At 66.8% G+C, this 55777-nt stretch carries 57 protein-coding genes and 1 tRNA gene (2 of these 58 only partly in view); 25 read left to right on the top strand and 33 right to left on the bottom strand.

Annotated elements, in window-relative coordinates; genetic code table 11:
* Together APZ15_RS06700 and APZ15_RS06695 are read left to right on the top strand one after the other, a co-directional pair.
* Window positions 1-364 carry the 3' portion of a phosphatidylglycerophosphatase A family protein gene (locus APZ15_RS06700; RefSeq protein ID WP_027788408.1) on the top strand. 188 nt of this gene lie to the left of the window's left edge, so 364 of the gene's 552 nt are visible here — the last part of the coding sequence; its start codon lies beyond the left edge, outside the window; it ends in the stop codon at window positions 362-364.
* Window positions 365-395: 31 nt separating this feature from the next.
* A complete protein-coding gene (locus APZ15_RS06695) occupies window positions 396-896 on the top strand; it encodes a CinA family protein (protein WP_021161868.1) in 501 nt (166 codons plus the stop codon).
* A gap of 37 nt (window positions 897-933) precedes the next feature.
* On the opposite strand, the gene APZ15_RS06690 is transcribed toward APZ15_RS06695, so the two are convergent.
* From APZ15_RS06690 to mpl, 18 genes are all read right to left on the bottom strand, one after another.
* On the bottom strand, window positions 934-1992 hold the full coding sequence (locus tag APZ15_RS06690) for a hypothetical protein (RefSeq protein WP_027788409.1): 1059 nt from the start codon (window positions 1990-1992) through the stop codon (window positions 934-936).
* 232 nt (window positions 1993-2224) lie between these two features.
* Window positions 2225-3052, bottom strand: a complete 828-nt coding sequence (pyrF, locus tag APZ15_RS06685; RefSeq protein WP_027788410.1) for an orotidine-5'-phosphate decarboxylase — start codon at window positions 3050-3052, stop codon at window positions 2225-2227.
* Window positions 3053-3091: 39 nt separating this feature from the next.
* The gene (locus APZ15_RS06680) at window positions 3092-4153 is read right to left on the bottom strand and encodes an aldose 1-epimerase (protein ID WP_027788411.1); all 1062 of its coding nucleotides are present in this window, start codon (window positions 4151-4153) and stop codon (window positions 3092-3094) included.
* Window positions 4154-4202: 49 nt separating this feature from the next.
* Window positions 4203-5009 (bottom strand): SDR family NAD(P)-dependent oxidoreductase, encoded by an 807-nt coding sequence (locus APZ15_RS06675; protein ID WP_027788412.1) that lies wholly within the window; start codon window positions 5007-5009, stop codon window positions 4203-4205.
* Between the two features lie 30 nt (window positions 5010-5039).
* Entirely contained in the window at window positions 5040-6056 is a 1017-nt protein-coding gene (gene araH, locus APZ15_RS06670; RefSeq protein WP_027788413.1) for an L-arabinose ABC transporter permease AraH, read from the bottom strand.
* 68 nt (window positions 6057-6124) lie between these two features.
* Window positions 6125-7636, bottom strand: a complete 1512-nt coding sequence (gene araG, locus APZ15_RS06665; RefSeq protein WP_027788414.1) for an L-arabinose ABC transporter ATP-binding protein AraG — start codon at window positions 7634-7636, stop codon at window positions 6125-6127.
* 68 nt (window positions 7637-7704) lie between these two features.
* Window positions 7705-8700, bottom strand: coding sequence for an arabinose ABC transporter substrate-binding protein (locus APZ15_RS06660; RefSeq protein WP_027788415.1), 996 nt, complete (start codon window positions 8698-8700; stop codon window positions 7705-7707).
* 111 nt (window positions 8701-8811) lie between these two features.
* A complete protein-coding gene (locus tag APZ15_RS06655) occupies window positions 8812-9591 on the bottom strand; it encodes an SDR family oxidoreductase (RefSeq protein WP_027788416.1) in 780 nt (259 codons plus the stop codon).
* Complete coding sequence (locus tag APZ15_RS06650; protein WP_027788417.1) at window positions 9591-10268, bottom strand: 2-dehydro-3-deoxy-6-phosphogalactonate aldolase; 678 nt, start codon at window positions 10266-10268, stop codon at window positions 9591-9593. The genes APZ15_RS06655 and APZ15_RS06650 overlap by 1 nt, the downstream gene beginning before the upstream one ends.
* 22 nt (window positions 10269-10290) lie before the next feature.
* Window positions 10291-11316: a 2-dehydro-3-deoxygalactonokinase gene (locus APZ15_RS06645; protein ID WP_027788418.1), complete on the bottom strand. Its 1026-nt coding sequence runs from the start codon at window positions 11314-11316 to the stop codon at window positions 10291-10293.
* On the bottom strand, window positions 11313-12212 hold the full coding sequence (locus APZ15_RS06640) for an IclR family transcriptional regulator (protein ID WP_021161879.1): 900 nt from the start codon (window positions 12210-12212) through the stop codon (window positions 11313-11315). Before APZ15_RS06640 ends, APZ15_RS06645 begins: the two co-directional genes overlap by 4 nt.
* Before the next feature lie 349 nt (window positions 12213-12561).
* Window positions 12562-12960: an EF-hand domain-containing protein gene (locus APZ15_RS06635; protein ID WP_027788419.1), complete on the bottom strand. Its 399-nt coding sequence runs from the start codon at window positions 12958-12960 to the stop codon at window positions 12562-12564.
* Window positions 12961-13039: 79 nt separating this feature from the next.
* A complete protein-coding gene (locus tag APZ15_RS06630; RefSeq protein ID WP_027788420.1) occupies window positions 13040-14650 on the bottom strand; it encodes a S10 family peptidase in 1611 nt (536 codons plus the stop codon).
* Between the two features lie 448 nt (window positions 14651-15098).
* Window positions 15099-15836: a monofunctional biosynthetic peptidoglycan transglycosylase gene (gene mtgA, locus APZ15_RS06625; RefSeq protein WP_027788421.1), complete on the bottom strand. Its 738-nt coding sequence runs from the start codon at window positions 15834-15836 to the stop codon at window positions 15099-15101.
* A gap of 14 nt (window positions 15837-15850) precedes the next feature.
* The gene (gene aroE / locus APZ15_RS06620; RefSeq protein WP_027788422.1) at window positions 15851-16717 is read right to left on the bottom strand and encodes a shikimate dehydrogenase; all 867 of its coding nucleotides are present in this window, start codon (window positions 16715-16717) and stop codon (window positions 15851-15853) included.
* On the bottom strand, window positions 16714-18810 hold the full coding sequence (locus APZ15_RS06615; RefSeq protein ID WP_027788423.1) for a ribonuclease catalytic domain-containing protein: 2097 nt from the start codon (window positions 18808-18810) through the stop codon (window positions 16714-16716). Before APZ15_RS06615 ends, aroE begins: the two co-directional genes overlap by 4 nt.
* Window positions 18811-18890: 80 nt before the next feature.
* Entirely contained in the window at window positions 18891-19460 is a 570-nt protein-coding gene (locus tag APZ15_RS06610; RefSeq protein WP_021161885.1) for a YqiA/YcfP family alpha/beta fold hydrolase, read from the bottom strand.
* Window positions 19457-21046: a UDP-N-acetylmuramate:L-alanyl-gamma-D-glutamyl-meso-diaminopimelate ligase gene (gene mpl, locus APZ15_RS06605; protein WP_224052407.1), complete on the bottom strand. Its 1590-nt coding sequence runs from the start codon at window positions 21044-21046 to the stop codon at window positions 19457-19459. The genes APZ15_RS06610 and mpl overlap by 4 nt, the downstream gene beginning before the upstream one ends.
* Before the next feature lie 42 nt (window positions 21047-21088).
* Between mpl and APZ15_RS06600 the strand changes: the two genes are divergently transcribed.
* The 10 genes from APZ15_RS06600 (at window position 21089) to APZ15_RS06555 (ending at window position 29325) form a co-directional block, all read left to right on the top strand.
* Window positions 21089-21733 carry a hypothetical protein gene (locus APZ15_RS06600; protein WP_027788425.1) on the top strand — a complete coding sequence of 215 codons (645 nt, stop codon included), beginning with the start codon at window positions 21089-21091 and terminating at the stop codon, window positions 21731-21733.
* Between the two features lie 7 nt (window positions 21734-21740).
* The gene (locus APZ15_RS06595; protein WP_021161888.1) at window positions 21741-22292 is read left to right on the top strand and encodes a TlpA family protein disulfide reductase; all 552 of its coding nucleotides are present in this window, start codon (window positions 21741-21743) and stop codon (window positions 22290-22292) included.
* Window positions 22293-22486: 194 nt separating this feature from the next.
* Window positions 22487-22939 (top strand): type II 3-dehydroquinate dehydratase, encoded by a 453-nt coding sequence (aroQ, locus tag APZ15_RS06590; protein WP_011350880.1) that lies wholly within the window; start codon window positions 22487-22489, stop codon window positions 22937-22939.
* 66 nt (window positions 22940-23005) lie between these two features.
* Complete coding sequence (gene accB / locus APZ15_RS06585) at window positions 23006-23479, top strand: acetyl-CoA carboxylase biotin carboxyl carrier protein (protein ID WP_021161889.1); 474 nt, start codon at window positions 23006-23008, stop codon at window positions 23477-23479.
* An 84-nt stretch (window positions 23480-23563) separates the two neighbouring features.
* Window positions 23564-24931, top strand: a complete 1368-nt coding sequence (gene accC / locus APZ15_RS06580; RefSeq protein ID WP_021161890.1) for an acetyl-CoA carboxylase biotin carboxylase subunit — start codon at window positions 23564-23566, stop codon at window positions 24929-24931.
* Window positions 24932-24933: 2 nt separating this feature from the next.
* Window positions 24934-25836, top strand: a complete 903-nt coding sequence (prmA, locus tag APZ15_RS06575; protein WP_021161891.1) for a 50S ribosomal protein L11 methyltransferase — start codon at window positions 24934-24936, stop codon at window positions 25834-25836.
* A gap of 45 nt (window positions 25837-25881) precedes the next feature.
* Window positions 25882-27231, top strand: coding sequence for a zinc-ribbon and DUF3426 domain-containing protein (locus APZ15_RS06570; protein ID WP_027788426.1), 1350 nt, complete (start codon window positions 25882-25884; stop codon window positions 27229-27231).
* Window positions 27232-27304: 73 nt separating this feature from the next.
* The gene (gene tpx, locus APZ15_RS06565; protein ID WP_027788427.1) at window positions 27305-27808 is read left to right on the top strand and encodes a thiol peroxidase; all 504 of its coding nucleotides are present in this window, start codon (window positions 27305-27307) and stop codon (window positions 27806-27808) included.
* 85 nt (window positions 27809-27893) lie between these two features.
* Window positions 27894-28832: a carbohydrate kinase family protein gene (locus APZ15_RS06560; protein WP_027788428.1), complete on the top strand. Its 939-nt coding sequence runs from the start codon at window positions 27894-27896 to the stop codon at window positions 28830-28832.
* 19 nt (window positions 28833-28851) lie between these two features.
* The gene (locus APZ15_RS06555) at window positions 28852-29325 is read left to right on the top strand and encodes an outer membrane lipoprotein (RefSeq protein WP_021161893.1); all 474 of its coding nucleotides are present in this window, start codon (window positions 28852-28854) and stop codon (window positions 29323-29325) included.
* A 242-nt stretch (window positions 29326-29567) separates the two neighbouring features.
* Here APZ15_RS06555 and APZ15_RS38860 read toward each other — a convergent pair whose 3' ends face one another.
* The 7 genes from APZ15_RS38860 to APZ15_RS06525 form a co-directional block, all read right to left on the bottom strand.
* On the bottom strand, window positions 29568-30236 hold the full coding sequence (locus APZ15_RS38860; protein WP_021161894.1) for a histone H1-like DNA-binding protein: 669 nt from the start codon (window positions 30234-30236) through the stop codon (window positions 29568-29570).
* Between the two features lie 28 nt (window positions 30237-30264).
* The gene (locus tag APZ15_RS38855; RefSeq protein WP_080982133.1) at window positions 30265-30591 is read right to left on the bottom strand and encodes a hypothetical protein; all 327 of its coding nucleotides are present in this window, start codon (window positions 30589-30591) and stop codon (window positions 30265-30267) included.
* Window positions 30592-30674: 83 nt separating this feature from the next.
* Window positions 30675-31886, bottom strand: a complete 1212-nt coding sequence (locus tag APZ15_RS06545) for a ribonucleotide-diphosphate reductase subunit beta (RefSeq protein WP_014898151.1) — start codon at window positions 31884-31886, stop codon at window positions 30675-30677.
* A 365-nt stretch (window positions 31887-32251) separates the two neighbouring features.
* Window positions 32252-35245, bottom strand: coding sequence for a ribonucleoside-diphosphate reductase subunit alpha (locus APZ15_RS06540; protein WP_027788430.1), 2994 nt, complete (start codon window positions 35243-35245; stop codon window positions 32252-32254).
* Window positions 35246-35696: 451 nt separating this feature from the next.
* On the bottom strand, window positions 35697-36287 hold the full coding sequence (ampD, locus tag APZ15_RS06535; protein WP_021161899.1) for a 1,6-anhydro-N-acetylmuramyl-L-alanine amidase AmpD: 591 nt from the start codon (window positions 36285-36287) through the stop codon (window positions 35697-35699).
* Window positions 36284-36604, bottom strand: a complete 321-nt coding sequence (locus tag APZ15_RS06530; RefSeq protein ID WP_027788431.1) for a PP0621 family protein — start codon at window positions 36602-36604, stop codon at window positions 36284-36286. The genes ampD and APZ15_RS06530 overlap by 4 nt, the downstream gene beginning before the upstream one ends.
* Window positions 36605-36617: 13 nt before the next feature.
* Window positions 36618-37511 carry a cytochrome C assembly family protein gene (locus APZ15_RS06525; RefSeq protein ID WP_027788432.1) on the bottom strand — a complete coding sequence of 298 codons (894 nt, stop codon included), beginning with the start codon at window positions 37509-37511 and terminating at the stop codon, window positions 36618-36620.
* An 89-nt stretch (window positions 37512-37600) separates the two neighbouring features.
* On the opposite strand from APZ15_RS06525, the gene ffh reads away from it, so the two are divergent.
* Window positions 37601-38968 (top strand): signal recognition particle protein, encoded by a 1368-nt coding sequence (gene ffh / locus APZ15_RS06520; RefSeq protein ID WP_021159890.1) that lies wholly within the window; start codon window positions 37601-37603, stop codon window positions 38966-38968.
* Window positions 38969-39062: 94 nt separating this feature from the next.
* Window positions 39063-39614 (top strand): hypoxanthine-guanine phosphoribosyltransferase, encoded by a 552-nt coding sequence (locus tag APZ15_RS06515; protein WP_021159891.1) that lies wholly within the window; start codon window positions 39063-39065, stop codon window positions 39612-39614.
* A gap of 84 nt (window positions 39615-39698) precedes the next feature.
* Here APZ15_RS06515 and APZ15_RS06510 read toward each other — a convergent pair whose 3' ends face one another.
* A complete protein-coding gene (locus APZ15_RS06510; protein WP_009688453.1) occupies window positions 39699-40301 on the bottom strand; it encodes a MarC family protein in 603 nt (200 codons plus the stop codon).
* Between the two features lie 21 nt (window positions 40302-40322).
* Window positions 40323-42059, bottom strand: coding sequence for a proline--tRNA ligase (locus APZ15_RS06505; RefSeq protein ID WP_027788433.1), 1737 nt, complete (start codon window positions 42057-42059; stop codon window positions 40323-40325).
* 228 nt (window positions 42060-42287) lie between these two features.
* Here APZ15_RS06505 and APZ15_RS06500 point away from each other — a divergent pair, with 228 nt between their 5' ends.
* The gene (locus APZ15_RS06500) at window positions 42288-42935 is read left to right on the top strand and encodes an RNA pyrophosphohydrolase (RefSeq protein WP_027788434.1); all 648 of its coding nucleotides are present in this window, start codon (window positions 42288-42290) and stop codon (window positions 42933-42935) included.
* 13 nt (window positions 42936-42948) lie between these two features.
* A complete protein-coding gene (locus APZ15_RS06495) occupies window positions 42949-43557 on the top strand; it encodes a CNP1-like family protein (protein WP_034195819.1) in 609 nt (202 codons plus the stop codon).
* A 99-nt stretch (window positions 43558-43656) separates the two neighbouring features.
* On the opposite strand, the gene proB is transcribed toward APZ15_RS06495, so the two are convergent.
* The 4 genes from proB to rplU all read right to left on the bottom strand — a co-directional run bounded on the left by proB (window position 43657) and on the right by rplU (window position 46766).
* Entirely contained in the window at window positions 43657-44775 is a 1119-nt protein-coding gene (gene proB, locus APZ15_RS06490) for a glutamate 5-kinase (RefSeq protein WP_027788436.1), read from the bottom strand.
* Window positions 44776-44865: 90 nt separating this feature from the next.
* Entirely contained in the window at window positions 44866-45978 is a 1113-nt protein-coding gene (gene obgE / locus APZ15_RS06485) for a GTPase ObgE (RefSeq protein WP_027788437.1), read from the bottom strand.
* Between the two features lie 188 nt (window positions 45979-46166).
* The gene (gene rpmA, locus APZ15_RS06480) at window positions 46167-46430 is read right to left on the bottom strand and encodes a 50S ribosomal protein L27 (protein ID WP_006476999.1); all 264 of its coding nucleotides are present in this window, start codon (window positions 46428-46430) and stop codon (window positions 46167-46169) included.
* 24 nt (window positions 46431-46454) lie between these two features.
* Complete coding sequence (rplU, locus tag APZ15_RS06475) at window positions 46455-46766, bottom strand: 50S ribosomal protein L21 (protein ID WP_006025184.1); 312 nt, start codon at window positions 46764-46766, stop codon at window positions 46455-46457.
* Window positions 46767-46976: 210 nt separating this feature from the next.
* Between rplU and APZ15_RS06470 the strand changes: the two genes are divergently transcribed.
* The 9 genes from APZ15_RS06470 (at window position 46977) to APZ15_RS38835 (ending at window position 54889) form a co-directional block, all read left to right on the top strand.
* Window positions 46977-47972, top strand: coding sequence for a polyprenyl synthetase family protein (locus APZ15_RS06470; RefSeq protein ID WP_027788438.1), 996 nt, complete (start codon window positions 46977-46979; stop codon window positions 47970-47972).
* A 178-nt stretch (window positions 47973-48150) separates the two neighbouring features.
* Window positions 48151-48227, top strand: a tRNA-Pro gene (locus APZ15_RS06465).
* A 142-nt stretch (window positions 48228-48369) separates the two neighbouring features.
* The gene (locus APZ15_RS06460; protein WP_021159896.1) at window positions 48370-49662 is read left to right on the top strand and encodes an HlyC/CorC family transporter; all 1293 of its coding nucleotides are present in this window, start codon (window positions 48370-48372) and stop codon (window positions 49660-49662) included.
* Window positions 49663-49745: 83 nt separating this feature from the next.
* Window positions 49746-51023, top strand: a complete 1278-nt coding sequence (locus APZ15_RS06455; protein WP_027788439.1) for a GspE/PulE family protein — start codon at window positions 49746-49748, stop codon at window positions 51021-51023.
* Entirely contained in the window at window positions 51020-52231 is a 1212-nt protein-coding gene (locus tag APZ15_RS06450; protein ID WP_027788440.1) for a type II secretion system F family protein, read from the top strand. The genes APZ15_RS06455 and APZ15_RS06450 overlap by 4 nt, the downstream gene beginning before the upstream one ends.
* Before the next feature lie 45 nt (window positions 52232-52276).
* A complete protein-coding gene (locus APZ15_RS06445; RefSeq protein ID WP_027788441.1) occupies window positions 52277-53188 on the top strand; it encodes a prepilin peptidase in 912 nt (303 codons plus the stop codon).
* Between the two features lies 1 nt (window position 53189).
* On the top strand, window positions 53190-53798 hold the full coding sequence (gene coaE, locus APZ15_RS06440) for a dephospho-CoA kinase (protein WP_027788442.1): 609 nt from the start codon (window positions 53190-53192) through the stop codon (window positions 53796-53798).
* Window positions 53799-53907: 109 nt separating this feature from the next.
* Window positions 53908-54663, top strand: a complete 756-nt coding sequence (zapD, locus tag APZ15_RS06435) for a cell division protein ZapD (protein WP_027788443.1) — start codon at window positions 53908-53910, stop codon at window positions 54661-54663.
* A 25-nt stretch (window positions 54664-54688) separates the two neighbouring features.
* Entirely contained in the window at window positions 54689-54889 is a 201-nt protein-coding gene (locus tag APZ15_RS38835; protein WP_027788444.1) for a DNA gyrase inhibitor YacG, read from the top strand.
* A gap of 60 nt (window positions 54890-54949) precedes the next feature.
* Here APZ15_RS38835 and APZ15_RS06430 read toward each other — a convergent pair whose 3' ends face one another.
* Both APZ15_RS06430 and APZ15_RS06425 read right to left on the bottom strand, forming a co-directional pair.
* Window positions 54950-55408, bottom strand: coding sequence for an NUDIX domain-containing protein (locus APZ15_RS06430; protein ID WP_027788445.1), 459 nt, complete (start codon window positions 55406-55408; stop codon window positions 54950-54952).
* Window positions 55405-55777, bottom strand: the 3' end of a protein-coding gene (locus APZ15_RS06425) for an ATP-binding protein (protein WP_027788446.1). It continues 497 nt past the right edge of the window; the window shows 373 of its 870 coding nt (coding positions 498-870); its start codon lies beyond the right edge, outside the window — the gene reads right to left on this strand; its stop codon occupies window positions 55405-55407. The genes APZ15_RS06430 and APZ15_RS06425 overlap by 4 nt, the downstream gene beginning before the upstream one ends.

The raw sequence follows: 55777 nt of genomic DNA, 5'->3' as shown, positions 1-55777 counted from the left end.
GTTCGTCGTGCTCAACCGCTACCTGACGGTGCCCGAATGGTGGGCGCTGATCGCGGTCGGGTTCGTGGCGGGCACGTGGCTCACCGGCTTCACCGCGAGAAAGATGGGCACGTCCGATCCGGGCGCCGTCGTCTGGGACGAAATCGTCGCGATCTGGCTCGTGATGCTGTTCGTCACGCCCGCGACCTTCATCGGCCAGCTATGGGCGTTCGTCGCGTTCCGCATCTTCGACATGCTCAAGCCGCCGCCGATCCGCTATTTCGAGCGCCGCCTGAAAGGCGGGCTCGGCATCATGGTCGACGACCTGGTCGCCGCGTTCATGACGCTGCTCGTGATCGCCCTGTGGCGCTCCGTCGTCGGCTGACCGATTTCCCGACTCCCGTTTCCCGACGCGCATGCCAACCGATTCCGTCGTCCACCAGCTTGCGATCCGCGCAGGCAACAAGCTGCGTGACGAGCACCTGACGCTCGCCACCGCCGAATCCTGCACCGGCGGCATGATCGCCACCGCGATCACCGACATCTCCGGCAGCAGCCAGTGGTTCGAGCGCGGCTTCGTCACGTACTCGAACCAGGCCAAGATCGACATGATCGGCGTGCCGCCCGACCTGATCGACAAGCACGGCGCCGTCAGCGAGCCCGTCGCGCGCGCGATGGCCGAAGGCGCGCTGCGCAACAGCCGCGCGCAGGTCGCGCTGTCCGTCACCGGCATCGCGGGCCCGGCCGGCGGCAGCGAGAAGAAACCGGTCGGCACCGTGTCGTTCGGCTGGAGCAACCGGCTGCATACCGACGTCGAGACGCTCGTGTTCAAGGGCGACCGCGATCAGATCCGCACGCAGGCGGCCGCGCATGCCCTGCGCGGGCTGCTGAAGCTGCTCGACGAGCGCGAGGGCTGACCGGGCCGGGGCGCCCGCCGCGCCCCTGCCGGCCCGCTTACTGGATCGCGTCGGGCTTCACGACGATCCAGTTCTTGTCCGCCGTGACCGGCAGGCCGAGCGACTTCTGCCGCGCGGCCGATTCATCCGACCACGCGCGGATCTGCGCCATCTGTTTGTCCTTCTTGTTCACCCACACGCGCACGCCGCCGCGCGCGACGTCGGTCGCGTTCAGCAGCATGTAGCCGTCGGACGTCGGCGTGTCGCCCGCGACGAGCACCGGCTTCTTCCACTGATCGATCCAGCCGACGATCGAGCCGAGCTTGCCTTCGTACCACGTCATCGGGTTCATCAGGAACGGTGTGATCACGAGGCTGCGGTTCGCGGCCTCGTCGTACTTGCCCGCCTTGATCTGCAACCGGGACGTCGTCAGCGCGCCGGTCGCCGGGTTGCGCAGCAGCGTCGTCACGCCGATCACGTTCTGCGGCTTCACGTTGTAGCCGTACTTCGGGTCGGACAGCACGAGCCGCGCGAGCTCCTCGTGCGCGGCCGTCATCACGTAGACCTCGATCCCGTTCTCGCGCAGCGCGTTGTACAGCTCCTGCATCCCGCGGAAGAAACGCGGTGGGTTCACCGTGCCGTCGGCCACCTTGTCGCCCTGCCAGTAGCGGATCGGGATCGGCTTGCCGTCGGCGAGCATCGCGTCGACGTGGCGCTTCAGGTCGGCCAGCGACTGCCCGGCGAACGCCTGCGCGATCCACGGGTAGCAGACCAGGTCGTCGATCTCGCAGAGCCGGTAGTAATAGCTCGTCAGCGATTCCTTGTAGTCGGCGGAATCCTTGAACGGGATCAGCTTCAGCGACGGGTCGAGCGTGTCGCGCGTCAGCACGCCACGGTTCTCCAGGTACGGCAGCAGCGACTCCTCGAGGTCGTAGCGATAGGTCGTGTTGTCGGCGTCGAACACCGCGTAGTCGCCACGGTTCGCGTGCGCGGCGATCATCGCGTTCAACGCCTTCGCGCTGTCGGCCGGCCAGTGCGACAGGTCCGCCGCGTGGGCGAAGCTCATGCACAACGACGCGGCAAGCGCGCTCAAAAGACGTCGGGACAGCTTGGGCATGGCGTCACTCCCTTTCTTGACGGTTTCGTTACAGATCGATGACAAGCGCGAGCATCGCGCGATTGGCGCGCGGGCATGCGGTGCGGAAACGACGGGAAATTGCCCGTGCGCGTCAGTGCGACGGCCGGGAACGAGGGAAACGGAGGCGGTAAGGCGGAGAAAGCGGCACGGGTCCGCGAACGCGGGCCTGCCGGAACCGGCTGCCCGCGCGGGCAGCCGGCGCCATTCTCGATCAGCGATGCGCGTTGATCGTGTCGCGGGTCTTCTGCGCGGCGAGCGCCGCGGCTTCGGCGAAATCCTCGCCCTTGCTCGCGTACAGGATCGCGCGCGACGAGTTGATCATCATGCCGGTGCCGTCGGCCGTGCGGCCTGCGTTGACGGTCGCCTGCACGTCGCCGCCCTGCGCGCCGATGCCGGGGATCAGCAACGGCATGTCGCCGACGATCCCGCGCACGATCTCGATTTCCTTCGGGAACGTCGCGCCGACCACGAGGCCGAGCTGGCCGTTCTTCGCGTTCCACTTGTTCGCCGCGAGATCGGCCACGACCTGGTACAGCGGCCGGCCGTTCGTGTCGAGGAACTGCAGGTCGGAGCCGCCCGGGTTCGACGTGCGGCACAGCACGATCACGCCCTTGCCTTCGTGCTCGAAGTACGGCTCGACCGAGTCGTAACCCATGTACGGGTTCACCGTGACGGCGTCCGCGCGATAGCGCTCGAACGCTTCGCGCGCGTACTGCTCGGCCGTGCTGCCGATGTCGCCGCGCTTCGCGTCGAGGATCACGGGCAGGCCCGGGTGCTGGAGGTGGATGTGCGCGATCAGGCGCTCGAGCTGGTCTTCCGCGCGATGCGCGGCGAAGTAGGCGATCTGCGGCTTGAACGCGCTCGCGTATTGCGCGGTCGCGTCGACGATCTGCCGGCAGAATTCGAAGATCGCGTCGGGCTGGCCCTCGAACTGCATGGGAAAGCGCGACGGCTCGGGATCAAGGCCGACGCACAGCAGCGAATTCGTGCGCTGCCACGCGGCGCGCAGCGATTCGATGAAAGTAAGCGGGGAAGACATGGCGGGTACTCGCGGCAAACCGTTGGTAGACCGCGTATTTTACCCGCGTCGCCGGCGCGCCTCGCGTGTCGCGCCATTGCCGCGCGCATCGGCGCGCTCGACGGTGAACGCGAAACGCCGCGTGAGCCGCTCGCCGGGCGCGAGCAGCGTCATCCCGTGCGCGGTCGCGCCGCCCGGCAGGTTCACCGCGTTGATCGGATGATCGACCGGCTCGAAGCAGAAGAAATCCTCGCCGGGCGGGGTATAGAGCACGTACGCATCGGCGTCGGCCGCCACCGTCAGCGACAGTCCGCGGCGCGGCCAGCTCACCGTCGCGTGGCCGCCCCAGCCGGTGAATGCGTGATTGACGAGCGCGGCCGGCAGCGGATACGCGACGCCGAACTGCCAGGCCGGCGGCACGCTCACGTGCCGCACCGGCAGGAAATCGGCGCCCGACAGCCACAGCCCGCCGGCGGCCGCGGCCAGCTCGGTCACGTCGTCGCGCACCAGGAACGGATGCACGCCGAGCCCGAACGGCAATCGCGCGCGCCCCGCATTCTCGATCGTCAGCGCGATCGACAGCGTCGTATCGTCGAGCTCGAACGACTGGATCGCGCGGAACGCATACGGCGCACCGGCGGCGCGATCGAGCGACAGCTGCAGCGACGTGGCGGTCGCATCGTCCACCTGCCATTGCGCGAGCCAGCCGTCGCCATGGATCGGCAGCGGCTCGTCGCGGCGGTTGCGCGGCACCGCGACGCTGCGCCCGTCGCATTCGAAACGCGCGCCGCCGATGCGGTTCGAGTAAGGCAGCAGCGGATAACACGCGAGCTGGTTCGGGTCCGTCGCTGTCTCCGGGTGGTCGCAGCGGCGGAACACCGGCATCAACGCGCCGTTGTCGCCGCGCCAGTCGAAGCGCGCGATGCCGCCGCCGAGATGCGGCAGCACGTCGAGCCGCAGCGCCGCGTTCGACAGCGTGACGGCCGCCGCATGCGCGGCGCCGACGCCCTGCGCGAAGGCTGCCGTCTGCGGGCCGGGGCTGACCGGCTGCGCGGCGGCGGCCAGGCGCGCGCGGCGCGACTGGCTGGTGGACGACGATGCGCGCGAGGACGTGGCGGTCATGATGAACTCCTTTCCTTCGTCGAAGAAACAATGCGGGTCGTGCGAACGGTCAGGCCCAGCCGCCGTCGACGATCACGTCCTGCGCGGTGATCATCCGGCTGTCGTCGGCCGCGAGGAACAGCGCCATCCGCGCGAGATCGGCGGGCAGCAGTTCGGCGTCGATGCACTGGCCGGCCTTGATCGCCGCGCGGCCCGCGTCGTCGAGCCACAGCCGGCGCTGCTTGTCGGTCATCACCCAGCCCGGCACCAGCGAATTCACGCGGATGCCGAACGGGCCGAGGTCGCGCGCAAGACCGCGCGTCAGCCCCTGCACGGCCGCCTTCGCCATCACGTAGACGGGATAACCGCCGTTCTTCAGCATCCAGCTGATCGAGCCGAGATTGATGATCGCGCCGCCGCCCTGCTGCTTCATGTCGTCGATCACCGCCTGCGCGGCGAAGAACTGGTGACGCAGGTTCACCGCGATGCCCGCGTCGAACGATTCGGGCGTCACGTCGCCGATCGCGTGGCGCGCGTCGTTCGCCGCGTTGTTCACGAGCACCGCGATCGCGCCGATGCGCGCGCGGATCGCGTCGATCGCATGGCGCAGCGCGCCGACGTCGGTCAGGTCGCACTGGATGAACAGCGGCGCATGGCGTACGTGCGCGAGGCTGTCCGCCAGCGCGGCGCCGGCGCTCGCGTCGAGGTCGACGAACGCGACGCGTGCGCCCTGCAACGCGAAGTGTTCGACGAACGCCGCGCCGATGCCGGTCGCGCCGCCCGTGATCAGCACCGCGCGATCCTCGAGGCTCGGATACCGTGCATAGCGCGCGTGGCTCGTGGTGTGCGCGTCGTGCGCGGAAGTGTCGATGGTCATGCGGTTCGTCTCCGTCAGGGCAGGCCGGGGTCAGTCGCGTACGCCGCGGTTCTTCAGCTGGTCGAGCAGCACGGCCGCGAGCAGGATCGCGCCGCGCACCAGGTACTGGTAGAACGCATCGATGTTCAGCAGGTTCATCACGTTCTCGACGGTGCCCATGATCAGCACGCCGATCACGACGCCCGAGATCGTCGCGCGGCCGCCCATCAGCGACACGCCGCCGAGCACGCACGCGGAGATCACATTCAGCTCGAAGCCCTGCGCGGCGTTCGGCTGGCCCGACGTGATGCGCGACGCGAGGATCACGCCCGCGAGCGCCGTCACCGCGCCCTGGATCAGGAAGATGTACACGCGCGTGCGTTCGACGTTGATCCCCGCGAGACGCGATGCCTCGGGATTGCCGCCGATCGCGAGCGTGTTGCGGCCATACACCGTCTGGTTCAACAGCACGCCGAACGCGATGAAGCACAGCAGCGTGACCCAGATCGGCAGCGACACACCGAAGAGCGTGAGCCCGCCGAGCCCGATGAACGTATCCGACGACACGCCGACCGCCTGCCCCTTCGACACGATGAAGCCGAGCCCGCGCACGATCTCCATCGTCGCGAGCGTCGTGATCAGCGCGTTGATGCGCAGGTACGCGATCACCGCGCCGTTCACGAAGCCGATCGCGGCGCCGGCCGCGACCGCGGCGACGATCGCGACGAACGTGTTGTCGGTCGCGTTCAGCACCATCGCGCACAGCACGCCCGAGAACGCGACGGTCGAGCCGATCGACAGGTCGAAGTCGCGCGACGCCAGACAGAACATCATCGTGCACGCGACCATGCCGATCTGCGAGATCGACAGCGCGAGGCCGAGCATGTTGTCGATCGAGAAGAAGTGATCGACCGTCAGCGACATCGTGATGAACATCACCGCGAAGATCGCGATCAGGCTGTATTCGGTCAGGTGCTGCCACCACTTCTGGCGGTCGCTCTGCTGCGGCACCAGCGCGTCGGCCGTGGGCTTCACGGCGGCGCTGCCGAGGTTTTCGTTGACTTGCATGATTGTGTCTCCTGCTCCTGCATCGCGCGGCCCGTGCCGCGCGTCCGATTCGATTGTCGTGTCCCGCGTCAGGCCGCCTCGACGGCGCTCGTCTGCGGCAGCGCCAGGCTCAGCACCGCGTGCTCGTTCGCCCGTTCGCGCGGCAGCTCGCCCGCGATCCGGCCTTCGCGCATCACGACGATGCGGTCGGACACGCCGAGCACTTCCGGCAGCTCCGACGACACCATCACGATCGCGCAGCCGCGCTCCGCGAGCCGGTAGATCACGTCGTAGATCTCGTGCTTCGCGCCGACGTCGATCCCGCGCGTCGGCTCGTCGAGGATCACGACCTTCAGGTCGGGCTCCGCGAGCCAGCGCGACAGGATCGCCTTCTGCTGGTTGCCGCCCGACAGGAAGCGGATCTTCTGGCGCCGGTTCGGCGTCTTGATCTTGAGCCGCTGGATGAAACGGTCGGCGGTTTCGCTTTCGGCCTTGCGGTTGATGAACAGCCCCGCGCGCAACGAATGGCGGCGGCAGCTGATGTTGATGTTCTCCGCGACCGACGCGATCGCGATGATCCCTTCTTCCTTGCGATCCTCGGGGCACAGCACGATGCCGTGGCGGATCGCGTCGCCGGTGCGCTTCACGTCGATGCGCGCGCCGTCGAGCGTCAGCACGCCCGCGCGCCGGTGGTCCGCGCCGTACACGAGCCGCATCAGCTCGCTGCGGCCCGCGCCGACCAGCCCGAAGAAGCCGACGATCTCGCCCGCGCGCACCGAGAAGCTCGCGGGTTCGCGCAGGGCATGGCCGTCGACGCCTTCGGCGGAGAACCGCACGTCGCCGAGCGTGCGCGGCGCGTAATGGTAGATATCCGAAATCTCGCGCCCGACCATTTCGGCGACGAGCCGTTCGCGCGGGACGTCGGCGAGCGATTCGTGCGACGCGATCTTGCGCCCGTCGCGGAAGATCGTGCACGCATTGCAGAGCCGGTAGATCTCGTCCATCCGGTGCGAGATGTAGATCAGCGCGCGGCCCTGCGCGCGCAGGTCGTCGACGAGCTTGAACAGCACCTCGGTCTCGCGATGCGACAGCGAACTGGTCGGTTCGTCGAGCGCGATCACGCGCGCATTGCGCATCAGCGCCTTGCAGATCTCGACCATCTGCCGCTGCGCGATCGACAGCCGCCCGAGCTTCGCATCGGGATCGAGATCGACACCCATCGCCGCGAGCCGCTCGCGCACGTAGCGCTTCGCCTCGCGCTTCCTCACCCAGCCGAACGCATTCGGCAGGCGGCCGAGCAGCAGGTTTTCCGCGACCGTCAGGTCGGGCACGTACTGCAGCTCCTGGTGAATCACCGCGATGCCGGCCGCGATCGACGCGGCCGCATTCGCGAACTGCACGGGCTGGCCGTCGACCAGCACGCTGCCCGCATCGGGCTGGTATTCGCCGCCGAGAATCTTCAGCAGCGTCGACTTGCCCGCGCCGTTCTCGCCCATCAGGCCATGCACCTCGCCCGCATGCACGTCGAACGAGATGCCGTCGAGTGCGCGCACGCCGGGAAATACCTTGCCGATATTGTCAAAACGCAGTGCCGCTGACACGTCGCCTCTCCACTTCCGGAATCGATCGACCGCCGGCCGCCGCATCGCCGCGGCAGCCGGCGGGCCGCTTACTTCGACGCGAGCCCCATCTCGTCGCGCACCTTCGACACGTTGTCGCGCGTCGCGAGCATGCCCGTCGTCAGCGTCAGCGCCGGCGGTGCCTTGCCCTGCGTGATCCACGCGTACATCAGGTCGGAGGTTTCCTCGCCGTGGCGCTTCGGGCTGATGATCACGGTGCCGTAGAAGCCCGTCGGCTGCGGCTTCTTGAACTCGTTCAGCGCCGAATCGGAGCCGCCGATGCCGATGCCGATCATGTTGTCGGCCTTGAAGCCGCGCCCTTCGGCCGCGCGCACCGCGCCGAGCACGGCCTCGTCGTTCAGGCCGTACGCCACCCAGTGCTTGAACTGCGGGTTCTTCGTGAGCGCGATGTTCGCCGCGTTGAACGCGTTCTCCGTGTCGGTCTTCGCCTGCGGCGCGGCGATCACGTTCGCCTTCGGGAAGCCGGCGGCCACCAGCGCGTCGGTCGCGCCGCTCGTGCGGTCGTGCGCGGTCGGCAACTGCTCGTAGGTGATGTCGATCGCGCCGACGTCCTTCATGTCCCAGCCGCGCTTCTTGATCTCGGCCGCGATGCCGTCGCCGACCTGCTTGCCGATGTTGTACGCGGAGATCCCCATGTGCGGCACCGACTCGATCGGCTTGCCCGCGCCGTCGACGAGGCGGTCGTCGACCGTCATCATCTTCAGGTTGTGCGACTTCGCCTTCGCGACGATGCCCGGCCCGAGCTTCACGTCGGGCGTGCAGATGATGAAGCCCTGCGCCTTCTGAGCGGACAGGTTGTCGATCGCGCTCATCACCTTCTCGCCGGACGGCGCACCGATCTTCACGAGCGTGAAGCCTTTCGCCTTCGCCGCCATCTCGGCGAACTTCCACTCGTCCTGGAACCACGGCTCTTCCGGCTGCTTCACCAGGAAGCCGATCTTGACCGGATCGGCCGCATGCGCAACCGGGCTCCCGATCACCACCGCGGCAGCGGCGGCCAGCGTTACGAACGTTCTGCGTTTCATCTCCAGTGTCTCCTTGTCTTCATCGAACAGGATGCAGCCGCTTGTTGGTTTCGACGCAGCGTGCGCGCGGCCGTCGCACGTGCGGTCTTTCGAATCGCTACGTCAATCGTGTCAGTCGTGGTACAGCGCCGCACGCCCGCCGTCGACGGTGATGCATGCGGCATTGATGAACGGCGCCTCGTCGGACGCCAGGAACACGGCCGTCATCGCGACCTCCTCGGGCCGGCCGATCCGCTTCATCGGCTGCAGCGCGAGCGTCTCGGCGCGCGCGGCGGCCGGATCGGGCTGCGCGTCCCACCAGTCGCGCGTGAGCTGCGTCTCGATGTAGCCCGGCGCGATCGCGTTCACGCGGACGTTGCGCGCCGCGTATTCGATGCCGAGCGCACGCGTGAGACCGAGTACACCGTGCTTCGCGACCGGGTACGGAAAGCAGCCCGGGATGATCCTGAATGCATGCGTCGACGCGATGTTCACGATGCTGCCGCGACCGCGTTCGACCATCCCTTCCAGCGCCGCGCGGCAGCCGTGCCACACGCCGTCGAGGTCGACCGCGAAGCAGCGGCGCCAGTCGTCGTCGGTCATCGTCAGCGGATCGGCGAACACGTTGATGCCCGCGTTGTTCACGAGCACGTCGAGCGGGCCGAACGCCGCCTCGGTCCGCGCCACGGCATCGCGCACCGCATCCTGGCGCGCGACATCCGCCTGCAGCGCCAGCACGCGCGCGCCGGCGATGTCGTGTGCAATCCCGGCAGCCGTGTGCTGCGCCTGCGGGAGGTCGAGATCGACGAGCGCGACGGCCGCGCCCTCGCGAACGAACGCGCGGGCGATCGCGGCGCCGATGCCTCGGCCCGCGCCCGTCACCATCGCGACCTTGTCCGCGAGGCGGCCCATCATGCGGCTCCGCCGCGCGCCGCGCACAGGCCGGCCTGGAACGCACGCGCGTTCGCGGCAGTCTCGTCGGCCGGCTGGCCGGGCCGGTACAGCGCCGAACCGAGCCCGAAGCCGTTCGCGCCGGCCGCGAGGAACGGCTGCATGTTGTCGGGTGCAATCCCGCCGACCGGGATCAGCGGCACCGCGCGGTCGATCACCGCGCGCCACGCCTTCACGACGACCACGCCCAGCTGCTCGGCCGGGAACATCTTCAGCACGTCCGCGCCGTTCGCGAGCGCCGCGAACGCTTCCGTCGGCGTCGCGACACCCGGCGCGCTCGCGAGGCCGCGCTCGCGTGCGCGGCGGATCACGGCCGCGTCGCTGTGCGGCATCACGATCAGCGAGCCGCCCGCATCCTGCACGCGATCGACATACTCCGCGCGCAGCACCGTGCCCGCGCCGACGATCGCGTCGTCGGGCAGCGCGCGCCGCAGCGCCGCGATGCTGCCGAACGGCTCCGGCGAATTGAGCGGCACCTCGACGATCCGGAAGCCGGCTTCGTACAGCGCACGGCCGTGGTCGGCCGCTTCGGCGGGCGTGATCCCGCGCAGGATCGCGATCAGCGGACACGCGTCGAACGCGCGCATCAGCGCGGCGTGAGGCGTGTACGGCGCGGGTAGCGTAAGGTCGGACGGCATCAGGGGTTCCTCTGCAATCGGTTCATTGGTCGGCGCAGACGGGCTCGCCGTCCGCGCGCACGAGCCCGGCGCGTGACGCGATCCGCCACAGGCCGCGCTCGGTCGCATGCGCGACGACTCGCGCGGGCGGGTGGCCGAATTCCTGGAGCGCATCGGCGTAGCGCGCGCACAGGCCGTCGTTGCCGATCAGCAGCAGCGGCTGGTCCGCGAGCGCGATGCCGCGCTCCGCGAGCATCGCGTCGAGCGCGTTGAGCTCATGGCCGATCAGCAGGCCGGACAGGTAGTCGCCCTGCGCATCGGGCGCGAGCCGGTCGGTCAGGCCGAGCGTGCGCGTGCTGAAAATCGTCGCGAGCAGACCCGTGTGCCGCGCGCCGCGCGCGACCGATACGCCGCGCACGAACGCCGCGCGATCGGGCGACGCACCGGCGCGCATCGTGCGGCCGAGGATCGTGTGGTCGCGCAGCACCGCGAACAGCTCGCCGGTCATGAAGGTCTGGAACCGCTCGATCAGCCCGTCCGTCACCCACGCCCATTTCGCATGCGTGCCCGGCAGGCCGATCAGTACCCCTGAACGATCGGCGCCAAGCGTGGGATCGCTCGCGAGTGCGCCGACTATCTGCGTTTCTTCGCCGCGCATCACGTCGGGCAATTCGCCCGTGGCGATCACGCCCGGCACGATCGAGATCGTCGCCCCGCGCGAGGTCGTCACCGTGATGAGGCCCGCGACGAGCGCGTCGGCGCCGGCCGGCACCGCGACATACGGCGCCTCGCGCCAGCCCTGTGCGCTGCCGACCATCCCGGCGGCGAGCACCGGCAGGCCGGGCGAGCGGTCGAGCCAGTCGCCGCAGGCTTCCTCGAACACCGCGTCGAACGCGCGCGCGCCGCCGCCCGGCACATGCATGACGCCCGCCGGACGGCTGCGCGTGTCGATGAGCGCGCCGTGCGCGTCGTACAGATACGCGCGCAGCGAGGTCGTGCCCCAGTCGAGCGCGATCAGCGACGGGGTGGCGGAGGTGGCATCCGGAACGGGCCGGGTCGAAGTCGTCATCGTTTGATCCTGCGGGTACCCTGCGGCGGGCTCCAGCCCAGTTCCGCGGAAATGGCTCGCGCTTCGCGCTGCACGAGCGGAATCAGTTCGTCCATCCGGTCGTGCGGCATGTACGGAATCGTGCTCGCCACCGACACCGCCGCGACGACCGCGCCCGATGCGTCACGGATCGGCGCCGCCACGCAGCGGATCGACGCCTCGTTCTCCTCGAGGTCGAACGTATAGCCGCCCGCTGCGTAATGGGCCATGCGCTGCAGGAACGCGCTCGTCTCGGGCCGGTTGTCGGGCTTGAAATTGACGCCGGCCAGCGCGCGCCGTGCGGCCTCGAACAGCGAGCGCCACAGGTCGGGATCGAGGTCGAGCATCATCGCCTTGCCGATGCCGGTCGACGCGAGCGGCATCCGGTGGCCGACGCGCGAGCGCATCTCGAGGCCGCGCGTACCGGGAATCTTGTCGATGTACAGCACGTCGTCGCCGTCGCGCACGCCGAGATGGATCGTGTCGAGCGTCGCTTCCGCGAGCGCTTCGAGGTGCGGGCGCGCGACCGCGGTGAGCGGCATCTGCTCGAGCGCGATCGTGCCGAGCTCGATCAGCTTCGGGCCGAGCAGGTAGCCGCCCTGCACCTGCCGCAGGTAGCGCGCCTGCACGAGGCTGCTGACGAGGCGATGCGTCGTGCTGCGCGTCGTGCCGAGCGCGGCGCCGATCGCGCGCATGTCGCGCGCGCCGTTCGCGATCGCCTCGAGGATCGCCAGACCGCGCAGCAGCGTCTGCGTACCGGCCTGCTGGGCAGCGAGATCGAGCGGCGTGCTGGTCGCGCCGATGCTGTCGGTCAGCGACGCATCGTCCGGCGTCGCGCGCCGGGCGTCGAGGGCAAGGGAGTCGGGCATCTTGGTCATGGGGCGGGCTTCTTCAACGGAACCGGTGAAGCCGTTCGCGCGACGCCGGAACTGCGTCCGGCATCGCGGCGAGGCGGCGGTCGATGCACCGAATAAAGCGCCCGGCGAACTTCATGGAAGGTGTCTCCGTGTGCGTCGGGCGCCGCGCGATGCGTGGGTCCGAAGCTGTCGATGTGCTTCGGATTGTAGGAGCGCACGCACTCGCCTCCAATATTTGAATGCGTTGCCCAGATAATGAGAATTTGGCGGAAATCCGCGGCAGGCAGGCCGTAACGGCCGCGCCATGTGCACGGGGGCGGAACCCGCCGTGTCGCAGGTTCCGCCCCCGTTGGTTCACCGCGCGCCGCGCTTACTGCTGGCTCGTGCTGCGTGCCTGCATGTAGCGCTGTACGTCCGCGAACGACACGCGGCCGTTGCCGCTCGAGTCGATCTGCCGGAAGTGGTTCGCGACATAACCGAGGCCGGCCGCGCGCGCCTGCGATTCGGTGATCGAACCCGTGTTCTGCGAGTCGGCCGCGCTGAACTGCCGCGCGAGCTTGCGCACCACCTGCGCATGCAGCGCGGCGCCCGTCGTCTGCGTGCCGGCGGTCGGCTTGCGCGCGGCCGGCGGCACGTACGGATCGCCGAGCTGCGCCTGGCGCGCGCGCGCCGGCGCGGCGGCGTCGCTCGCCTGCGCGAACGCGGATACGGATGCTGCGGCGCCGACACATGCGAGCGCCGCGGCAACGACGATGAAACGATTCTTCATATCAGGCTCCAGTCTGGAATGAGGTCGTCGACGGCCGGCGCGGCGCCACCGCGGGCGCCTGTCGCCGGCCGGCGCAGCATCAGTGCGCGGCCGCGTTGTAGAAGGTCACGAGGTCGGCTTTCTCCTGCGGACGCGACGTATCGTCGAGATAGACCATGTGTCCGCCCTGATAGTCCCTGATCGTCAGGTTCGGTTGCGTCCCGAGCCGCGCGAGGTCGAGCTCGGTCTGGTAGAACGGCGTCGCGATGTCGTGATACCCGTTCAGCGACAGCACCTTCAGTTGCGGATTCAGCGTCAGCGCCGCGGCGAGGTCGGGGATCGTGTCGGGCATCGCGAGCCCGTCGTGCGTCCAGTCCCACGTGTTGATCGCGTTGCTGCTCAACGAATACGCCGACTGCGCGGTGTACTTCAGCTCGTTCGGCAGGTACTTGCCGATCGTGTCGGTGAACGGCTTCGTGATGAACGAGCTCGACGGATCGCCGTCCGCGGCAAGCGGGCTCGACACCGGCACGTTCACGCGCGCGTCGTAGCGGCCGATCAGCGTGCCCGGGATCAGCGACAGCTGGAAGCTGTTGTCGAAGAAGGTCGGGATCACGTTGAAGTCCGCATTCCACAGCGACTGCTTCACGCCGGTCGAATTCACCATCGTCGTGACGAGGGCCGGCGGCGGCGGCGTATGGCTTGCCAGGTACGCGTTCACGGCGGGCGCGTAGCTGCCGGCCGTCAGCAGGCGCATCTGGTCCGCATACTGCGGCAGGTTCGACGGGTTCGGGTTGTCGAGCTGGTAGTACGCACCGACGGTGCCATACGACGGCACGAAACCCGCGCAACTCACCGGGCTCGACCCGTTGTTCGAGTTGCCGATGTAGTCGCTCGCCATGTCGCAGTTCGTGTTGTAGTTCAGGATCGACGACTGCAGCACGATGCCGTCGAGCTTCACGCCCGCGGTCTCGAGCAGGTTCGCGAGCACGTCGGTGCGCGGCGTGCCGTACGATTCGCCGAACAGGTATTTCGGCGATGCACTGCGCTGGTTCACGGCGAGGTAGCGCGTGACGAAATCGCGAAACGCGCCGCCGTCCTGGTCGACGCCCCAGAACGTCTGGTTCGTGTTCGGCGCGATCGCTTCGGAGAAGCCGGTGCCGATCGCATCGACGAACACGAGGTCGGTCGTGTCGAGCAGGCTTTCCTGGTTGTCGACGAACGGGAACGTCGACGTGTTCGCGTTCGGGTCACCCGTCTGGATCCGGCGCGGGCCGAACGAGCCGAGGTGCAGCCACACCGATGCCGAGCCGGGGCCGCCGTTGTACAGGAAGGTGACGGGCCGCTTCGCCGCGGGCTGGTTGTCGGCCGTATAGGCGACATAGAAGAACGAGGCTTCGGGCGCGCCCGTCTGCGGATTGCGCGCGACGAGGTGGCCGGCCGTGGCCGTGTAGCGGATCGTCTTGCCGTTCAGCGTGATCTGGTGATGCGTGACGGCGGCCTTTTCAACCGCGGCGGAGGCGTCGAGCGACGCGTTCGCGCTCGACGAATAACTGTTCGGATCGTTGTACGCCCTGTCCACCTGACCGGCGGGATCGGCTGAGTTGTCGGCGCTGGCAGCAGCGGACGATGTCACGTCGTCGTTGCAGGCCGTCAGAATCAGCGAAGAAAACACCACTCCCAACAACAGCTTCGCTTTGCTCGCTGGCATCGTTGCTTTCCTTCTCTCGGATGTTTTTTGTATCGAGCAGCCGGATAAGCCGCCCCCCGCCTCGATCGCGGCCGATAAGCCGAGGCGCTGGCCAATATACGCGAGCCCGTCAGCTTTGAAAAATTTTGAAATATTTGGCCGGCGGCCGGTGCGGCGCACACCTTTCAGGAATGCTTCGGTTCGCGAAACGTTGCATTTCACGTGCCTTTCACGGACTTTCGCGTTTACCCGGGAATACTAAAAATTCCAGGATTTCGTGCCATATCAGCCAACAAACGCGCGTGATCGCGAGCATTGCTCAGCAAAGCGAAATAGACGGATTCGTCTAATGGATGTGACCCGAAATGCGCGTGACGCGCGTGCGCTGCAGCGCACAAACGGCTCGCGAGCGACCCGCGTGCAGCGCACGGGCGTCGAAACGGTCAATGTGACGGCGCACTCGCGCCGTTCACTCCGATTGCGGCAGTTCGGCCGCGCCCATCCGGCGGGCGATGACTGCCGCGCGCTGCGCCTGGTAGGCCGAGCCGCGGTGCGCGTCGAACCAGCGCGGCTTCGGCAGCATCACCGCGAGGCGCGCCGACTGCCACGCGCCGAGCCGGCTCGCGGGAATCCGGTAGTAATAGCGTGCGGCCGCCTCGGCACCGTACACGCCGCGTCCCCACTCGACGGAATTCAGGTAGATCTCGAAGATCCGCTCCTTGTCGAGCACCGTTTCGAGCATCCACGTGATGATGAGCTCCTGCCCCTTGCGGATGTAGCTCTTCTCGCGCGACAGGAACAGGTTGCGCGCGAGCTGCTGCGTGATCGTCGAGCCGCCCGCGACGATCCGGCCGCGCGCCTTGTTCTTCTCCCACGCCTGCAGGATCGCGTCGACGTCGTAGCCGTTGTTGGTCGCGAAGGTCGAGTCTTCCGACGCGATCAGCGCGCGCTTCAGGTTGCGCGAGATCTGGTCGTAAGGCACCCACTGGTGCTGGATCTGCGCGGGCGACTTGTCGCGCGACAGCCACCACGCGTCGGTGCGCATGAACGCGGTCGAGCCCGGGTTCACGAACGACCACAGCGCGATCTGTACGAGATAGAACAGTTGCGTCGCGAGCCACGCACCCGCGAACACCGATCCCGCATAGACGATCCAGCGCGTCGGGCTCACCGTCCGCGTGTGCCGCGTGCCGCTCACCGCCACCACGTGCCGCGCCCCGTTCAGCTCGCCGCGAGCGCCTGGCGCAGCGCGGCCAGCACCGGTGCGCCGTCCGGACGCACGCCGCGCCAGATGAAGAACGATTCGGCCGCCTGCTCGACGAGCATCCCGAGCCCGTCGGCGGTGCGCGCGCCGAGCGACGCCGCATGCTGCATGAACACCGTCGGCTGCGCGCCGTACATCATGTCGTACGCGAGCGTGCCCGCGCCGAACGCGGCCGCGTCGCACTCCGGCAGCGCGGCATCGAGGCTGCCGGCCGTCGCGTTGATCACCACGTCATATGGCTCCGCGCGCACGACGTCCGGGCCGCCGCCCGCGAGCGTGCAGCCCGCATCGTGGGCGGCCTGCATGAACTGGCCGACGAGCGCCTCGGCCTTGCTCGCGGTGCGGTTCACGATCGTGATCGACAGCGGCGCGCGGTCGAGCAGCGGCAGCACGACACCGCGCGCCGCGCCGCCCGCGCCGAGCAGCAGGATGCGCGCGCCCGCCAGCGACACGCCGAGATTCGCTTCGATGTCGCGCACGAGGCCGACGCCGTCGGTGTTGTCGCCATGGATACGGCCGTCGGCGTCGATGCGCAGCGTATTCACCGCGCCCGCCGCCGCCGCGCGCGGCGACAGCGTGTCGGCAAGCGCATGCGCCTCGAGCTTGAACGGCACCGTCACGTTCGCGCCGCGACCGCCTTCGGCGACGAATGCCCGCACGGCAGCGTCGAAACCGTCGACCGGCGCGAGCCGGTGCGTGTATTCGACCGGCTCGCCCGTCTGCGCGGCGAACTGCGCGTGGATGAACGGCGACTTGCTGTGCGCCACCGGGTTGCCGAACACGACATAGCGGTCGGCGCCGCTCGTCGACGCAGCTGCGGTCATGATGCGCGCCCCTCTTCTTCGGCGTTGCCGCCCGTGGCTTCGCCGCCTTCACCACCTTCGCCGGCTGCTGCGCCGTCCGCCTCCGCCAGCGCTTCCGCCTCGGTTTCGGCCGTCGCGTCTTCGGCGTCGATCAGCGTGTCGTCGCCGCCTTCGGCGTCATCCTCTTCGTCGGCCGCGTCGCCGCTCGTCACGGTCGGCGCATCGAGCACGTTCAGCAACCGCACCGATGCCTCGATCGTCAGCTCGTCGAGCGACATCACGTCGAGCAGCACGCGCGTGCCGCGCGCATGCACGCCGAGCCCCGGCACGTGCAGCAGCAGCGGAATTTCCTCGAGGCGTACGAGATCGCCCTTCACCACGCTCGCGACGACCTGCTTCTTCTGCTCCTGCGCGAGCCAGCGCAGGCACCAGAAGTACTCCATCCGGCGCTGGTAGTCGGCGTAGGCCGTATACGTGTCGTCGAAGCCCTGCACGACCGCGTACAGGTCGGCGTCCTTCGGCTTGAACGGTGCGGCGAGCTTCGCGGTGACGCCGTGCTGCACGCACGCGAGCAGCTGCCACTGGTTCACGAGGTCGACGTAGCGGCGCAGCGGCGACGTGCTCCAGGCGTACTGCGCGACGCCGAGACCTTCGTGCGGCGCGGCCGTCGTCTGCATCCGCGTGCGCTTCGGGCCCGGTGCGCCGAAGCCGCGCTGCGAGCGATAGATGCCCGGCACCGTGTGATCGTGCAGGAACGCGCCCCAGGTCGAGTTCGCGAGGATCGCGAGCTCCGACACGATCAGGTCGAGCGGCGAGCCGCGGCGGCGCGGCGTGATCGTCACGTGCTCGCCTTCGACGTAGAAGTTGTAGTCGGTGTTGCGCTGCACCTCGCGCTTCAGGCCGTAACCCGCGCGCGCGACCTGGCGCTTCTCGAACAGCGCCTGCGCGAGCGGCCACAGCACGGCGATGTCGTCCTTGTGCGGGTAGTCGCCGGTGCCGGCCGCGAGCGTCTCTTCGTTGACGAGCTCGTCGAGGTTGTTGTGCCGCAGGTTGTTCTTCACGAACACGAGCTCGGCGCGCGTCTCGTTCGCGACGATCTCCTGCGTTTCGCGGTTGACGATGATGTACAGCGACAGTGCCGGGCGGTAGTCGCCCTCTTTCAGCGTGAACACGTCGACGACGTCGTCCGGCAGCATCGTGATCTTGTCGCCCGGCATGTAGACGGTCGACAGGCGCGTGCGCGCGATCGCGTCGATCGCGTCGCCTCGCACGATGCCGAGCGCCGGCGCCGCGATGTGCACACCGATGCGCACGCGGCCGTCGGAGAGATGCTCGACCGAGAATGCGTCGTCGATTTCGGTCGTCGTGATGTCGTCGATCGAGAACGCCTCGACGTCCGCGCGCGGCAGGTCGTCCGGCAGCGGGCCGACCGTGACGGCCGGGAAGCCCGTGCCGTGCGGGAAGAACTCCGCGAGGAAGCGCGCCTCGTGCAGCGCGCGCGGCGACGCGATGCCGCCGCAGTCGAGCATCAGCCGCGCCGGCGACACGCCGCGCGCACCGGCCGCCGCTTCCATCGCCTTGTATTCGATCGCGTTCTTGTCCGGCCGCGTCAGCAGCCCGAGCACCTTGCCCGCGAACGCTTCCGGCAGCTTGCCGGCCTTCAGTTCCTCTTCGTACTGCGCCTGGACGAGCGCCTGCTGGCGCTTGCGCTCGAGCGACGCGAGCGCCATCTTGAGCTGCTCTTCCGGCGCGCGCTGGTACTGGCCGCGCCCCTTGCGGCGGAAGTAGACGGGCGAGCCGTGCAGTCGCAACACCAGCGCCGCACGCTCCACCGGGCCGTACGTCGCGCCGAAGTATTCCGCGGCCAGCGCCGTATACGCGAACTCGTCGGTCGGCGCGCATTCCCACAGGAAATCCAGGTCGATCTGCTGCGCGGCCGTGTCGGCTTCCTGCATCAGTTCGCCCGCGGCCGGCTTGTCGAATTCGATCAGCACGTCTTTCGCGCGCACCTTGGCCCGCCGCCCGCCGGGCAACTCGACCTGAAATGCGTCGCCCTGGCGCGACAGCACGCTGCCCGCCTTGAAACTGCCCGATTCCTCGAAGAAAACGTTCACTCAGTACTCTCGTTCAGACTGCCGGGCGCCGCGTCCGCGGCGCCGCATGATGATGGGAATTCGATCGGCACGTGGCCGGATTAAGACGTCTTTCCGTCGCAAAACGCGAGAACGTCGTCGACATAGTCGGCAAATTCGCTGATCCCGTGATCGCTGCCTTCGATCACGCGCGTCTTCGCGCCCGGGTAGTGCGCGAGCATCTCGCGGTAATCGAGCACTTCGTCACCGGTCGCCGCGAACAGATAGTAGCGTTCGGCACGCGTGATTGCCGGCACGCGCAGCGCGTCGAGCTCATGCAGGTGATGGCGCTCGACGACGATCGTGCCGCCGCCGTGCCACAGCGGCTGTTCGCCCAGGTGCTGCTCGAGATCGCGCTGCGGCACGATGGCCGGATTCAGCAGCACGGCCTTCCAGCCGTGTTTTTCGGCCAGCCAGGTCGCGTAATAGCCGCCGAGCGAGCTGCCGATGACGGTCACGTCGCGCGCGCCGGCCACCTCGGCTTCCGCGACCGCGATCGCTTCGAGCGGCGACACCGACAGCGACGGGCACCGCCACTCACCGCTGCGGCCGAGCTCGGCCATGCGCGCGGCGAGCTGGCGCGACTTCTGCGATTCCGGCGACGACCGGAAGCCGTGCAGATACAGGATCACGAGCGGCTCCCGAGCGCATCGAGCAGCTTCTGATGGACGCCGCCGAAGCCGCCGTTGCTCATCACGAGCACGTGGTCGCCCGGGCGGGCGGCTGCGACGACGGACTTCACCAGCAGGTGCAGGTCGTCGAACGCGTGCGCGCGGTCGCCGAGCGGCGCCAGCGCCTCGGCCAGATTCCAGCCGAGCGCGTCGCGCCCGGCCGGCGCGCCGTAACCGAACACGAGATCGGCGTCGGCCAGGCTCGCCGGCAATTGCGACTTCATCACGCCGAGCTTCATCGTGTTCGAGCGCGGCTCGAGCACGGCGAGAATGCGGGAATTCTGACGGCCGATGCGTGCACGAAGGCCGGCGATCGTGGTTTCGATCGCGGTCGGATGGTGCGCGAAGTCGTCGTAGACGGTCACGCCGTCCACGCTGCCGCGCACTTCCATGCGGCGCTTCACGTTGCGGAACGACGCGAGGGACGCGGCGGCCTGCGCGGGCGGCACGCCGACGTGGCGCGCGGCCGCGATCGCCGCGAGCGCGTTCATCCGGTTGTGATCGCCCTGCACCTGCCATGCGACTTCGCCGACGCGTTCCGCGTGCGAATACACCGCGAAGCGCTCGTCGACCGGCACGCCGTCCTCGGCCGGCAGCGCCTGCCAGCCGCCGTCGACGCCGAACCGCTCGACCTCGCTCCAGCAGCCGCGCGCCAGCACGCGCTCGAGCGCGTCGGAACGGCCGTTCGTGACGATTCTGCCGACGCCGGGCACGGTACGCACGAGATGGTGGAATTGCGTCTCGATCGCGGCGAGATCGGGGAAGATGTCGGCGTGATCGAACTCAAGGTTGTTCAGCACCGCGGTGCGCGGCCGGTAGTGGACGAACTTCGAGCGCTTGTCGAAGAACGCCGTATCGTATTCGTCGGCCTCGATCACGAAGAAGCTCGAATCGGTGAGCCGCGCCGACACGCCGAAGTTCAGCGGCACACCGCCGATCAGGAAGCCCGGGTTCAGACCGGAGTCTTCCAGCAGCCACGCGAGCATCGACGACGTGGTCGTCTTGCCGTGCGTGCCTGCGACCGCGAGCACCCACTTGCCGGCCAGCACGTGCTCGCCGAGCCATTGCGGGCCGGATACATAAGGCAGGCCGCGATCGAGGATCGCCTCCATTAGCGGATTGCCGCGCGTGACGACGTTGCCGATCACGAACAGATCCGGTTTCAGGTCGATCTGCTCGGCGCCGTAGCCCTCGATCAGCGTGATGCCCTGCGCCTCGAGCTGCGTGCTCATCGGCGGATAGACGCCCGCGTCGCAACCCGTCACCGTGTGGCCCGCCTCGCGCGCGAGTACGGCGAGACCGCCCATGAAGGTGCCGCAGATGCCAAGAATGTGGATGTGCATAGATGAATGCTTTCGCGCCGCCGGGCGCCGTCGATTCGGAAAAGATGTGTGTGCGGCGCGCCGGACGGGCCGCGCGGCCGGCGCCCGGCCAACGGCTTTTGCCGCGACACAAAGAGCACTATTGTAACTGACGGCCTGCCGTGCCCGGCGGCCCGAACGATGCGCGCGAGCGGCGCCGGCACGCCGGGCGGCAGGCCGCCGCACCCGCGCTCGGGCGCCGCGGCGATCGAGTATGATTGCCGGATCATGTCTCGCAAACCTCTTGTCGACCCGCGGCGCCTCCGCGAGGAAATTGCCCAGTCCGCCGCCCGCCTGATCGCGGAGGACGGCCTCGACTATGCCGGCGCAAAACGCAAGGCCGCGCGCCAGTTGCTGGGCGACTCGCGCGTTGCAGGCGAATGGCTGCCGGATAACGACCAGATCGAGGAAGAACTGCGCGAATATCTCGCGCTGTTCCAGAGCGACACGCAGCCGGACGAACTGCGCCGCCTGCGCGAAGTCGCGCTCGACTGGATGCGCCGGCTCGCCGAGTTCCATCCTTATGTGACGGGTGCCGTGCTGAACGGCACCGCGAACGCGCATTCGGATATCCATTTGCAGGCATTCACCGACAACCCGAAGGACGTCGCGATCTACCTGCTGAACCAGAACGTCCAGTACGACGTGTCCGAGACGCGGCATTTCGCGGGCCGCGCCGACGTCGAGACGCTCAGTTTCCTGTGGCGCCCGCGGCGCGACGTGGATGCGATCGGCATCCATCTCGCGCTCTATGCGAGCGACGACCTGCGCGGCGCGGTCAAGGCCGACGCGCGCGGCCGGGTCGCCCGTGCGGATGCCGCCGCGCTGCGCGCGCTCGTCGAAGCAGGCAAGGCCCCTTCCGAACCGGAATGATTCAACGATGATGATGAAACGCATGTTGGCGCTCGCGGTCGTCGCGGCCGCCGCCGTTGCCGGCGGGCTCGCCGCCGGCCATTGGTTCCGCGGCACCGCCGATGACGGGGTCGCCGTCGCCGCGCCCGCCGCACAGGGCAGCCCGGTCGAACAGTTGTGGGCGGCCTCCCTGACGGGTGTCGACGGCAAGCCGGCCACGCTGTCCGCCTTCAAGGGCCAGAAGGTCGTCGTCAATTTCTGGGCGTCATGGTGCGGCCCGTGCGTCGAGGAGATGCCGGAGCTCGTGGCGCTGTCGCACCAATACAAACAGAAGGGCATCCGTTTCATCGGGATCGGCGTCGATTCCGAACAGAACGTGAAGAACTTTCTGCAGAAGGTGAAGGTCGACTATCCCGTCTTCGTCAGCGGTTACGCGGGCGCCGATCTGGCCCGCAATTTCGGGAATACCGCCGGCGCGTTGCCGTTTACGGTCGTCATCGACCAAACCGGCAAGATTCGCGAGACAAAATTGGGACAAATCCAGCCGGCCGAGCTGAAAAAGACGCTCGACGCGCTGTAACCTGTCCGAACGGCAGCCCGGACGTTGTCGGCGATTTGCCCGTCGATCGCCGCAATTTCGCGTGAATTCGCCGATACTTTGCATGCGCGCCGGTAATTCTTGCAGGTCCCGCGCGCTCGGCCGTTCGGCAAAACTAGACAAATTTCTCTAAATAGCGCTAAAGTTCGCGCAATTCCGCAGAAATAGAAGCGACCATGACACGATTGCTGGTGCTGCACGGCCCCAACCTGAACCTTCTCGGCACCCGGGAACCGGAGGTGTACGGCCGCGTCACGCTCGCACAGATCGATCAGGCGCTTGCCGCGCGCGCCCGGGAAGCCGGCGCCGAACTGTCGTCGTTCCAGAGCAACCATGAAGGCGCGCTGGTCGACCGCATCCAGGCCGCGCGGGAGGAACAGACCGATTTCATCCTGATCAATCCGGCCGCGTATACGCACACGAGCGTCGCGATCCGGGACGCGATCGCCGGCGTTGGCATCCCGTTCGTCGAGGTTCACCTGTCGAACGTGCATCGCCGCGAAGCGTTCAGGCACCACTCCTACTTTTCCGACCAGGCCGAAGGCGTGATCTGCGGGCTCGGCTGGAAAGGTTATCTGTACGCGCTCGAGTACGCGCTGGACAAGCTGCAAGGCACGTCGCGCGGCTGAATTCGCGATCTAGATTCAGCGCCGGCCCTTAACCGGCGCTTTCACGTATTGAAAGGGGAATTCCCGATGGATCTTCGTAAGCTGAAAACTCTGATCGACCTCGTTTCCGAATCCGGCATCTCCGAGCTGGAAGTGACGGAAGGCGAAGGCAAGGTGCGCATCGTCAAGAACGCGCCGCCGGTCTACGTGCAGCCGACGGCTGGGTATGCCCCGCAAGTTAGCGCGCCCGCTCCGTCGGTCGCGCTGCCGACCGAAGGCGCTGCCGCGCCGGCCGCTGGCGGCGCTGCCGCACCGGCTGCCCCGCAGGGCCACGTCGTGACGTCGCCGATGGTCGGCACGTTCTATCGCGCGCCGTCGCCGGGCGCGGACCCGTTCGTCCAGGTGGGCGACACGGTCAAGGAAGGCCAGACGATCTGCATCATCGAAGCGATGAAGCTGCTCAACGAGATCGAGTCGGACAAGGCCGGCGTGATCAAGGAAATCCTCGTCGAGAACGGCCAGGCCGTCGAATACGGCCAGCCGCTTTTCGTGATCGGCTAAGTCCGCCGCGCGGCCTGCGGGCCGCGCTCCGCCGATGCTCGCCAGGCGCCGTTCGCGCGCCCCTCGAAGAGACGAATACTCGCTATGTTTGAAAAAATCCTCATTGCCAACCGCGGTGAAATCGCGCTGCGCATCCAGCGTGCGTGCCGCGAGCTCGGCGTCAAGACGGTGGTCGTCTACTCGGAAGCCGACAAGGAAGCCAAGTACGTGCGCCTCGCGGACGAAGCCGTCTGTATCGGCCCGGCCCCGTCGAACCTGAGCTACCTGAACATGCCGGCGCTGATCAGCGCCGCGGAAGTCACCGACGCCGAAGCGATCCACCCCGGCTACGGCTTCCTGTCGGAGAACGCCGATTTCGCGGAACGCGTCGAGCAGTCGGGCTTCACGTTCATCGGCCCGCGCCCGGAAACGATCCGCATGATGGGTGACAAGGTCACCGCGAAGCAGACGATGATCAAGACCGGCGTGCCGTGCGTGCCGGGCTCGGAAGGCGCGTTGCCGGACGATCCGAAAGAGATCGTCAAGATTGCGCGCGCGATCGGCTATCCGGTCATCATCAAGGCGGCGGGCGGCGGTGGCGGGCGCGGGATGCGCGTCGTGCACACCGAGGCCGCGCTCGTCAACGCGGTCAACATGACCCGCGAGGAAGCCGGCCGTGCGTTCGGCAACCCGCAGGTGTACATGGAGAAGTTCCTCGAGAACCCGCGCCACATCGAAATCCAGGTGCTGTCCGACGCGTACAAGAACGCGATCTGGCTCGGCGAACGCGATTGCTCGATGCAGCGCCGCCACCAGAAGGTGATCGAGGAAGCGCCGGCGCCCGGCATTCCGCGCCGCCTGATCGACCGCATCGGCGACCGCTGCGCGGACGCCTGCAAGAAGATGGGCTATCTCGGCGCGGGCACGTTCGAATTCCTGTACGAAAACGGCGAGTTCTACTTCATCGAGATGAACACGCGCGTGCAGGTCGAGCATCCGGTTTCGGAGCTGATCACGGGCGTCGACATCGTGCAGGAACAGATCCGCATCGCGGCCGGCGAGAAGCTCACGCTGCGCCAGCGCGACATCCAGTTCCGCGGACATGCGATCGAGTGCCGGATCAACGCCGAAGATCCGTTCAAGTTCACGCCGTCGCCGGGCCGGATCACGTCGTGGCATACGCCGGGCGGCCCCGGCGTGCGCGTCGATTCGCACGCATACAATGGCTATTTCGTGCCGCCGAACTATGATTCGATGATCGGCAAGCTGATCACCTACGGCGCGACGCGCGAGCAGGCGATCAGCCGGATGCGCATCGCGCTGTCCGAAATGGTCGTCGAAGGCATCCAGACCAACATCCCGCTGCACCGCGAGCTGATGATCGATTCGAAGTTCGTCGAAGGCGGCACCAGCATCCACTACCTCGAAAACCGGCTCGCCCAGAAGCAGCAGGTCGCACCGGAAGAAGCGTAAGCATGAGCTATCGCGAACTCGTCGTCGAACTGGCCCGTGAGCACGCGGAGGCACTGTCCGACGCGCTGCTCGAACTCGGCGCGCTGTCGGTGTCCGTGGAAGACGCCGACGCCGACACGCCCGACGAACAGCCGCTCTTCGGCGAGCCGGGCCTCGTGCCCGACCGCACCGCGTGGCAGCACTCGCGCGTGGTCGCGCTGCTCGCGGCCGAGCATGAGCCGGCCGTGCTGCTCGCCGCGGCTGCCAACGAGATCGGCATCGCTGAAACGCCGACGTTCGTCGTCCGCGAAGTCGAGGAACAGGACTGGGTGCGACTCACGCAATCGCAGTTCGAGCCGATCCCGATCGGCGAGCGGATCTGGGTCGTGCCGTCGTGGCACGATGCGCCCGATCCCGATGCGCTCGTCCTCGAACTCGATCCGGGCCTCGCGTTCGGCACCGGCAGCCATCCGACCACCCGCCTGTGCATGGAATGGCTCGAGCAGTCGGTGAAACCCGGCCAATCGGTGCTCGACTACGGTTGCGGCTCGGGCATTCTCGCGATCCTCGCGAAGAAATGCGGGGCGAACCCCGTCATCGGCATCGACATCGATCCGCAAGCCGTCGAATCGGCACGGCAGAACAGCGAACGCAACCGTGCGGAAGTCACGTACGGGCTGCCCGATGCGTGCCCGGACGGCGAATTCGACATCGTCGTCGCGAACATCCTGTCGAATCCGCTGAAGCTGATGGCGTCGATGCTCGCATCGAAGGTCAAGCCGGGCGGGCGCATCGCGCTGTCGGGCGTGCTCGCGCGCCAGGCGGACGAAGTCGCGGCCGTCTACGCGCGCTACGTCGACATCTCGGTCTGGCGTGAACACGAAGGTTGGGTATGCCTCGCCGGAACCCGGCGCGAAAGCCATTAGAATAGCGCTGTCCTTCACTCTGGCCAGCAGGCCGCCCGGCTCGACATGCTTCTTGCGACGCGCTGCCCTCATTGCGAAACCGTCTTCCGGCTGCAGCAGGAACAGCTCTCGCTGCATCAAGGGCTCGTGCGCTGCGGGCATTGCCACGAAGTCTTCAACGCATCCGAGTCGCTCGTTCCCGAGCACGCGCAACAGCCCGAGCCGGCCCTGACCGAACCGGCTGCCGCGCCGGACGAAGGCAACGCGCGCCATCCGGCCCCGCCGGCCCGGCTGTTCACTACCGATGCGCCGGCCGGGGCATCTTCCGACACCGATTACAAGCCGGAAGGCTGGGACATGTGGGCGCCGTGGCTCGACGCCGGCGTCGACCCGTCGCTGCAACACAACGTGCAGACCGTGCGCACCGAGCCGCTGATTCCGCTCGCCCTTCCGTCCACCGACTCCGGCGTCGTTCACTTGTCGGGTGCGCCCGCGCCGTTCGCCCCCTCCCCGGCCGAGCTGGGCACTTTCGCTGCCGTCGCGCAACCAGCCGAATCGCTGCAGACGCAAACGCCGCGGGATACCGAACCATCGGCCGCGCCCGTCGAGCGCGACCCGCGTGAGCCACGCTTCGTCGCACACCGTCCGTCGGACGCAGATACCGCTCACGATGCCGCCGAACCCGTCGGCACCGCGCACTTCGCCGTGCCGGACGACGAACGCGCACCGCGCGAACCGCGTTTTGCATTCGCACCGGCACCGGCCTTCGCCGCGGCCGGATCCGAACCCGACACCGGTACCGGCGCAAAGGCACCGCACGAAGAGAAACCAGCCGCGGCCGCCAGCGCGCCGGCCGCACCGTTCCCCGCTGCGCTGACCGACGACGATCGTCCTCACTTCGCCGTCACGCGCGAGACGCGCGCCCCGCAGCGGCGCGGAATGCTCGGCGGCTTTTTCGGCGGCCTCGTCGCCGCCGTGCTGGCCGTGCTGCTCGTCGCGCAACTCGCGTGGTGGCAACGCGAAACGCTGATGATCCACTGGCCGGTCACGCAGGGCTGGTTCCGGCAGGCCTGTGCGCCGCTCGGCTGCACGGTCGCGCCGCCGCGCGCGATCGACGGCCTGCGGCTCGACGCGACCGACCTGCGCCAGCTCGACGGCCCGCGCGAGCTCGAGCTGAAGGTACCGCTGACGAACCGCTACCGCGTCGCGCTCGCCTACCCGTCGCTCGAACTGACGCTGCTGGACGACGCCAACCACGTGACCGTGCGCCGCGTACTCGCGCCGCGCGACTACGTGCGCCCGGGCACGCCGATCGACGCCGGGTTGCCGCCCGGCACGACGCAGACGATGGTCGTCCGCCTCGAAACGAACGGCACGCCCGCCTCGAATTTCCGCGTCCAGATCTTCTATCCGTGACGCACCGCGGCGCGCGCATGCGCGCCCGTCTCAACCCGCGCGCCCGAGCGGCGCGCTCATTCGGAGCACGAACATGAGCAAAGTTACGCTGGGTGGCAACCCGATCGATCTCGCCGGCACGTTCCCGGCCGTCGGCGCGCAAGGCGCCGATTTCAAGCTGGTCGGCAAGGATCTCGCCGACCTGTCGCTCGCCAGCTTCGCCGGCAAGCGCAAGGTGCTGAACATCGTACCGAGCCTCGACACGCCGACCTGCGCGACGTCGACCCGCAAGTTCAACGAAGCCGCATCGTCGCTCGACAACACGGTTGTCGTCGTCGTGTCGGCCGACCTGCCGTTCGCCGCGACGCGCTTCTGCACGACCGAAGGCCTCGAGAACGTCGTGACGGCTTCGACGTTCCGCACCGGCCGCGCATTCGCGAACGCGTACGGCGTCGACGTGACGAGCGGCCCGCTGAACGGCCTGACCGCCCGTGCGGTCGTCGTGCTCGACGCGCAGGACAAGGTGATCCACTCGGAACTCGTCAGCGAAATCAAGGACGAGCCGAACTACGATGCAGCGCTCGCCGCACTGAAGTAAGCTTTCTTCCGCTTTCCCCTGCCGCGCCGCGCCTTTCGCGCGGCGTTGTCGCGCAGGGTCCCTCATTTCTACAGGAACGCACACCTTGGCTACGTTGATTTGCGGCTCGATCGCCTACGACTCCATCATGACCTTCGAAGGGCGGTTCCGCGAGCACATCCTGCCCGACCAGGTGCACCTCATCAACCTGAGCTTCCTGGTGCCGACGATGCGCCGCGAATTCGGCGGCTGCGCGGGCAACATCGCGTACGCGCTGCACCTGCTCGGCGGCGATGCACGCATGATGGGAACGGTGGGCGCGCTCGACGCGCAGCCGTATCTCGACCGGCTCGACCAGCTCGGCCTGCGCCGCGACCACGTTCGCGTGCTGCCCGATACCTATACGGCGCAGGCGATGATCACGACCGATCTCGACAACAACCAGATCGCGGCGTTCCACCCGGGCGCGATGATGCAGTCGCACCTGAACCACGCGGGCGACGCGCCGGACATCACGCTCGCGATCGTCGGCCCTGACGGCTTCGACGGGATGGTGCAGCACGTGGAAGAGCTCGCCAAGGCCGGTGTGCCGTTCGTGTTCGATCCGGGCCAGGGCCTGCCGCTGTTCGACAGTGCGACGCTGCGCCGCAGCATTGAACTTGCGACCTATGTAGCGGTCAACGACTACGAGGCCAAGCTGGTGAGCGACAAGACGGGATGGTCCGAAGATGAAATCGCCAGCCGGGTCGACGCCCTCGTCATTACGCGTGGCGAGCACGGCGCGACCATCCGCCACAAGCAGGGTGCGGAGCAGATTCCGGTCGTACCGGCCGAGCACGTCGCCGATCCGACCGGCTGCGGCGACGCCTTCCGGGGCGGCCTGCTGTACGGCATCGAGCATGGCCTCGACTGGGCAACCACGGGCCGCCTCGCGAGCCTGATGGGCTCGATCAAGATCGCCCACCAGGGGCCCCAGACTTACGTACTGACGCGCGCCGAGATCGACGCGCGCTTCGAGACTGCCTTCGGTTACAGTCTCAAATGAATATTGTGGGAGAGCAAAGATGTTGACGAAAAAGACCCTCACGCTCGCGGCCATGCTGACGGCCTCGCTGACGCTCACCGGTTGCTTCACCGCGCCGGGCTCGGCGGATGTCTATAGCGTCGGCCAGGCGCAGCGCGAACAGACGGTTCGCATGGGCACGGTCGAAAGCGTCCGTGCAGTGCGCATCCAGTCCGACGGCGGCGGCAGTGCGATCGGCACGCTCGGCGGCGGCGCACTCGGTGCGGTGGCAGGCAGCGCGATCGGCGGCGGCAAGGGATCGATCCTGACCGCGATCGCGGGCGGTCTCGTCGGTGCGGTCGCGGGCAACGCGGTCGGCGAAAACCTCAGCACGGCGAACGGTGTCGAAATCACCGTGCGCCTCGACAACGGCGATCTGCGCTCGATCACGCAGGCAGCAAGCGGCGAAGCGTTCCGCGCCGGCGAACGGGTGCGACTGCTGTCGAGCGGCGGCGTCACGCGCGTCACGCACTAACAGGTACCTCAGCTCGCGGCGCAAGCCGCGGTCGAACGCATGTGCGAAGCTGCACATGCGTTTTTTTTCGTCCGTACTCGCCGCGGCCCGCATACGGGCAGCCGGCATACAGGCTCCCAGGCACATCGACAACACGGACGAAAAAAATCCCGCCACCTGAGCCAGATGGCGGGACTGATTGAGTAGCGCTACTCAACCCACGGACACCATGTGAGTGTCCGGGTGGTACGGGTCAGCCTCGATTACGGACGGCTGCCGGTCGGGAACGGCCATGCCGCTGCCGGGTTGAGCGCGGTCTTCACGCCCGATGCCGGCGCAACCGATGCTGTCGACGCGGTCGTTGCCGGCGCAGCCTTCTTCACGACGGCCTTCTTCGGAGCTGCAGCCTTCTTGGCCGGTGCAGCAGCCTTCTTCGCCGGAGCAGCGGCCTTCTTCGCAGGAGCAGCGGCAGCCTTCTTCGCAGCAGGCGCAGCCTTCTTCGCGGCAGCCTTCTTCGCAGGCGCGGCCTTCTTGGCAGCAGCCTTCTTAGCAGGCGCGGCCTTCTTCGCAGCAGCCTTCTTCGCCGGTGCGGCCTTCTTCGCAGCAGCCTTCTTCGCCGGTGCGGCCTTCTTCGCAGCAACCTTCTTCACTGCGACTTTCTTGGCTGCAACCTTCTTCGCTGCGGCCTTCTTCGCCGGTGCTGCCTTCTTCGCAGCAACCTTCTTCACCGCGACCTTCTTGGCTGCAACCTTCTTCGCTGCGGCCTTCTTCGCCGGTGCTGCCTTCTTCGCGGCAACCTTCTTCACCGCGACCTTCTTCGCAGCAACCTTCTTCACTGCAGCAGCCTTCTTCGCCGGAGCAGCAGCCTTCTTCGCAACGGTCTTCTTGGCAGCAACTTTCTTAGCAGCCGGTTTCTTCTTGGCGGTAGCCATGTTGTTCTCCTTCAGGTTCAGATGAGAGTCAGTTCAAACTACACCCTTCGTCAAAACCCGCTTCCCGCGGACGCTGTTCAGGACGTGCGCTTCGAAGCGGGCTATTCATCGGCGTACGCGGATACCACGCGCTTACGCTAATGAATACGGTATGGCGCGCGTGACCACCCGGCCTCGCGCGCCAAATCAAGTCGGTAGCCGGCGCACCTCGCGCCGCTACCCCTAATCGCTTGATCAAGCGGACCGCCACACGGCCGTCCGCTTTTTCCGGAGGGAAGTTTGCCCATCCCACTGAAGGGTTCGCAAAGTGCCTGTCGTGTCGTTGGGCCGTTAAGGCACCGGGCATGCTTTGCATCAGGCGTTCTTGCTCCTAAACCTTGGGCCGGGGCCGAGAGGCCACCGGCTGCTCACATCATGTGACGGGTTCGCTGCTGCGGGTTATTCCCAGGACAGCGCACCGCCCGTCTGATACTCGATCACACGCGTCTCGAAGAAGTTGCGTTCCTTCTTCAGGTCGATCATCTCGCTCATCCACGGGAACGGGTTTTCCTCGTTCGGGTACAGCGGATCGAGGCCGATCTGCTGGCAACGGCGGTTGCTGATGAAGCGCAGGTAGCTCTTGAACATCGACGCGTTCAAACCCAGCACGCCGCGCGGCATCGTGTCTTCGGCGTAGCGGTATTCGAGTTCGACAGCCTGCTTGAACAGCTCGCGGATCTCGGCGCGGAATTCCGCGGTCCAGAGATGCGGGTTCTCGAGCTTGATCTGGTTGATCAGGTCGATGCCGAAATTGCAGTGCATCGACTCGTCGCGCAGGATGTACTGATATTGCTCTGCAGCACCCGTCATCTTGTTCTGGCGGCCGAGCGCAAGGATCTGCGTGAACCCGACATAGAAGAACAGGCCTTCCATGATGCAGGCGAACACGATCAGCGACTTCAGCAGCTTCTGGTCCGCTTCGAGCGTGCCGGTCTTGAAGGCCGGATCCGTCAGCGTGTGGATGAACGGGATCAGGAATTCGTCCTTCGCGCGGATCGACGTGACCTCGTGGTACGCGTTGAAGATCTCGCCTTCGTCGAGACCGAGCGATTCGACAATGTATTGGTACGCGTGCGTGTGGATCGCTTCCTCGAACGCCTGGCGCAGCAGGAACTGCCGGCACTCGGGCGCCGTGATGTGGCGGTACGTGCCGAGCACGATGTTGTTCGCCGCGAGCGAATCGGCCGTCACGAAGAAGCCGAGGTTGCGCTTCACGATGCGGCGCTCGTCCTCGGTCAGACCGTTCGGGTCCTTCCACAGTGCGATGTCGCGGGACATGTTGATTTCCTGCGGCATCCAGTGGTTCGCGCAACCCGCCAGATACTTTTCCCACGCCCACTTGTACTTGAACGGCACCAGCTGATTCACGTCAGTCTGGCCGTTGATGATGCGCTTGTCGGCGACATTGACCCGCGCTTCCGAACCGCCGGCGGGAACAGCCGATGCTTGCGGCGGCACCGCAAGATCGCCTTCGAAAATGTCACGGACCTGATGGGCGGCAGGCGTTGCAGCCTGCATTCCGACAGCCATCCCGGCGGAGGTGCGCATTGCGTTTTGCTGCGCTCCGCTCGCGGGGGTTACGGCAGTCTTCTCGTCATCCCAGTTGAGCATAAATTCTCACCATCAATTTAGAACGGTTTGTACCATCTTTTCCTGAGCGATAAAAGGGTTCGCTCACGAAAAATCCTTTTTTCGATTCGCGTTGCGACCTCGATACAACACTTTGAGCAACGCATCGTCATTCATGCAGCGCGCGATGTGAGTCGCGCGTGTATCGCGAGGTGCGCTCGACGCATCGAACGCTGATCGAAACACGACGTCGTCGGGGATGTTTCGATCGCTTGTCACTGCCTGCAACGCAGGTGCCGCGTTACAGATTCCTTATCATTTTTTTAGTTGAGAGCGGCGCACACTTCAACCTCGATCGGTCGTCGTGTGCGCCGCCCTTGCCTGCTTCTCAGGTCAGGCGCACTGCGTTACTGGCACGCTTCGCATTCGTCGAAGCCAGGATCGCCCGGACGCATCGTGCACACCGGACCATCCGCCTCGACCGGCGCGAGCGCCGGCGCTGCGTTGACCGCGCCCGACGACGCATCGCCGCCCGCCGCACCAAAGCCGCCCGCTGCGCCTTGCGCGCCGCCGCTGCTCGAGCCGCCGCTCGTCGGCACTGCGTTCAGTGCGCCGTGCGCGACCGTCGATTTCTCGACGTGCGTCGCCGCCATCGTGCGGAGGTAGTAGGTCGTCTTCAGGCCGCGCAACCATGCGAGCTTGTAGACCTCGTCGAGCTTCTTGCCCGACGCGCCGCCCATGTAGATGTTCAGCGACTGCGCCTGGTCGATCCACTTCTGGCGACGCGATGCCGCTTCGACCAGCCACGTCGGGTCGACTTCGAACGCGGTCGCGTAGATCGCGCGCAGGTCGGCCGGGATGCGGTCGATGCGCGACAGCATGCCGTCGAAGTACTTCAGGTCGGCGACCATCACTTCGTCCCACAGGCCGCGTTCCTTCAGGTCGCGGACGAGGTACTCGTTGACCACCGTGAATTCGCCCGACAGGTTCGACTTCACGTACAGGTTCTGGAAGGTCGGCTCGATACAGGCCGACACGCCGATGATGTTCGAGATCGTCGCCGTCGGCGCGATCGCGACGCAGTTCGAGTTGCGCATGCCGTGTGCGGCGATCCGCGAACGCAGCGACGTCCAGTCGAGCGACTCCGACGTGTCGACCTCGACGTAGCCGCCGCGCGCTTCCGTCAGCAGCTTCAGCGTGTCCTGCGGGAGGATGCCGCGATCCCACAGCGAGCCGCGGTAGCTCGAGTAGCGGCCGCGCTCTTCGGCCAGCTCGGTCGACGCGTAGTACGCGTAGTAGCAGACCGCTTCCATCGAACGATCGGCGAACTCGACCGCCGCTTCCGACGCGTACGGCGTGCGCAGCAGGTGCAGGCAGTCCTGGAAGCCCATGATGCCCATGCCGACCGGACGGTGCTTCAGGTTCGAGTTACGCGCCTTCGGCACCGCGTAGTAGTTGATGTCGATCACGTTGTCGAGCATGCGCATCGCGACGCTGATCGTGCGCTTCAGCTTCTCGTGGTCGAGCGCATAGCTGCCGTCGGCCTGCTTCACCAGGTGGGCGACGAGGTTCACCGAGCCGAGGTTGCACACCGCGATTTCGGTGTCGCTCGTGTTCAGCGTGATTTCCGTGCACAGGTTCGACGAGTGGACGACGCCGACGTGCTGCTGCGGCGAGCGCACGTTGCACGGATCCTTGAACGTGATCCACGGGTGGCCCGTCTCGAACAGCATGCCGAGCATCTTGCGCCAGAGTTGCTGCGCCGGGATCTTCTTGAACAGCTTGATCTCGCCGCGCGCGACCTTCTCTTCGTAAGCCGTGTAAGCCTTCTCGAAATCGGCGCCGAACTTGTCGTGCAGGTCCGGGCAGGTCGACGGCGAGAACAGCGTCCAGTCGGCGCCTTCCATCACGCGCTTCATGAACAGGTCGGGAATCCAGTTCGCCGTGTTCATGTCGTGCGTACGGCGGCGGTCGTCGCCGGTGTTCTTGCGCAGCTCGAGGAATTCCTCGATGTCGAGGTGCCACGATTCGAGGTACGCGCAGACCGCGCCCTTGCGCTTGCCGCCCTGGTTCACCGCAACGGCCGTGTCGTTCACGACCTTCAGGAACGGGACCACGCCTTGCGACTTGCCGTTCGTGCCCTTGATATGCGAGCCGAGTGCACGCACGCGCGTCCAGTCGTTGCCGAGGCCGCCGGCGAACTTCGACAGCAGTGCGTTTTCCTTCAGCGCTTCATAGATGCCGTCGAGATCGTCCGCGACCGTCGTCAGGTAGCACGACGACAGCTGCGAGCGGTGCGTACCCGAGTTGAACAGCGTCGGCGTCGAGCTCATGAAGTCGAAGCTCGACAGCACGTTGTAGAACTCGATCGCGCGCGTCTCGCGGTCGATCTCGTTCAGCGACAGGCCCATCGCGACGCGCATGAAGAATGCCTGCGGCATTTCGATGCGGGTGCCGTCGACGTGCAGGAAGTAGCGGTCGTACAGCGTCTGCAGGCCGAGGTAGCCGAACTGCAGGTCGCGGTTCGCGTCGAGGGCTTCGCCGAGGCGCTTCAGGTCGAACTGCAGCAGCTTGTCGTCGAGCAGGCCGGCGTCGACGCCGCGCTTCAGGAACTGCGGGAAGTATTCCGCGTAACGGGCCGGCATCTCGGCCTGGACGACTTCCTCACCGAGGATCTCGCGACGGATCGTGTGCAGCAGGATGCGGGCCGTGACCTGGCTGTATGCCGGGTCCTTCTCGATCATCGTGCGCGCTGCGAGGATCGCCGAGTCGTAGACCTGGCTCATCGGCACGCCGTCGTACAGGTTCTTCACCGTTTCGGCGACGATCGGGTCAGGGTTAACCGCAGCGCCGAGGCCGTCGCATGCCGACACGATCAGCGCGCGCAGCGCGTTCAGGTCAAGCGGACGCGTGACGCCGTTGTCGACGACGTTGATGCCGGTGCTCGACTCGCCGCCCGCTGCCGCCGCTTCCTCGCCCGCATGCTGGCGCTCGAGGTGACGCTTCTCGCGATACAGCACGTACGCACGCGCGACGTTGTGCTCGCCGCCGCGCATCAGCGCGAGTTCGACCTGGTCCTGGATGTCTTCGATATGGAACGTACCGCCGTTCGGGCGGCTGCGCACGAGCGCGCGCACGACGTTGTGCGTCAGCTGTTCGACCTGCTCGCGCACGCGCGCCGATGCCGCGCCCTGCCCGCCGTTGACGGCCAGGAAAGCCTTGGTCACCGCGATCGCGATCTTCGAAGGTTCGAACGATACGACGCTGCCGTTGCGGCGGATCACCTTGTAGTCGGCGAACGTGGCCTGCGGCGCGAGCGCCTTCGCGCCCTGTTCGGTCCCGCCGAGCGGACGGCTCGAGGCGCTCTCGTACTGGGACGTCGCGTTGTCGGTGGTTTGCATGTGCAAAGCTCCTGGTGTTGGATGGTGCGGAGAGAACCGCGGATTAAAACGAACGCTGCGCAACGCGGTGCGCGAGCGGTAAGAGGCGAGCGATGCGCCGGGGAAGCCGGTTCGGTCGATGCGCGACAACCGAGCCGGTCGTGTGCTTCGTCATGTATACCCTGCCCCGTCGAAGTTCGCTGCGCTGATCGCGACGCCCGGACCGCCCGGCCTGACGCGCCGCCCTGAGAACCCTGTCCGCCGGCGTTGGCCGCCGGCCGGTGCCGCTCGGGTTTCCCCTGCGACACACACTATATCTAGTGCAGAACCGCTCAACTGGCACCAAGTATAGTGGACATTCGGAGGACGTCCAAACGGATAATTTACGATGGAGGTCTTGACATCGCTCACGCGCAGACACGACAAGGCATTGGTCGGAGAAAAAACTTTCTCCGGTCAAAAAACCCCGCGATCAGTGCTGACGGAAAGGAAAGTATTCGGCGGAAAACCCGGCATCGCTCGCGAAGCGTTGCCAATCGAAATGCGGGCCCGGGTCGGTCTTGCGGCCCGGCGCGACGTCCGAGTGCCCCGCGAATGCGTCGACCGGGTAGCGTGCGGCGAGCGCGCGGGAGAGTGCGGCGAGCGTCGCGTACTGCGCGTCGTCGAACGGCACGTCGTCCGCGCCCTCGAGCTCGATGCCGATCGAGAAGTCGTTGCAGCGCGGCCGGCCGAAGAATTCGGACGAGCCCGCGTGCCACGCGCGCTCGTCGCACGACACGAACTGCACGAGTTCGCCGCTGCGGCGGATCAGGAAATGCGCGGACACGCGCACGCCGCGCAGGTGGCTCTGGTAATAGGGGTGCGCATCGCAGTCGAGGCGATTCAGGAACAGCGCCTCGATCGCGTCGCCGCCGAACTCGCCGGGCGGCAAGCTGATGTTGTGGACGACGACGAGCGTCGGCACCGCGCCCGCGGGCCGCACCTCGTAATTCGGCGACGGCGCGTGGCGCGCTTCGCGCACCCAGCCGTGTGCGTCGACCGACAGTCGTGCTGCGTCGTTCATCGGGCGTCGTGGCCGCTCGCGCGTGCGCCGTGGCGCTGCGCGTGCTCGGTGCTGCAGAAGTATTCGCCGCCCGCGACGACGGCATCGCCCTTCGGCGCATGCACGCCGCATTCGGCGCAGCGCACCATCGGCTCGGGCAGCGAGCGAGCGGCGTCGCCGTTCGGCCGCGCAGCTCCGGGGCCGCCGGTGCCGGGCGCGCCGTCGTAACCGGCGCCGCGGCCGGTGCGCGCCTGCGCGTGCTCCTGCGCCTGGCGCAGCTTGCGCGCGAGCCACGAACCCGCGAAGAAGAGAAGGATCAGGAGAAGAATCTGTCGCATCGGAAACCTGCGTTCAAACCACGGAACGGTGCAGCAGCACCTCGAAAACGAACCGGCTGCCGACATACGCGAGCAGCAGCGCGGCGAACGACACGAGCACCCAGCGCGCGGCACCGCGGCCACGCCAGCCTGACGTCTTGCGGGCGACCAGCAGGCCGCCGAACATCAGCCACGACAGGATCGCGAATACGGTCTTGTGGTCGAGCCGCAGCGCGCGCGCGTCGACCTGCTCGCTGAACAGGATGCCCGACGCGAGCGTCAGGGTGAGCAGCACGAAGCCGGCGCCGATCAGGCGGAACAGCAGCTTCTCGAGCGTGAGCAGCGGCGGCAGCGTCTCGAGCCAGCTCGCGATCCAGCCCGTCGAGCCGTCGCGTCCGCCGCTCCTCAGCGACTGCAGGCGCCGCTCGACCATCAGCATCAGGATCGCGTGCAGCGCGGCGATCGCGAACAGCCCGTACGCGATGTTCGCGATCAGGAAGTGCAGCTTGAACAGCGGCGCTGCGGCATAAGGAAGCACCCGCACGCCGCCGAACACGAGCGGCAGCAGCGACGCACCGCACGCGAGCGGCAGCACGAGCAGCCGCAGGCTGTCGAGCGGGAAGAAGAAACTCTCGATCCAGTAGATGCCGGCGCCGAGCCAGAACATCGCGGACAGCGCGAACGCGAAGCCGAACACCATCGCGTCGTGCGGGAAGATGGTCGTATGGAGCAGCACGCCGTGCGCGACGAGCGCGGCGAACAGCAGCGCGCGGCCGGCCCCGCTCATCCCGGACGCGGCGGACGCGGGAACCGGCACGGCCGGCACGCTCGCGACGAGCGGCGTCGCGCCCTGGCGGTGCGTGCGCCAGCCTGCGACGGCAAGGCCGCCGTACAGGAATGCGGTGAGGGCATACAGTACAATATCCATGTTCGAAGTTTACACTAGGCCCCCTTCCCGCGACGGCTCCCTTTGTTCGGTTCCGCCGCGCCTTCGGGCCCCACTGTCCATCGCTCCCCATGCTCGACAATCTCACTCAACGGATGGCGCGCGTCGTCAAGACGCTGCGCGGCGAGGCCCGGCTTACCGAGGCGAACACGCAGGAGATGCTCCGCGAGGTGCGTCTCGCGCTGCTGGAGGCCGACGTTTCGCTGCCGGTCGTCCGCGAATTCATCGCCAAGGTCAAGGAAAAGGCGCTCGGCGAAGAAGTGATCAGCAGCCTGTCGCCGGGTCAGGCGCTCGTCGGCGTGGTCCAGAAGGAACTGACCGCCGTGATCGGCGGCGACTACGAAGGCAAGGCCGCCGAGCTGAACCTCGCGGTCACGCCGCCCGCGGTGATCCTGATGGCCGGCCTGCAGGGTGCGGGCAAGACCACGACCGCCGGCAAGCTCGCGAAGCTGTTGCGCGAGAAGTACAAGAAGAAGGTGCTGACCGTGTCGTGCGACGTGTATCGCCCGGCCGCAATCATGCAGCTGAAAACGGTGAGCGAACAGGTCGGCGCCGACTTCTTCCCGTCCACGCCGGACCAGAAGCCCGTCGACATCGCGGTCGCGGCCGTCGACTGGGCGAAGCGCCACTACCATGACGTGCTGATCGTCGATACGGCCGGCCGCCTCGGTATCGACGAGGCGATGATGCAGGAAATCGCCGCGCTGCACGGCACGCTGAAGCCGGCCGAAACGCTGTTCGTGGTCGACGCGATGCTCGGCCAGGACGCGGTCAACACCGCGAAGGCATTCAACGACACGCTGCCGCTCACCGGCGTCGTGCTGACCAAGCTCGACGGCGATTCGCGCGGCGGCGCCGCGCTGTCGGTACGTCACGTCACGGGCAAGCCGATCAAGTTCGTCGGCGTGGCCGAGAAGCTCGACGGTCTCGAGGTATTCCACCCCGACCGGATGGCAAACCGGATCCTCGGCATGGGCGACATCCTCGCCCTCGTCGAGGAGGCGCAGCGCGGCGTCGACGTACAGGCCGCGCAGAAGCTCGCCGACAAGGTCAAGAAAGGCGGCGACTTCGACCTGAACGATTTCCGCGCGCAGATCTCGCAGATGAAGAACATGGGCGGCCTGTCGTCGCTGATGGATAAACTTCCGGCGCAGTTCCAGCAGGCGGCGGCCGGCGCCGACATGGGTCAGGCCGAGAAGTCGATCCGCCGGATGGAAGGCATCATCAGCTCGATGACGCCCGCCGAGCGCGCGAAACCCGAGATCATCAAGGCGACGCGCAAGCGCCGCATTGCAGCCGGCGCGGGTGTGCCGGTGCAGGAAGTCAACCGGATGCTGAACCAGTACGACCAGATGCGTACGATGATGAAGAAGCTGAAGGGCGGCAACATGCAGAAGATGATGCGCGGCCTGAAGGGCATGATGCCCGGCATGCGCTGATTCCGCCCATCGGCCGGCGCGCGGGTTTTTGCTGTAGCGCGCGCCGTCCGTTCTGCTTCATTCTTATTTGTATACCGACTGCCCGCCAGAACACATGAACCGCGAAGAAGCCCTCCACATTTTCAACCACTCCGAAGAGATCGTCTCGGCCGACGCCGTCAATGCGTCGATCTCCCGGATGGCCGACGCGATCCGCGCCGAGATCGGCGATGCGTTCCCGCTCGTTCTCTCGGTGATGGGCGGCGCCGCGGTGTTTACCGGGATGCTGCTGCCGCATCTCGATTTCCCGCTCGAATTCGACTACATCCACCTGACCCGCTACCGCAACACGACGCAGGGCAGCCCGGAAATGCACTGGCGCGTCGCGCCGCGCGAATCGGTGAAGGACCGGATCGTGCTCGTGCTCGACGACATCCTCGACGAAGGCGAGACGATGGCCGCGATCCGCGACCGCATCCTCGACATGGGCGCGAAGCGCTTCATGTCGGCCGTGCTGTGCGAGAAGACGCTCGCGAAGGCGAAGCCGCTGCACCCCGACTTCTGCGGCTTCGCGGTGCCGGATCGCTACGTGTTCGGCTGCGGGATGGATGCGAAGGGCTACTGGCGCAACCTGCCGACGATCCGTGCGCTGACCACGAACGTCTGAGCGCCCCGCTCCGCACTATATAAATAGGAAGCGGCGCTCCGGTTTCCCGGAGCGCCGCTTTTTTGTGGGCACGCGCCACCCCGCCTACAGCTGGTGCACGAATGCGCGGATGCCGCCCAGCATCATCTCGACCGAAATCGCGACGAGCACGAGGCCCATCAACCGCTCGAACGCCGCGACGGTCCGTTCGCCGATCCATTGCTGGATCCGCTCGGCCAGCACCAGCGTCACCGCGCAGACGATCATCGTGACCGTCAGCGCGCCGACCCACTCGAGCATCTTGCCGGGCCCCTGCGACGTCAGCAGCATCACCGTCGCAAGCGCCGACGGCCCGGCGAGCGCCGGAATCGCGAGCGGCACGATGAACGGCTCGCCGCCCGCGCGCGGATCGTTGCCAAGTGCGCCGTCCGGATGCGGGAAGATCATCCGCAGCGCGATCAGGAACAGCACGATCCCGCCGCCGAGCCGCAACGACAGGTCGGTGAGGCTCATCATCCGCAGGAAGCGGTCGCCGACCAGCATGAAGAACAGCAGGATCACGAACGCGATCCCCACTTCACGCAGGATCAGCTTCACGCGCCGCTCGCGCGGCACATCCCGCATGGCCGAAATGAACAGCGGGATGTTGCCGAGCGGATCGGTGATCAGCACCAGGAGCACGGTGGCCGACAGGAAGGTGTATTCCACCGCGTTCCCCGGTCGGTGCGCTTAGCGCGCGAGCGCGGCGCGGATCTTCTCCGCGACCGTCGCCGCAGCCGCGTCGGCCGGCAGCAGCGTCGCTTCGGCGTCGCGGCGGCCCTGATACTCGATCTTGCCTTCCTTCAGGCCGCGCTCGCCGATCACGAGACGGTGCGGCACGCCGATCAGCTCCCAGTCGGCGAACATCACGCCCGGGCGCTCGCCGCGATCGTCGAGGATCACGTCGATGCCGGCCGCGGCGAGTTCCGCGTACAGCTTGTCGGCGGTCTCGCGCACCATGTCGCTGCGGTCATAGCCCATCGGGCACAGCACGACTTCGAACGGCGCGATCGATTCGGGCCAGATGATGCCGCGGTCGTCGAAGTTCTGCTCGATCGCCGCGCCGAGAATACGCGTGACGCCGACGCCGTAGCAGCCCATCAGCATCGGCTGCGGCTTGCCCGACTCGTCGAGGAACGTCGCGCCCATCGCTTCCGAATACTTGGTGCCGAGCTGGAACACGTGGCCGACCTCGATGCCGCGGCAGATGTCGATCACGCCCTTGCCGTCCGGCGACGGGTCGCCCTTCTTCACGTTGCGCACGTCGGCGACGTCCGGCTCGGGCAGGTCGCGGCCCCAGTTCACGCCGGCGATGTGATAGTCGACCTCGTTCGCGCCGACGACGAAGTCGCTCATGTTCGCGACCGTGCGATCGGCGATCACCTTCACCGGCTTCTTGGTGCCGACCGGGCCGAGATAGCCCGGCGGCGTGCCGAACCACTCGACGATTTCCTGCTCGGTCGCGAAGCGGTGGTTCTTCAGGCCCGGCAGCTTCGACACCTTGATCTCGTTCAGGTCGTGGTCGCCGCGCAGCATCACGAGCCAGATGGTCGGCTCGGCGCCTTCGTTGTCGGTCGCGAGCACGATCGACTTGATCGTGCGCTCGAGCGGGATGGCCAGCAGTTCGGCGACGGCTTCGCATTTCGCCTTGCCCGGCGTCGCGACCTTCGCCATCGCCTCGGCCGGCGCCGCGCGTTCGGCGCTCAGCGGCAGCGCTTCGGCCGCTTCGACGTTCGCCGCGAACTCGGACGTCGGGCAGTACGCGATCGCGTCCTCACCGGTGTCGGCGATCACGTGGAATTCGTGCGAGAAGTTGCCGCCGATCGAGCCGCTGTCGGCCGCGACCGCACGGAACTCGAGGCCGAGGCGCGTGAAGATGCGCACGTACGCGTCGTACATCTTGCGATACGACTCGTTCAGGCCGGCCGCATCCTTGTCGAACGAGTACGCGTCCTTCATGATGAATTCGCGGCCGCGCATCACGCCGAAGCGCGGACGGATCTCGTCGCGGAACTTCGTCTGGATCTGGTAGAAGTTCACCGGCATCTGCCGGTAACTCTTGATCTGGTTGCGCGCGATGTCGGTGATGACTTCCTCGTGCGTCGGCCCGATCACGAAGTCGTTGTCCTTGCGGTCCTTGAAGCGCAGCAGCTCGGGGCCGTACTGTTCCCAGCGGCCCGACTCCTGCCACAGTTCGGCTGGTTGCACGGCCGGCATCAGCAGCTCGATGGCGCCCGCCCGGTTCATTTCCTCGCGCACGATCGCCTCGACCTTGCGAATCGAACGCAGGCCGACTGGCAGGTAGTTATAGATACCGCCGGCGACGCGACGGATCATGCCGGCGCGCACCATCAGCTTGTGGCTGACGATCTCTGCGTCGGCGGGTGCTTCTTTCAGGGTGCCGATAAAGAAACGGGAAGCTTTCATGCGGACGGTTCCAAAAACGGCGCCCCCAGGCGGGGCGCCCGAAAAAGTTTCAAGGTGAAAAAGCTGCGCGCGGCGAACAGCAATGGACGACGATGGCGCAGACGACGTAGCAGACTAATCAGGGACAATTCAGCCGGTGTACCCCGCGCGGATTCGCTCCGCTACGGTGCGCAGCGCCCGTTATCTGTTTATAATCAAAGCAATTTTAAAGGATTCGAAGGTGGTTGTATGCTGGATCGTGAAGGCTTTCGCCCGAACGTCGGCATCATCCTCTTGAACGCGCGCAACGAGGTGTTTTGGGGCAAGCGGCTCCGCGAGCATTCCTGGCAGTTTCCTCAAGGTGGGATCAAGTACGGCGAGACCCCCATGCAGGCGATGTACCGGGAACTGCACGAGGAAACGGGCCTGCATCCGGAACACGTCAAGATAATCGGCCGCACTCGCGACTGGTTGCGTTATGAGGTGCCTGACAAGTTCATCAAACGCGAAGTACGCGGTCATTACCGCGGCCAGAAGCAGATCTGGTTCCTGCTGCGGATGGTCGGACGCGATTGCGACATTTGCTTGCGCGCGACCGACCACCCGGAGTTCGATGCGTGGCGCTGGAACGAGTACTGGGTGCCGCTCGATGCGGTGATCGAGTTCAAGCGGGATGTCTATCAGTTGGCGCTGACGGAACTGTCGCGCTTCCTGCGCCGCCCGGCGCAGCGAGCCGAGAAGCCGCGTGGGCCGCGTCTGTCGCGCTATCCGCGCGTCATCGGCGCACAGGCCCAGCAGACGCTGACGATTGTCGACGCATCGGTAGTCTGTTCGGAGATCGAAGTGGAAGCGAGCACGCTCGACGAGATGCCGCCCCGCGTGATCGTCGGCAAATGACGAATCGAACTGCATGACCGGGCGCGACCTTGGTGTCGCGCCCTTTTTTTACGAGGAATGCATATTGAAAGCGATTGCTCTCGCGCTCGCATCGATTGCCGCGGTGGCCACGCTGGCAGGTTGCGCGAATTCGAAGACGCCGACCAACAAGGATGACAGCGAGTTCGTGTATCTGCTGGACCGCCAGGGAACCTGGAAGGAAAACACGGTCGACTCGCTGCCGCCGCTGCCGCAGGCGAGCGACCTGCTGCCGTTCAACGTCTCGCAGAACACGCCGCTCAAGTTCTTCGTCGACGCGAAGTCGCTCGCGGTCGGCACCGACGGCGTCGTGCGCTACGCGGTCGTCGTCACGAGCCCGGCCGGCGCGCGCAACGTGAACTACGAGGGCATCCGCTGCGACACCTACGAATGGCGCCAGTATGCCGGTCTGAATTCGGACCACGACGGCTGGGATCGCACGGTCGAGAACGATTGGCAGCGCATCGAGAACGGCGAGCTGAATGCCTACCACTCGGCGCTGTATCAGGATTACTTCTGCGCGAACAAGATGCCGCAAGGCTCGACCCGGCAGATCCTGGAGAACATCCGGTTTCACCGTACCGCGATGAGCCAGTTGCGCTGATGGCGCGCGGCGCCCGCCGCCCTTTCTGCCCCGCTGCATGAAAAAGCCCGCATCACGCGGGCTTTTTCATTTGACGGCCTGAACCGGCAAGGCGAATGATCACACCAGCACCAGATTGTCGCGATGGATCAGTTCGGGCTCCAGCATGTAGCCGAGCACGGATTCGATCTCGCCGCTCGGCTTGCGGTGAATCAGTTTCGTCTCCGCGCTGCTGTAGTTCGTGAGCCCTCGCGCCACTTCGCGCCCGTCGGGGCCGACACACGCGATGACTTCGCCGCGCGCGAACGCACCCTGTACGTCGATCACGCCGATCGGCAGCAGGCTCTTGCCGCCGGCCGTCAGTTTCTCGACCGCGCCCGCATCGATCACGACATGGCCGCGCACCTGCAGGTGATCGGCCATCCACTGCTTGCGCGCCGCCATCCGCGCGGTACGTGCGATCAGTTGCGTGCCGATCGCCTCGCCGGCCGCCAGACGCACGAGCACGTCGGACTCCCGGCCGCTCGCGATCACCGTATTTGCACCGCTGTGCGCCGCGCGCTTCGCCGCGAGGATCTTCGTCAGCATCCCGCCGCGGCCAAGGCTCGAGCCCGCACCGCCCGCCATCGCCTCGAGTTCCGGCGCGCCCGCATTCGCTTCCGCGACGAGCGTCGCGTTCGGATCCTTGCGCGGATCGGCCGTAAACAGCCCCGACTGGTCGGTCAGGATGATCAGCGCATCGCCTTCGATCAGGTTTGCAACGAGCGCGCCGAGCGTGTCGTTGTCGCCGAACTTGATTTCATCGGTGACGACCGTGTCGTTCTCGTTGATGATCGGCACGACGCCGAGCCGCAACAGCGTCAGCAGCGTCGATCGCGCATTCAGGTAGCGCTCGCGGTCCGCCAGGTCGGCATGCGTCAGCAGGATCTGCGCGGTGCGGATGTCGTGCTCGGTGAAACGGCTCTCGTAGACCTGCGCAAGCCCCATCTGGCCGACCGCGGCCGCCGCCTGCAACTCGTCGATTTCCCGCGGCCGCTTGCTCCAGCCGAGCCGCTGCATCCCTTCGGCAATCGCGCCCGAGCTGACGAGCACGACTTCCTTGCCCTGGGCGCGCAGCGCGGCGATCTGGGCCGCCCAGCGGCCGATTGCAGCATGATCGAGCCCCTTGCCGTCGTTGGTCACGAGGCTGGAGCCCACCTTCACCACCAATCGCTTCGAATCCGCGATGATCGAACGCATCCTGCACTGTCTCCTGTATCTGATGCCTGCCCGGCCGGGCGCGATTGAGCGCCGACGCCGGGCGGCACGCCCGGCGCGCTCCGGAACCACTCAGGCGTCGTCGCCCGGCGCGGCCTCGCCCTTCGCAGGCGGCGCGTCGCGGAAACGCACGTCCGCCGCGAGATCTTCCGCCTCCGCCGCGCGATGCGCGTCCGAATGTTCGGAGAGGTAGTCGTAGATCGCGTAGCACAGTGCTTCACAGCCCTGGCCCGTCAGTGCCGAAATCTCGAACACCGGGCCGTCCCACTCGAAGCGCTCGAGGAAATCCGCGACGCGCGCCTTGCGCACGTCTTCCGGCACCATGTCGAGCTTGTTGAGCACGAGCCAGCGCGGCTTCTCGTAGAGCGCCTCGTCGTATTTGCGCAGCTCGCCGACGATCGCCGTCGCTTCGGCAACCGGATCGACGCTTTCGTCGAACGGCGCGAGATCGACCAGATGCAGCAGCACGCCGGTGCGCTGCAGGTGGCGCAGGAACTGATGGCCGAGGCCCGCGCCTTCGGCGGCACCCTCGATCAGCCCCGGGATGTCGGCGATCACGAAGCTCTTGCTCGGACCGACCCGCACCACGCCGAGATTCGGCGCAAGCGTCGTGAACGGGTAGTCGGCGATCTTCGGCCGCGCATTCGACACCGACGAGATGAACGTCGACTTGCCTGCGTTCGGCATGCCGAGCAGGCCGACATCGGCGAGCACCTTCAGCTCGAGCTTCAGCATGCGACGCTCGCCCGGCTTACCGTCCGTCTTCTGGCGCGGCGCGCGGTTCGTGCTCGACTTGAAATGCAGGTTGCCGAGCCCGCCGGCACCGCCCTGCGCAAGCATCACCTGCTGGTCGTGCTCGGTCAGGTCGGCGATCAACTCGCCGGTATCCATGTCGCTGATGATCGTGCCGACCGGCATGCGCAGCGTGACGTCGTCGCCACCCTTGCCGTAGCAATCTGAGCCTCGCCCGTTTTCGCCGTTGCGCGCCAGATGCTTCTTCGCGTAACGGTAGTCGATCAGCGTGTTGATGTTGCGGTCGGCGATCGCGTACACGCTACCGCCCCGACCGCCGTCGCCGCCGTCCGGCCCGCCGAACGGGACGAATTTCTCGCGGCGCATCGACGCACTGCCATCGCCTCCGTCGCCGGCGATGACTTCGATTCGTGCTTCGTCAATGAACTTCATTCGTCACTCCGCCCAGTATTTCCGCTATTGTGCCGCGCGCCGGCACGCTTGAACAATCTGCTGTTCGGCCGATCGTACGCCGGTTGCGCAACGGTCGCCGGAACGCGCATGCGCCCGGCGGCCAAATAAAAAAAGGCCCCGCGAAGACTGCGGGGCCTTTCGGCTACGAAGCCCGTGGGTGCCTGAACTTAGGCAGCCGCCGGGACGACGATGACCAGATGCTTCTTGTCCGCGCCTTTCGTCGCGAACTTGACGTGACCGTCGACCAGCGCGAACAGGGTGTGATCCTTGCCCATGCCGACGTTCTCGCCTGCGTGCATGCGCGTACCGCGCTGACGCACGATGATGCCGCCGGCATTGATTGCCTGGCCGCCGTACACTTTCACGCCGAGACGTTTCGACTCGGAGTCGCGGCCGTTCCGGGAAGAGCCGCCTGCCTTTTTGTGTGCCATCTGATTGCTCCTTTACCGAGGCGCTTACGCGTTGATCGCGTCGATGCGCAGCTCAGTGTAGTTCTGGCGGTGGCCGCCGTGCTTTTGGTAGTGCTTCCGGCGACGCATCTTGAAGATGGTGACCTTGGCATGACGACCGTGCGACACAACGGTGGCCTTGACGGAAGCCCCACTGACCAGCGGCGTACCGAACTTAATCGATTCGCCTTCGCCCACTGCGAGAACCTGGTCGAGCGTGATTTCAGCGTCAATGTCAGCCGGTATCTGTTCTACTTTGAGTTTTTCGCCAACGGCAACCTTGTACTGCTTGCCGCCGGTTTTTATGACCGCGTACATTGAGAACCTCACTCTGGATCCAATTTTTCCGCACACCACGCGCGGAAAACACGTGATTATACATGGGGTTAGCACCGAAGTCAAAACAGATCGACGATTGCCGCGCGCGGGCCTCGGCCGAACGGCCAAATTCGCGGCTGCGGCACGTGTGACAGACCGGGATATCTCGGATTCGACTTATAATCCGCGGCATCACCCAATTCCATCATCATGTCGTCGTCCACCGCCTCCCCCACCCTCAGCGCCGCCCACCTGCTCGCTCCGATCACCAGCGACATGGAGCAGGTGAATCGCGTTATCCGGCAAAGCCTCGCGTCCGACGTACTGTTGATCAACCAGATCGCCGAGTACATCATCGGCGCGGGCGGCAAGCGGCTGCGCCCGGCGTTGCTGCTGCTCGTCGCCGGTGCACTCGGCGAGACGTCGCACCAGCGGCACGTGCTGGCCGCCGTCGTCGAGTTCATCCACACGGCCACGCTGCTGCACGACGACGTCGTCGACGAATCCGAGCTGCGCCGCGGCCGCCAGACCGCCAATGCACTGTTCGGCAACGCGGCGAGCGTGCTGGTAGGCGACTACCTCTATTCGCGCTCGTTCGAAATGATGGTCGGCGTCGGCAAGATGCGCGTGATGGAGATCCTGTCCGAAGCGACGACGATCATTTCCGAAGGCGAGGTGCTGCAGCTCCTCAACATGCACGACGCGGACGTCGACGAAACGCGCTACATGCAGGTGATCCGCTACAAGACGGCCAAGCTGTTCGAGGCATCGGCACGCCTGGGCGCGGTGCTCGCGGGCGCCGATGCGCCGACCGAGGCCGCCGCCGCCGAATACGGCCGCCGGATCGGCACCGCATTCCAGATCATGGACGACTGGCTCGACTACGCGGGCACCGTCGAGGCAATGGGCAAGAATGCCGGCGACGACCTCCGCGAAGGCAAGCCGACGCTGCCGCTCATCTATCTGATCGAGCGCGGCACGCCCGAGCAGGCAGCGCTGGCACGCGAGGCGATCGAACAGGGCGGCACCGCTCGCTTCGACACGATTTTCGAAGCGATCACGCGCTCGGGCGCACTGGATCACACGCTCGAATGCGCGCGCCAGGAAGCGCAGGCGGCCGCGGCAGCGATCGCCGCATTCCCCGATTCGATCTACAAGGAGAGCCTGCTCGCGCTGTGCTCTTACTCGACGTCGCGGCAGTCCTGATTGCATGTCGTGTGTCGCCGCCACGGCAGCGACACACGTTCGACACGGGAAAATCACCCGTCTCGAAAAAATTTTTTCTCCAAGGGCTTCCCTTCTTGAAGAAACGTCGTTATAGTTATGTTCTTGCTTGACGACGCAGCGGTCTTGAAGAAGACGGCGAAATCGGAAAAGTACAAATCGGGGTGTAGCTTAGCCTGGTAGAGCGCTACGTTCGGGACGTAGAGGCCGGAGGTTCGAATCCTCTCACCCCGACCAGATTTTGAAAAAACCGTGCACCACGTGCACGGTTTTTTTTCGTCCGGCCGCCGCGGGCCCCTCGTGTCGCGCACGACACATCACGGTCGCCGGCCTCTGCTATATTCCCTCCATCCCTGTCCTTCACTGCTCCTTCCAACGCGTGGACCAAATTCCCTTATGGGCGCAAATCGGCGCCGTCTTCCTGCTTCTCCTCTGTTCCAGCTTCTTTTCCATTTCCGAGACCGCGATGATGGCGCTCAATCGCCATCGGCTGAAGCATCTCGCCGGCCAGGGCGCGCTCGGCGCGAAAACCACGCAGGGGCTGCTGACACGCACTGACCTGCTGCTCAGCGTGATCCTGATCGGCAACAACCTGTTCAACACGATCATCCCGGTCCTGACGACGTCGCTCGCGCTCCATACGTTCGGCCGCAACAATCTCGCGCTGTCGATCGCGACCGGCATCGTCGCGTTCCTGATCATCGTGTTCGCCGAAATCGCGCCGAAGATCGTCGGCGCGACGTTCCCCGAACGCATCGCACTGCCCGCGAGCCTCGTGATCGCGCCGCTGATGCGCGTGTTCAAGCCGGTCGTCTGGTTCGTCAACGCACTCGCAAACGGCGTGCTGTGGGTGCTGCGCATCAACACGAAGAAGGGCCGCGACCAGCGGATGTCGGCCGACGAGCTGCGGGCCATCGTGCTCGAGTCGAGCAGTTTCATGCCGACCAAGCACCGCAGCATCCTGCTCAACCTGTTCGACCTCGAAAACATCACGGTCGACGACGTGATGGTGCCGCGCCGCCAGATCGAGTCGCTCAACTTCTACGCGCCGCTCGACGACGTCCTGCACCAGCTCGAAACCTGCTATCACAACCGGCTTGTCGTCTACGAAGGCGACATCGACAAGGTGCTCGGCGTGCTGCACGTCCGCAAGACGCTGACCGCGCTGCACAACCAGGAGTTCGACCGCGAGACGCTGCGCACGCTGCTCGCCGAGCCGTACTACGTGCCGTCGGGCACGCCGGTGGTCCAGCAGCTCCAGTTTTTCCAGGAAACGCGGCAGCGGACCGCGCTCGTCGTCAACGAGTACGGCGAACTCGAAGGGCTCGTCACGCCCGAAGACATCATCGAGGAGCTGATCGGCGAATTCACGACATCGATGCCGCGCAGCGAACGCGCGGGCGGCTGGGACGAGAACGGCGAATGCATCGTCTCGGCGAGCATGCCGCTGCGCGAACTGAATCGCTGGCTGCACCTGAAGCTGCCGACCGACGGGCCGAAGACGCTGAACGGACTGGTCCTCGAAATCCTCGAGGAAATTCCGGAAGACGACGTGTGCCTGAAAATCGGCGACGTGATGCTCGAGGTGATGCGCAGCGACGATCAGGCCGTGCGCACCGTCAAGCTCTTCAAGCCGCGCGGCTCGCGCACCGCACGCGCCGCCGCGCGTTAGCCGAACGGCCGACTGCCGGCGCCGCCCGCGACGCGCGACCATCTGCTGGTCACGGTCAACTGGCGGCCAGCGTGCCGGCTCACATGCATTTCACTCCTCCCGGGGCGCCGCTGCGCACGCAGCCGCCGCCCGCTCATTCCGATGCGTCGCCCGTCACCGCACCGCGCGCGCTCGACGCGGCCCAGCTCGACGACGCGCCGGCTGTGCGGCTGCTGACGGACACGCTTCACGCGGCACGCGTGCGCGACGCATCCGACATCCACGTCGAACCGTTCGAAGCCGGCTGGCGCATCCGCCTGCGCATCGACGGCGTGCTGCACGAACATGCGCGGCCGCCTCTTCATCTGCGCGACGCGCTCGTCACGCGGATCAAGGTGCTCGCACGCATGGACATCGCCGAGCGACGGCTCCCGCAGGACGGCAGGCTGCGTATCGCGATCGACGGCGGTACGCGCGGCGACTACCGGGTCAGTTCGCTGCCGACGTTGTTCGGTGAAAAACTCGTGCTGCGGCGCCTCGAAACCCTGCCGACCGACCTCACGCTCGCCCGTCTCGGCTTCGACGCGCAACAGGCGGCCGCGATGGAAGCCGCGATACGCGCACCGCATGGCCTCGTGCTCGTCACGGGCCCGACCGGCAGCGGCAAGACGCTGTCGCTCTACTGCGCGCTGCAGATGCTCGATCGCGACGCGCACAACGTCTGCACGGTGGAGGATCCCGCCGAGATCCAGCTCGACGGCATCAGCCAGGTCGGCGTCGCCGAAAAGGCGGGGCTCACGTTCGCGACGGCACTGCGCGCGCTGCTGCGGCAGGATCCGGACATCATCATGGTCGGCGAGATTCGCGATGCGGAGACGGCCGACGTCGCGATCAAGGCCGCGCAGACCGGCCATCTCGTGCTGTCGACGCTGCACACGAACGACGCACCGGCCGCCGTCGCGCGGCTGCTCGATATCGGGGTCGCTCCGTACAACCTCGCGGCCGCGCTGCACCTCGTCACCGCGCAGCGCCTCGTCCGGCGGCTGTGCATCGCCTGCCGCATGCACTCGGACGCACCGGTGCCCGTATTGCGCGAAGCCGGCTGCGACCCGGCTGCGCTCGCCGCAGGATGGCGGCCGTTCGTCGCGCGAGGCTGTTCGGCCTGTCACGGCATCGGCTATCGCGGCCGTATCGGCCTGCATCAGACGATGCCGGTATCGCCCCGGCTGGCGGAACGCATCGTCGCCCGGGCGAGCGTCGGCGAACTCGCGCAATGCGCGGCGGCCGAAGGCGTGCGCAGTCTGCGCGACGCGGCGTTCGCGCGTGTCAAGGACGGCACGACGAGCATCGCGGAAGCCATCGCCGCGACACCTGCTGCATGAGCATGCGCACAACGCCGCGCGAAAGCCGCTTCGCATGGCGCGGCCGCCATCGCGACGGCACGCCACGCCGCGGGATCATCATCGCGTTCGACGCCGCAAGTGCACGCGCCGCACTCGCGCGCGACGGCATCGCAGTCCTGTCGCTCGACATCCGCGGGCCGGCCCGGCCGCCAATGGCCGGCACGCGGGACGTCACGCGCTTCACGCGCCAGCTCGCGAGCCTGCTGCAGGCCGGGTTGCCGCTCGCGCCGTCGCTCGAGATGCTCGCGCGCACGCGGCCACGCGACGGCCTGCCGCGAATCGCCGCCGGTCTCGCCCGCGAGATCGTCGGCGGCCATCGCTTCGCAGATGCACTCGCACGCTATCCGGCGCAGTTCGGCACACTGTATCGCCAGCTGATCGAGGTCGGCGAAGCGTCAGGCTCGCTCGGCGTCGTGCTGACACGGGTCGCGGAGCACCGCGAGCGCGCCGACGCGCAATGGCGCAAGCTGCGGGCCGCGCTTGCCTATCCGGCGGCCGTCATCCTGTTCGGGCTCGCAATTTCGGCCGCGTTGATGGTGTGGGTAGTACCGACGTTCCGCCAGATCTTCGACGGTTTCGGCGCCGCGCTGCCGGCACCGACCCGTGCGCTGCTCGCGTTGTCCTCGGCGCTGTCGGCGTGGGGCGGTGTGCTGGTTGCCGGTACGGCGGCAGCCGCGCTGGCCGCCCATCGCGCGCTACGGCTATCGGCACCGCTGCGCCACGCTGTCGCGCGGCGCCTGCTGCACGTCCCGCTCGCGGGGAGTGCGATGAGCCGGTTCGCGGCCGCGCGCTGGTGCCGATCGCTGGCGACGCTGCTCGGCGCCGGCGTGCCGCTCGCAGACGCCTTCGCCACGCTCGAACGCACGGCCGGCCATCCCGTGTTCGAGCGCGCCACCGCCCACATCGCCGCCCACGTGCTGCGCGGCGCGCGTCTCGCGGACGCGATGCAGTCGGCCGGCTGCTTTCCGGACGACGTCGTGCAGCCGATCGCCGTCGCCGAGGAGACCGGTGCGCTCGACACGATGCTCGCCGACATCGCCACGCTGTGCGAGCGCCAGCTCGACGCGCATCTCGATACGCTCGCCGCGCTCGGCGAACCGCTGATCGTGATCGTACTGGGCGCACTCGTCGGCGGCCTCGTGATCGCGATGTACCTACCCATCCTTCAGCTCGGCAACGTGGTGTAGCATCGCAACCGATTCTGTCGCCTTTTAGTCCGAACCTTGAGCCTCATGACACCCGCGCCCTTGTCCGCCGTTTCCGATTCGCCCGAGAGCACGCTGCTCGCGCTGGCGATGCTGCCGGCCGCACTGCAGTACGCGTTCGCGGTCATCATCGGCCTGTGCGTCGGCAGCTTCCTGAACGTGGTCGTGCACCGGCTGCCCGTGATGATGCAGCGCGCATGGCAGGCCGAGATCGACGAAGCGACCGGCAACACGAATGCCACTCCCGAAGACGGCTACCCGCCGCGCTACGACCTGTGGCACCCACGCAGCGCCTGCCCGCATTGCGGCCACGTGCTGCGCGCATGGGAAAACATCCCGCTCGTCAGCTACTTGATCCTGCGTGGGCGCTGCCGACGCTGCGGCCACGCGATCGGCATCCGTTATCCGCTCGTCGAGCTTGTGTGCGCGCTGCTCGCCGCCGGCTCGCTCGCGGCATTCGGCCCGACCGTCGCCGCGCTCGCCGCGTTCGCGCTGTGCGCCGCGCTGCTCGCGATGAGCGCGATCGATATCCGGACCGGCTACCTGCCCGACTCGATGACGCTGCCGCTCCTCTGGGCCGGGCTCGTGCTGAACCTCGGCGGCACGTTCACATCGCTGCGTTCGGCCGTGATCGGGGCCATGGCCGGCTACCTGTTCCTGTGGTCGGTCTACTGGCTGTTCAAATGGCTGCGCGGCATCGAGGGCATCGGTTTCGGCGACCTGAAGCTGCTCGCCGCGCTCGGCGCATGGATGGGCTGGGCCGCACTGCCGCAGGTCGTGCTGTTCGCCGCGGTGACGGGCGCGGTCGTCGGGCTCGTCGCGACCTGGCGCGGTCGCATGCGCTTCGAGGAGCCGATTCCGTTCGGCCCGTTCCTCGCGGCAGGCGGTGTCGCGACGCTGTTTTTCGGCACCCCTTTCTATTCGGCGCTCGGAGGCTGACATGTTCGCAATTGGACTCACCGGCGGCATCGGCAGCGGCAAGACGACCGTCGCCGACCTGTTCGCCGCCCGAGGCGCATCGCTGGTCGATACGGATCTGATCGCCCATCGCATCACCGCGCCGGGCGGCCTCGCGATGCCCGCGATCGAACAGGCATTCGGCCGCGACTTCGTTGCCGCCGACGGCTCGCTCGACCGCGCGCAGATGCGCGCACTGATCTTCAGCGACGACGACGCGCGTCGGCGCCTCGAAGCGATCACGCACCCGCTGATCCGGGCGGAGACCGATCGTGAGGCGCGCGAAGCGCAGGGCCCATACGTGATGTTCGTCGTGCCGCTGCTCGTCGAATCCGGCAACTGGAAGGCGCGCTGCGATCGCGTGCTCGTCGTCGACTGTCCGGTCGAAACGCAGATCGCACGCGTGATGCGGCGCAACGGCTTCACGCGCGAACAGGTCGAGGCGATCATCGCACGGCAGGCGTCGCGCGAGGCCCGCCTCGCGGCGGCCGACGACGTCATCGTCAACGACGCGACGACGCCCGATGCGCTCGCCGCGCAGGTCGATGCACTGCACCAACGCTATCTCGGGTTCGCGGCCGCCGCGCACTGAGCCTCGCGCGCGATCGTGATGGTGTACGAAATTGGCGCGTTGCTAGGGTAGAGCGTGGGCATTAGAATGTCCTGCATTGTTTCAATCCCTACCCAAGAGGCGAGCGCGCTTGATTCTTTACGAGTATCCGTTCAACGAGCGAATTCGCACGCTGTTGCGCCTCGAAGATCTCTTCGAGCGCTTCGCGTTCTTTTTGGCTCAGGAGGACCCGCGTGAACACCACGTCGCGCTGACGACGCTGTTCGAAATCGCCGAGGTAACGGGCCGCGCGGACCTGAAATCGGATCTGATGAAGGAGCTCGAACGTCAACGCCAGACGCTCGCCCCCTTTCGCGGCAATCCGGGCATCGAGCAGAACGCGCTCGAAGCCGTGCTCGGCGAAATCGAGCAGACGCTCGCGAATCTCGCGCAGATGCAGGGCAAGACCGGGCAGCACCTCGTCGACAACGAGTGGCTCGCCAGCATCCGCAGCCGTGCGGTGATTCCGGGCGGCACGTGCAAGTTCGACCTGCCGTCGTACTACGCATGGCAGCAATGGCCCGCCGAGCAGCGGCGCCAGGACATCGCGAAATGGATCCTGCCGATGCTGCCGCTGCGCGATGCCGCTGCGATCGTGCTGCGGCTCGCGCGCGAATCGGGTCAGGCGTCGAAGGTCATGGCGATGCAGGGCAGCTACCAGCAGATGCTGTCCGGCCGCACCTACCAGTTGATGCAGGTGCGCGTGGCGCCGGAATTGCGCGTCATTCCCGAGGCAAGCGCCAACAAATACATGCTGTGGGTACGGTTCACCACGCAGGACGGCGATGTGCGGCCGCGTGCGGTGGACATCGACGTGCCGTTCCATCTGACACTGTGCAATCTGTAACGGCCGCGTGCCGGATCGCTTTCGTATGACTACCGTTGTGAAATGCCCGTCGTGTGGCGCCGAAGTGCGCTGGACGCCCGAAAATCAGTTCCGTCCGTTCTGCTCGGCCCGCTGCAAGCAGCTCGACCTCGGCGCCTGGGCTGCGGAAAAGTACCGGATCGGGGGATCCTCCGACGAGGGGCCCTCATCGGAAGAAGACGGCACGGACGGCCGCCGCGACAGCTGAGCGGCGCTCGGCACCGTCAGCCGGTGATGTGGCCCGCCTTTCCGGCAGGCCATCGTGGCGTCAGATCGACGCGGCTTCCTTCTCGAGCAGTTCAAGCACCGGCAGCGCGGCCGGCAGCAACGGCGCGACCTCGACCGGCAGTTGCTGCCATACGAACGCCTGCCCTTCCTTGCTGTGCGGCTCGCCCGTCCAGCCCGTCACCTTGCAGAAATAAAGCCGCACATAGGCATGCGGATAATCGTGCTCGAGCGTGTGCCAGCGATGGCTGGCCGTGACCTGGATGCCGAGTTCCTCGTGCAGTTCGCGCGCAAGCGCGTCCTCGACGCTTTCGCCGGCCTCCAGCTTGCCGCCCGGAAATTCCCAGTAGCCTTCGTACGGTTTGCCTTGCAGCCGCTGCGCGAGCAGATAGCGGCAGCGGCCGACCGGGCCACCAGGCTGCACCATCACGCCGACCGCCACTTCCGTCACCTTGCGGCCATCGGGCGCGCGCACGGCGCCTTGTGCGAGATCCGCGCTCATGCTTGCTCCTTGCGACCCGACCAGTCACGCGCAAACTGCCACGCGACGCGCCCCGACCGCGAGCCGCGCTCGAGCGCCCACACGAGCGCATCGCCGCGTGCGGACTCGATCTCCGCATCCGGGCAACCGAAATGACGCAGCCAGTGCCCGACGATGTCGAGATAGTCGTCCTGCTTGAACGGATAGAAGCTGACCCACAGACCGAAGCGCTCCGACAGCGAGATCTTCTCCTCGACGACTTCGCCGGGGTGAATCTCGCCATCCGGGAGATGCTTGTACGTCTCGTTGTCGCTCATGTACTCGGGCAGCAGATGGCGGCGGTTCGACGTCGCGTAGATCAGCACGTTGTCCGACTGCGCGGCGATCGAG

The organism is Burkholderia cepacia ATCC 25416 (genome assembly GCF_001411495.1).
Taxonomy (GTDB): Bacteria; Pseudomonadota; Gammaproteobacteria; order Burkholderiales; family Burkholderiaceae; genus Burkholderia; species Burkholderia cepacia.
The sequence above is the reverse complement of the archived record's forward strand: the minus strand, read 5'-3'. Positions and strand labels throughout refer to the sequence as shown.

Excerpts from the sequence above, each read along its gene's own strand:
- APZ15_RS06695 (WP_021161868.1), top strand. The coding sequence starts at position 396 with ATGCCAACCGATTCCGTCGTCCACCAGCTTGCGATCCGCGCAGGCAAC.
- APZ15_RS06690 (WP_027788409.1), bottom strand. The coding sequence starts at position 1,992 with ATGCCCAAGCTGTCCCGACGTCTTTTGAGCGCGCTTGCCGCGTCGTTG.
- pyrF (WP_027788410.1), bottom strand. The coding sequence starts at position 3,052 with ATGTCTTCCCCGCTTACTTTCATCGAATCGCTGCGCGCCGCGTGGCAG.
- APZ15_RS06680 (WP_027788411.1), bottom strand. The coding sequence starts at position 4,153 with ATGACCGCCACGTCCTCGCGCGCATCGTCGTCCACCAGCCAGTCGCGC.
- APZ15_RS06675 (WP_027788412.1), bottom strand. The coding sequence starts at position 5,009 with ATGACCATCGACACTTCCGCGCACGACGCGCACACCACGAGCCACGCG.
- araH (WP_027788413.1), bottom strand. The coding sequence starts at position 6,056 with ATGCAAGTCAACGAAAACCTCGGCAGCGCCGCCGTGAAGCCCACGGCC.
- APZ15_RS06660 (WP_027788415.1), bottom strand. The coding sequence starts at position 8,700 with ATGAAACGCAGAACGTTCGTAACGCTGGCCGCCGCTGCCGCGGTGGTG.
- APZ15_RS06655 (WP_027788416.1), bottom strand. The coding sequence starts at position 9,591 with ATGGGCCGCCTCGCGGACAAGGTCGCGATGGTGACGGGCGCGGGCCGA.
- APZ15_RS06650 (WP_027788417.1), bottom strand. The coding sequence starts at position 10,268 with ATGCCGTCCGACCTTACGCTACCCGCGCCGTACACGCCTCACGCCGCG.
- APZ15_RS06645 (WP_027788418.1), bottom strand. The coding sequence starts at position 11,316 with ATGACGACTTCGACCCGGCCCGTTCCGGATGCCACCTCCGCCACCCCG.
- APZ15_RS06640 (WP_021161879.1), bottom strand. The coding sequence starts at position 12,212 with ATGACCAAGATGCCCGACTCCCTTGCCCTCGACGCCCGGCGCGCGACG.
- APZ15_RS06635 (WP_027788419.1), bottom strand. The coding sequence starts at position 12,960 with ATGAAGAATCGTTTCATCGTCGTTGCCGCGGCGCTCGCATGTGTCGGC.
- APZ15_RS06630 (WP_027788420.1), bottom strand. The coding sequence starts at position 14,650 with ATGCCAGCGAGCAAAGCGAAGCTGTTGTTGGGAGTGGTGTTTTCTTCG.
- aroE (WP_027788422.1), bottom strand. The coding sequence starts at position 16,717 with ATGACCGCAGCTGCGTCGACGAGCGGCGCCGACCGCTATGTCGTGTTC.
- APZ15_RS06600 (WP_027788425.1), top strand. The coding sequence starts at position 21,089 with ATGTCTCGCAAACCTCTTGTCGACCCGCGGCGCCTCCGCGAGGAAATT.
- APZ15_RS06595 (WP_021161888.1), top strand. The coding sequence starts at position 21,741 with ATGATGATGAAACGCATGTTGGCGCTCGCGGTCGTCGCGGCCGCCGCC.
- aroQ (WP_011350880.1), top strand. The coding sequence starts at position 22,487 with ATGACACGATTGCTGGTGCTGCACGGCCCCAACCTGAACCTTCTCGGC.
- accB (WP_021161889.1), top strand. The coding sequence starts at position 23,006 with ATGGATCTTCGTAAGCTGAAAACTCTGATCGACCTCGTTTCCGAATCC.
- accC (WP_021161890.1), top strand. The coding sequence starts at position 23,564 with ATGTTTGAAAAAATCCTCATTGCCAACCGCGGTGAAATCGCGCTGCGC.
- prmA (WP_021161891.1), top strand. The coding sequence starts at position 24,934 with ATGAGCTATCGCGAACTCGTCGTCGAACTGGCCCGTGAGCACGCGGAG.
- APZ15_RS06570 (WP_027788426.1), top strand. The coding sequence starts at position 25,882 with ATGCTTCTTGCGACGCGCTGCCCTCATTGCGAAACCGTCTTCCGGCTG.
- tpx (WP_027788427.1), top strand. The coding sequence starts at position 27,305 with ATGAGCAAAGTTACGCTGGGTGGCAACCCGATCGATCTCGCCGGCACG.
- APZ15_RS06555 (WP_021161893.1), top strand. The coding sequence starts at position 28,852 with ATGTTGACGAAAAAGACCCTCACGCTCGCGGCCATGCTGACGGCCTCG.
- APZ15_RS38860 (WP_021161894.1), bottom strand. The coding sequence starts at position 30,236 with ATGGCTACCGCCAAGAAGAAACCGGCTGCTAAGAAAGTTGCTGCCAAG.
- APZ15_RS38855 (WP_080982133.1), bottom strand. The coding sequence starts at position 30,591 with ATGCAAAGCATGCCCGGTGCCTTAACGGCCCAACGACACGACAGGCAC.
- APZ15_RS06545 (WP_014898151.1), bottom strand. The coding sequence starts at position 31,886 with ATGCTCAACTGGGATGACGAGAAGACTGCCGTAACCCCCGCGAGCGGA.
- APZ15_RS06540 (WP_027788430.1), bottom strand. The coding sequence starts at position 35,245 with ATGCAAACCACCGACAACGCGACGTCCCAGTACGAGAGCGCCTCGAGC.
- ampD (WP_021161899.1), bottom strand. The coding sequence starts at position 36,287 with ATGAACGACGCAGCACGACTGTCGGTCGACGCACACGGCTGGGTGCGC.
- APZ15_RS06530 (WP_027788431.1), bottom strand. The coding sequence starts at position 36,604 with ATGCGACAGATTCTTCTCCTGATCCTTCTCTTCTTCGCGGGTTCGTGG.
- APZ15_RS06525 (WP_027788432.1), bottom strand. The coding sequence starts at position 37,511 with ATGGATATTGTACTGTATGCCCTCACCGCATTCCTGTACGGCGGCCTT.
- ffh (WP_021159890.1), top strand. The coding sequence starts at position 37,601 with ATGCTCGACAATCTCACTCAACGGATGGCGCGCGTCGTCAAGACGCTG.
- APZ15_RS06515 (WP_021159891.1), top strand. The coding sequence starts at position 39,063 with ATGAACCGCGAAGAAGCCCTCCACATTTTCAACCACTCCGAAGAGATC.
- APZ15_RS06505 (WP_027788433.1), bottom strand. The coding sequence starts at position 42,059 with ATGAAAGCTTCCCGTTTCTTTATCGGCACCCTGAAAGAAGCACCCGCC.
- APZ15_RS06500 (WP_027788434.1), top strand. The coding sequence starts at position 42,288 with ATGCTGGATCGTGAAGGCTTTCGCCCGAACGTCGGCATCATCCTCTTG.
- APZ15_RS06495 (WP_034195819.1), top strand. The coding sequence starts at position 42,949 with ATGACCGGGCGCGACCTTGGTGTCGCGCCCTTTTTTTACGAGGAATGC.
- proB (WP_027788436.1), bottom strand. The coding sequence starts at position 44,775 with ATGCGTTCGATCATCGCGGATTCGAAGCGATTGGTGGTGAAGGTGGGC.
- obgE (WP_027788437.1), bottom strand. The coding sequence starts at position 45,978 with ATGAAGTTCATTGACGAAGCACGAATCGAAGTCATCGCCGGCGACGGA.
- rpmA (WP_006476999.1), bottom strand. The coding sequence starts at position 46,430 with ATGGCACACAAAAAGGCAGGCGGCTCTTCCCGGAACGGCCGCGACTCC.
- rplU (WP_006025184.1), bottom strand. The coding sequence starts at position 46,766 with ATGTACGCGGTCATAAAAACCGGCGGCAAGCAGTACAAGGTTGCCGTT.
- APZ15_RS06470 (WP_027788438.1), top strand. The coding sequence starts at position 46,977 with ATGTCGTCGTCCACCGCCTCCCCCACCCTCAGCGCCGCCCACCTGCTC.
- APZ15_RS06455 (WP_027788439.1), top strand. The coding sequence starts at position 49,746 with ATGCATTTCACTCCTCCCGGGGCGCCGCTGCGCACGCAGCCGCCGCCC.
- APZ15_RS06450 (WP_027788440.1), top strand. The coding sequence starts at position 51,020 with ATGAGCATGCGCACAACGCCGCGCGAAAGCCGCTTCGCATGGCGCGGC.
- APZ15_RS06445 (WP_027788441.1), top strand. The coding sequence starts at position 52,277 with ATGACACCCGCGCCCTTGTCCGCCGTTTCCGATTCGCCCGAGAGCACG.
- coaE (WP_027788442.1), top strand. The coding sequence starts at position 53,190 with ATGTTCGCAATTGGACTCACCGGCGGCATCGGCAGCGGCAAGACGACC.
- APZ15_RS38835 (WP_027788444.1), top strand. The coding sequence starts at position 54,689 with ATGACTACCGTTGTGAAATGCCCGTCGTGTGGCGCCGAAGTGCGCTGG.
- APZ15_RS06430 (WP_027788445.1), bottom strand. The coding sequence starts at position 55,408 with ATGAGCGCGGATCTCGCACAAGGCGCCGTGCGCGCGCCCGATGGCCGC.